The organism is uncultured Tenacibaculum sp. (assembly GCF_947499065.1).
Classification (GTDB): domain Bacteria; phylum Bacteroidota; class Bacteroidia; order Flavobacteriales; family Flavobacteriaceae; genus Polaribacter.
The window spans coordinates 1-57,671 of record NZ_CANMMT010000013.1 but is presented as its reverse complement, the minus strand read 5'-3'; the positions used below and the strand labels follow the sequence as shown (position 1 = coordinate 57,671).

The 57,671-nt window shown below is 29.4% G+C and carries 52 protein-coding genes and 1 tRNA gene (1 of these 53 running past the window's edge); 29 read left to right on the top strand and 24 right to left on the bottom strand.

From position 1 onward, the window contains the following. Positions 1-917, top strand: partial view of a carboxy terminal-processing peptidase gene (locus tag Q0958_RS17555; protein WP_299125526.1) — the 3' end only. It extends 1,204 nt beyond the left edge of the window; only the last 917 of its 2,121 coding nucleotides appear in the window; its start codon lies off the left edge, out of view; its stop codon occupies positions 915-917. 75 nt (positions 918-992) lie between these two features. Then, complete coding sequence (locus Q0958_RS17550; RefSeq protein ID WP_299125524.1) at positions 993-1,616, top strand: hypothetical protein; 624 nt, start codon at positions 993-995, stop codon at positions 1,614-1,616. On the opposite strand, the gene Q0958_RS17545 is transcribed toward Q0958_RS17550, so the two are convergent. Then, positions 1,613-2,407, bottom strand: a complete 795-nt coding sequence (locus Q0958_RS17545; RefSeq protein ID WP_299125521.1) for a DUF2797 domain-containing protein — start codon at positions 2,405-2,407, stop codon at positions 1,613-1,615. The two genes, Q0958_RS17550 and Q0958_RS17545, sit on opposite strands and share 4 nt — an antisense overlap. 66 nt (positions 2,408-2,473) lie before the next feature. Between Q0958_RS17545 and Q0958_RS17540 the strand changes: the two genes are divergently transcribed. The 3 genes from Q0958_RS17540 (at position 2,474) to Q0958_RS17530 (ending at position 5,154) form a co-directional block, all read left to right on the top strand. Further along, a complete protein-coding gene (locus tag Q0958_RS17540; RefSeq protein WP_299125518.1) occupies positions 2,474-3,982 on the top strand; it encodes a GH3 auxin-responsive promoter family protein in 1,509 nt (502 codons plus the stop codon). Between the two features lie 3 nt (positions 3,983-3,985). After that, on the top strand, positions 3,986-4,546 hold the full coding sequence (locus Q0958_RS17535; protein ID WP_299125516.1) for a Crp/Fnr family transcriptional regulator: 561 nt from the start codon (positions 3,986-3,988) through the stop codon (positions 4,544-4,546). A 68-nt stretch (positions 4,547-4,614) separates the two neighbouring features. Beyond that, positions 4,615-5,154 (top strand): hypothetical protein, encoded by a 540-nt coding sequence (locus Q0958_RS17530; RefSeq protein ID WP_299125514.1) that lies wholly within the window; start codon positions 4,615-4,617, stop codon positions 5,152-5,154. Here the strand turns inward: Q0958_RS17530 and Q0958_RS17525 are convergent. Genes Q0958_RS17525 through Q0958_RS17510 form a run of 4 tightly spaced genes read right to left on the bottom strand, consistent with a single transcriptional unit; the run spans position 5,123 to position 8,870 of the window. Then, positions 5,123-5,602 carry a hypothetical protein gene (locus Q0958_RS17525; protein ID WP_299125513.1) on the bottom strand — a complete coding sequence of 160 codons (480 nt, stop codon included), beginning with the start codon at positions 5,600-5,602 and terminating at the stop codon, positions 5,123-5,125. The two genes, Q0958_RS17530 and Q0958_RS17525, sit on opposite strands and share 32 nt — an antisense overlap. A gap of 36 nt (positions 5,603-5,638) precedes the next feature. After that, entirely contained in the window at positions 5,639-6,892 is a 1,254-nt protein-coding gene (locus Q0958_RS17520; RefSeq protein ID WP_299125512.1) for a tetratricopeptide repeat protein, read from the bottom strand. 11 nt (positions 6,893-6,903) lie between these two features. Further along, complete coding sequence (locus Q0958_RS17515) at positions 6,904-8,505, bottom strand: M56 family metallopeptidase (protein WP_299125509.1); 1,602 nt, start codon at positions 8,503-8,505, stop codon at positions 6,904-6,906. Beyond that, positions 8,502-8,870 carry a BlaI/MecI/CopY family transcriptional regulator gene (locus Q0958_RS17510; RefSeq protein ID WP_299125506.1) on the bottom strand — a complete coding sequence of 123 codons (369 nt, stop codon included), beginning with the start codon at positions 8,868-8,870 and terminating at the stop codon, positions 8,502-8,504. The genes Q0958_RS17515 and Q0958_RS17510 overlap by 4 nt, the downstream gene beginning before the upstream one ends. Before the next feature lie 151 nt (positions 8,871-9,021). On the opposite strand from Q0958_RS17510, the gene Q0958_RS17505 reads away from it, so the two are divergent. Together Q0958_RS17505 and lysS are read left to right on the top strand one after the other, a co-directional pair. Beyond that, positions 9,022-9,522 carry a DUF456 domain-containing protein gene (locus Q0958_RS17505; RefSeq protein WP_299125504.1) on the top strand — a complete coding sequence of 167 codons (501 nt, stop codon included), beginning with the start codon at positions 9,022-9,024 and terminating at the stop codon, positions 9,520-9,522. A 260-nt stretch (positions 9,523-9,782) separates the two neighbouring features. After that, positions 9,783-11,480: a lysine--tRNA ligase gene (lysS, locus tag Q0958_RS17500; RefSeq protein ID WP_299125502.1), complete on the top strand. Its 1,698-nt coding sequence runs from the start codon at positions 9,783-9,785 to the stop codon at positions 11,478-11,480. Between the two features lie 417 nt (positions 11,481-11,897). On the opposite strand, the gene Q0958_RS17495 is transcribed toward lysS, so the two are convergent. Then, positions 11,898-12,707: a hypothetical protein gene (locus Q0958_RS17495; protein WP_299125500.1), complete on the bottom strand. Its 810-nt coding sequence runs from the start codon at positions 12,705-12,707 to the stop codon at positions 11,898-11,900. Between the two features lie 155 nt (positions 12,708-12,862). Here Q0958_RS17495 and Q0958_RS17490 point away from each other — a divergent pair, with 155 nt between their 5' ends. Both Q0958_RS17490 and Q0958_RS17485 read left to right on the top strand, forming a co-directional pair. Beyond that, positions 12,863-14,122: a HAMP domain-containing sensor histidine kinase gene (locus Q0958_RS17490; RefSeq protein WP_299125498.1), complete on the top strand. Its 1,260-nt coding sequence runs from the start codon at positions 12,863-12,865 to the stop codon at positions 14,120-14,122. A 2-nt stretch (positions 14,123-14,124) separates the two neighbouring features. Next, positions 14,125-14,838: a response regulator transcription factor gene (locus Q0958_RS17485; RefSeq protein ID WP_299125495.1), complete on the top strand. Its 714-nt coding sequence runs from the start codon at positions 14,125-14,127 to the stop codon at positions 14,836-14,838. On the opposite strand, the gene Q0958_RS17480 is transcribed toward Q0958_RS17485, so the two are convergent. Then, positions 14,825-22,069, bottom strand: coding sequence for a GEVED domain-containing protein (locus Q0958_RS17480; protein WP_299125492.1), 7,245 nt, complete (start codon positions 22,067-22,069; stop codon positions 14,825-14,827). The two genes, Q0958_RS17485 and Q0958_RS17480, sit on opposite strands and share 14 nt — an antisense overlap. Positions 22,070-22,236: 167 nt before the next feature. On the opposite strand from Q0958_RS17480, the gene Q0958_RS17475 reads away from it, so the two are divergent. Beyond that, positions 22,237-24,258 carry a ComEC/Rec2 family competence protein gene (locus Q0958_RS17475; protein WP_299125489.1) on the top strand — a complete coding sequence of 674 codons (2,022 nt, stop codon included), beginning with the start codon at positions 22,237-22,239 and terminating at the stop codon, positions 24,256-24,258. An 8-nt stretch (positions 24,259-24,266) separates the two neighbouring features. On the opposite strand, the gene Q0958_RS17470 is transcribed toward Q0958_RS17475, so the two are convergent. From Q0958_RS17470 to Q0958_RS17455, 4 genes are all read right to left on the bottom strand, one after another. Beyond that, positions 24,267-24,785, bottom strand: coding sequence for a DUF255 domain-containing protein (locus Q0958_RS17470; RefSeq protein ID WP_299125487.1), 519 nt, complete (start codon positions 24,783-24,785; stop codon positions 24,267-24,269). Positions 24,786-24,882: 97 nt separating this feature from the next. Further along, positions 24,883-26,646, bottom strand: coding sequence for a peptide MFS transporter (locus tag Q0958_RS17465; protein ID WP_299125485.1), 1,764 nt, complete (start codon positions 26,644-26,646; stop codon positions 24,883-24,885). A gap of 72 nt (positions 26,647-26,718) precedes the next feature. Beyond that, positions 26,719-28,116, bottom strand: a complete 1,398-nt coding sequence (locus tag Q0958_RS17460) for a peptide MFS transporter (protein WP_299125483.1) — start codon at positions 28,114-28,116, stop codon at positions 26,719-26,721. 3 nt (positions 28,117-28,119) lie between these two features. Beyond that, the gene (locus Q0958_RS17455; RefSeq protein WP_299125571.1) at positions 28,120-30,267 is read right to left on the bottom strand and encodes a S9 family peptidase; all 2,148 of its coding nucleotides are present in this window, start codon (positions 30,265-30,267) and stop codon (positions 28,120-28,122) included. Positions 30,268-30,409: 142 nt separating this feature from the next. On the opposite strand from Q0958_RS17455, the gene Q0958_RS17450 reads away from it, so the two are divergent. From Q0958_RS17450 to Q0958_RS17435, 4 genes are read left to right on the top strand one after another with little or no spacing between them, the layout of a single operon-like run. Further along, positions 30,410-31,681, top strand: a complete 1,272-nt coding sequence (locus tag Q0958_RS17450) for a hydroxymethylglutaryl-CoA reductase, degradative (RefSeq protein ID WP_299125482.1) — start codon at positions 30,410-30,412, stop codon at positions 31,679-31,681. A 1-nt stretch (position 31,682) separates the two neighbouring features. After that, a complete protein-coding gene (locus Q0958_RS17445) occupies positions 31,683-32,612 on the top strand; it encodes a GYDIA family GHMP kinase (protein WP_299125480.1) in 930 nt (309 codons plus the stop codon). After that, positions 32,612-33,823, top strand: a complete 1,212-nt coding sequence (locus Q0958_RS17440) for an NAD(P)/FAD-dependent oxidoreductase (protein WP_299125477.1) — start codon at positions 32,612-32,614, stop codon at positions 33,821-33,823. Before Q0958_RS17445 ends, Q0958_RS17440 begins: the two co-directional genes overlap by 1 nt. A gap of 43 nt (positions 33,824-33,866) precedes the next feature. Further along, positions 33,867-34,637, top strand: coding sequence for a sterol desaturase family protein (locus Q0958_RS17435; RefSeq protein ID WP_299125475.1), 771 nt, complete (start codon positions 33,867-33,869; stop codon positions 34,635-34,637). On the opposite strand, the gene Q0958_RS17430 is transcribed toward Q0958_RS17435, so the two are convergent. The 8 genes from Q0958_RS17430 to Q0958_RS17395 all read right to left on the bottom strand — a co-directional run bounded on the left by Q0958_RS17430 (position 34,634) and on the right by Q0958_RS17395 (position 39,401). After that, complete coding sequence (locus Q0958_RS17430) at positions 34,634-35,254, bottom strand: hypothetical protein (protein WP_299125472.1); 621 nt, start codon at positions 35,252-35,254, stop codon at positions 34,634-34,636. The genes Q0958_RS17435 and Q0958_RS17430 overlap by 4 nt on opposite strands. A gap of 63 nt (positions 35,255-35,317) precedes the next feature. Continuing rightward, positions 35,318-35,602 carry a hypothetical protein gene (locus tag Q0958_RS17425; protein ID WP_299125469.1) on the bottom strand — a complete coding sequence of 95 codons (285 nt, stop codon included), beginning with the start codon at positions 35,600-35,602 and terminating at the stop codon, positions 35,318-35,320. Between the two features lie 17 nt (positions 35,603-35,619). Further along, complete coding sequence (locus Q0958_RS17420; RefSeq protein WP_299125467.1) at positions 35,620-35,853, bottom strand: hypothetical protein; 234 nt, start codon at positions 35,851-35,853, stop codon at positions 35,620-35,622. Between the two features lie 4 nt (positions 35,854-35,857). Further along, a complete protein-coding gene (locus Q0958_RS17415) occupies positions 35,858-36,616 on the bottom strand; it encodes an OmpA family protein (protein WP_299125465.1) in 759 nt (252 codons plus the stop codon). Between the two features lie 78 nt (positions 36,617-36,694). Beyond that, positions 36,695-37,588 (bottom strand): DUF6624 domain-containing protein, encoded by an 894-nt coding sequence (locus tag Q0958_RS17410; protein ID WP_299125462.1) that lies wholly within the window; start codon positions 37,586-37,588, stop codon positions 36,695-36,697. Beyond that, the gene (locus tag Q0958_RS17405) at positions 37,585-37,944 is read right to left on the bottom strand and encodes a hypothetical protein (RefSeq protein WP_299125459.1); all 360 of its coding nucleotides are present in this window, start codon (positions 37,942-37,944) and stop codon (positions 37,585-37,587) included. The genes Q0958_RS17410 and Q0958_RS17405 overlap by 4 nt, the downstream gene beginning before the upstream one ends. A gap of 18 nt (positions 37,945-37,962) precedes the next feature. Then, complete coding sequence (locus tag Q0958_RS17400; RefSeq protein WP_299125456.1) at positions 37,963-39,015, bottom strand: serine hydrolase domain-containing protein; 1,053 nt, start codon at positions 39,013-39,015, stop codon at positions 37,963-37,965. 29 nt (positions 39,016-39,044) lie between these two features. Next, positions 39,045-39,401 (bottom strand): hypothetical protein, encoded by a 357-nt coding sequence (locus Q0958_RS17395; RefSeq protein WP_299125454.1) that lies wholly within the window; start codon positions 39,399-39,401, stop codon positions 39,045-39,047. Positions 39,402-39,613: 212 nt separating this feature from the next. Between Q0958_RS17395 and Q0958_RS17390 the strand changes: the two genes are divergently transcribed. Genes Q0958_RS17390 through Q0958_RS17360 form a run of 7 tightly spaced genes read left to right on the top strand, consistent with a single transcriptional unit; the run spans position 39,614 to position 45,798 of the window. Continuing rightward, positions 39,614-40,675 carry a histidine kinase gene (locus Q0958_RS17390; RefSeq protein WP_299125451.1) on the top strand — a complete coding sequence of 354 codons (1,062 nt, stop codon included), beginning with the start codon at positions 39,614-39,616 and terminating at the stop codon, positions 40,673-40,675. Further along, complete coding sequence (locus tag Q0958_RS17385) at positions 40,668-41,378, top strand: LytTR family DNA-binding domain-containing protein (protein ID WP_299125448.1); 711 nt, start codon at positions 40,668-40,670, stop codon at positions 41,376-41,378. The genes Q0958_RS17390 and Q0958_RS17385 overlap by 8 nt, the downstream gene beginning before the upstream one ends. Positions 41,379-41,413: 35 nt before the next feature. After that, positions 41,414-42,493, top strand: coding sequence for a diphosphomevalonate decarboxylase (locus Q0958_RS17380; RefSeq protein WP_299125446.1), 1,080 nt, complete (start codon positions 41,414-41,416; stop codon positions 42,491-42,493). Between the two features lie 19 nt (positions 42,494-42,512). Beyond that, a complete protein-coding gene (locus Q0958_RS17375) occupies positions 42,513-43,007 on the top strand; it encodes a hypothetical protein (RefSeq protein ID WP_299125444.1) in 495 nt (164 codons plus the stop codon). 50 nt (positions 43,008-43,057) lie between these two features. Then, positions 43,058-43,984, top strand: a complete 927-nt coding sequence (locus tag Q0958_RS17370) for a mevalonate kinase (RefSeq protein WP_299125442.1) — start codon at positions 43,058-43,060, stop codon at positions 43,982-43,984. Between the two features lie 10 nt (positions 43,985-43,994). Beyond that, positions 43,995-44,915 (top strand): geranylgeranylglycerol-phosphate geranylgeranyltransferase, encoded by a 921-nt coding sequence (locus Q0958_RS17365; protein WP_299125440.1) that lies wholly within the window; start codon positions 43,995-43,997, stop codon positions 44,913-44,915. Between the two features lie 46 nt (positions 44,916-44,961). Next, positions 44,962-45,798, top strand: a complete 837-nt coding sequence (locus Q0958_RS17360; RefSeq protein WP_299125438.1) for a pseudouridine synthase — start codon at positions 44,962-44,964, stop codon at positions 45,796-45,798. A gap of 31 nt (positions 45,799-45,829) precedes the next feature. Here the strand turns inward: Q0958_RS17360 and Q0958_RS17355 are convergent, their stop codons facing one another. The 3 genes from Q0958_RS17355 to Q0958_RS17345 are packed head-to-tail and all read right to left on the bottom strand — an operon-like array spanning position 45,830 to position 48,957. Further along, positions 45,830-46,201 (bottom strand): cation transporter, encoded by a 372-nt coding sequence (locus Q0958_RS17355; protein ID WP_299125435.1) that lies wholly within the window; start codon positions 46,199-46,201, stop codon positions 45,830-45,832. Positions 46,202-46,239: 38 nt separating this feature from the next. Further along, complete coding sequence (locus Q0958_RS17350) at positions 46,240-48,489, bottom strand: TonB-dependent receptor (RefSeq protein ID WP_299125432.1); 2,250 nt, start codon at positions 48,487-48,489, stop codon at positions 46,240-46,242. Between the two features lie 57 nt (positions 48,490-48,546). Further along, positions 48,547-48,957, bottom strand: a complete 411-nt coding sequence (locus tag Q0958_RS17345; RefSeq protein ID WP_150900982.1) for a hypothetical protein — start codon at positions 48,955-48,957, stop codon at positions 48,547-48,549. A 109-nt stretch (positions 48,958-49,066) separates the two neighbouring features. Here Q0958_RS17345 and Q0958_RS17340 point away from each other — a divergent pair, with 109 nt between their 5' ends. The 8 genes from Q0958_RS17340 to rodA all read left to right on the top strand — a co-directional run bounded on the left by Q0958_RS17340 (position 49,067) and on the right by rodA (position 57,043). Then, positions 49,067-49,519, top strand: a complete 453-nt coding sequence (locus tag Q0958_RS17340) for a GAF domain-containing protein (protein ID WP_299125427.1) — start codon at positions 49,067-49,069, stop codon at positions 49,517-49,519. 82 nt (positions 49,520-49,601) lie between these two features. Further along, the gene (locus tag Q0958_RS17335; RefSeq protein WP_299125425.1) at positions 49,602-49,727 is read left to right on the top strand and encodes a hypothetical protein; all 126 of its coding nucleotides are present in this window, start codon (positions 49,602-49,604) and stop codon (positions 49,725-49,727) included. A gap of 147 nt (positions 49,728-49,874) precedes the next feature. Then, positions 49,875-51,407, top strand: a complete 1,533-nt coding sequence (gene purH, locus Q0958_RS17330; RefSeq protein WP_299125422.1) for a bifunctional phosphoribosylaminoimidazolecarboxamide formyltransferase/IMP cyclohydrolase — start codon at positions 49,875-49,877, stop codon at positions 51,405-51,407. A gap of 79 nt (positions 51,408-51,486) precedes the next feature. Continuing rightward, positions 51,487-52,515: a rod shape-determining protein gene (locus Q0958_RS17325; protein ID WP_299125420.1), complete on the top strand. Its 1,029-nt coding sequence runs from the start codon at positions 51,487-51,489 to the stop codon at positions 52,513-52,515. 16 nt (positions 52,516-52,531) lie between these two features. Then, on the top strand, positions 52,532-53,353 hold the full coding sequence (gene mreC / locus Q0958_RS17320) for a rod shape-determining protein MreC (protein WP_299125417.1): 822 nt from the start codon (positions 52,532-52,534) through the stop codon (positions 53,351-53,353). Further along, the gene (gene mreD, locus Q0958_RS17315; protein ID WP_299125414.1) at positions 53,346-53,852 is read left to right on the top strand and encodes a rod shape-determining protein MreD; all 507 of its coding nucleotides are present in this window, start codon (positions 53,346-53,348) and stop codon (positions 53,850-53,852) included. Before mreC ends, mreD begins: the two co-directional genes overlap by 8 nt. A gap of 49 nt (positions 53,853-53,901) precedes the next feature. Continuing rightward, positions 53,902-55,785: a penicillin-binding protein 2 gene (gene mrdA / locus Q0958_RS17310; RefSeq protein ID WP_299125411.1), complete on the top strand. Its 1,884-nt coding sequence runs from the start codon at positions 53,902-53,904 to the stop codon at positions 55,783-55,785. Beyond that, on the top strand, positions 55,766-57,043 hold the full coding sequence (gene rodA, locus Q0958_RS17305) for a rod shape-determining protein RodA (RefSeq protein ID WP_299125408.1): 1,278 nt from the start codon (positions 55,766-55,768) through the stop codon (positions 57,041-57,043). Before mrdA ends, rodA begins: the two co-directional genes overlap by 20 nt. Before the next feature lie 272 nt (positions 57,044-57,315). Here rodA and rpsT read toward each other — a convergent pair whose 3' ends face one another. Both rpsT and Q0958_RS17295 read right to left on the bottom strand, forming a co-directional pair. Continuing rightward, positions 57,316-57,567, bottom strand: coding sequence for a 30S ribosomal protein S20 (gene rpsT / locus Q0958_RS17300; RefSeq protein ID WP_150900989.1), 252 nt, complete (start codon positions 57,565-57,567; stop codon positions 57,316-57,318). A gap of 34 nt (positions 57,568-57,601) precedes the next feature. Then, positions 57,602-57,671: transfer RNA gene (locus Q0958_RS17295), tRNA-Glu, on the bottom strand.

Below are 57,671 nucleotides of genomic sequence, written 5' to 3'. Positions count from 1 at the left end.
AAAACGTAAAAGGTTTAGTGATTGATTTACGTGATAATGGTGGTGGTTCTTTAAAAACAGCCATTGAAATTGGCGGATTATTTATTAAACAAGGCCCAATTGTACAAGTTAAATATAGAAACGAACAACCTGTTGTTAAAAATGACACAGACGCTAAAATTCAGTGGGATGGTCCTTTAGTAGTAATGGTAAATGAGTTTTCTGCTTCTGCATCAGAAATTTTTGCTGCAGCTATGCAAGATTATAAACGTGGGGTTATTATTGGAGGAAAACAAACGTATGGTAAGGGAACTGTACAAAATGTATTACCTATAAACCGTTTTTACGAAAAGTACCCTAGTGATTTAGGTGCTTTAAAAATGACTATTCAAAAGTTTTATAGAATTAATGGTGGTTCTACTCAAATAGAAGGGGTTTATTCGGATGTTTCTTTACCTAGTAGGTTTAGCTATATGGAATTTGGAGAACGTGATTTAGATGGTGCTTTACCTTGGGATAAGGTGCAACAAGCTAAGTATAACACAACAAATTCATATACTAATTTTGCTGATGTTGTATATAACAGTAAGCAACGTGTAATGAAAAATGAAAAGTTTAAGAAAATTAATGAATACGCTAAATGGTTAAAGAAAAATCAAGATGAAAGAATATATTCTTTAAACTATAATAAATTTAAAGAAGAAAATGATAGAAAATCTAAGGATGGTGAAAAATTTAAAGAAGTATTTAAATTTGATTCTAAACTTACATTTGACTCTCCTAAATACGAATTAAGTTTATTTAAAAAAGATACTGTTTTAAAGGAAAAACGCATTGCTTGGCATAAAAATTTAAAAAAGGACATTTACATAAATGAAGCACTTAATGTATTAAGTGAATTGAAAATGAATAAGAACTATACTATTGTAAAACATTAAAAAAATTGTATATTTATATTGAAGTATAACTGCTTCGTTCGGGGGATTACAAGTTTCAATAACAATTAAATTGATATGCTTTTAATCCAAAAAATAAATAATATACTAAATAGTAGAAAGTACTATAATAATTATTACAGTCAAATAATTAAGAAATATAAGAATATAGATAATTATACATCTATATTTAACAGTGTTGTACAAGACAATGACACCATTGAAAGTAACGTTCCTATTCGTTTTTCTGATGATATTGATTTTGGCGCTTGCGTTAGTTCTGTAAAAAAAGGGATTAATACTTCTTATCGTTTTATTAAAAACCCTGATTTGTGTGATATCATCTTTTTTACAGCAAAAATAGGTGGTTATCGAATAACCACTGAACTTCATTTTTTTAAGAATAAACTTATCTTTTTTAAATATACTTTTCCTTCATTATCTAATAAGAAAAAGATTGAAAACTTAATAAAAAAGAAATATAAAATAAAAGAGTCTGTAACTGATAAAATAAATAATTTACTAGTTACAGACGCTCTTAATAATTATTTAAAAACAGAAAATGAAGTCACATTTTCTATCAATTATTTCACAAAAAATTATGGTTTCTATGCTTTTCTAAAACAGCAACAAGAAAATTTAAAAATAAATGCTTTAAATCAACTTTATAATTCAGAATCTCAATTGCTTGAAAAAATTTAAGCCATTGTAATTTCTACTACAATTCCTTCATTAGCTCTGACATTAAAAACAGTTTCATCTTCAAAAATCAAATACTGCCCTTTTATACCTACTAACGTTCCTGTATAGCTTTGTTCCTTTACAATATTTAAGCTTTTAGGTTTTGCCGGATATTTTTCTACAGGAAAATTAATTGAGGTTTCTTTATTATTTTCAATATAATATTGCTGAGCTTCTTCTGGAATAAAAGTTTTTAAACGTTCTTGCCACGATACTAAATTTTCATCTTCAATATCATTTTTTAGCATTTTTCTCCAGTTGGTTTTATCTGCTACATGTTCTTTTAAAGCAACCTCTGTAATTCCAGCCAAATAACGATTAGGTACCTCAACAATTTCAATAGCTTCATGAGCTCCTTGGTCTATCCAACGTGTTGGCACTTGTTGTTTTCTAGTAACACCCACCTTTACATTACTAGAGTTAGCTAAATACACAATATGTGGTTGTAATTGTACTTTTTTCTCATATTCTAAATCACGATCTTCAATATCTAAATGAGCTTTACTTAACTCAGGTCTCATAATCCAATCTCCAGCATTTGGAGTTTCAAAAAAACATTTTTTACAAAATCCTTGGCGGTAAATTTGTTTTTCTAAATGACAATTTAAACATTCGTAAGTAACAAAACTTAGTGTTATTTTTTTGTTTAAAAGCTGATTCATGTTTAAAAAATCAGATTTCATATCTAAGTAATACTGTACAGTATCTAAATTTTCAGTCGTCATTTTTTTTAAAACTCCTTGGTATTGCATGTCTTAAATTTTATTACTTTTAGCTTCACAAACTTACAGTAAAAAAATTGAATTAAGAGTTAAACTATGTCGTTTCCATTTATAAATTCTATTATATCATGGTTTTTGAAAAAACGTAAACATCAGGTAGAATTATTTTTAAAATATCCTATCGATGTTCAAAACGAATTACTTCAAAAATTATTAAATATTGCTAAGAATACTGAGTTTGGAAAACAACATAACTTCTCTTCAATTAAAAACTACGTCGATTTTACCAATAATGTTCCTATCCAGAAATACGAAAGCATTGAACCACTTATAGAAAGATGTAGAAAAGGTGAACAAAATTTGTTTTGGCCCACAACAATTAAATGGTTTGCAAAATCAAGTGGAACTACTAATGCTAAGAGTAAATTTATTCCAGTAAGTAATGAAGCCTTAGAAGGATGTCATTTAAAAGCTGGTAAAGACATGCTGTGTTTATACATTAACAACAATGAAGAAACACAAATGTTTACTGGTAAAGGATTAAAATTAGGAGGCAGTACTGCTATTTATGAAGATAATAATTCTCATTTTGGGGATTTATCTGCAATTATAACTGAAAATTTACCTTTTTGGGCAGACTATAGCTCTGCTCCTAGCCAAGAAGTTTCTTTAATGGCCGAATGGGAAACAAAAATGGAAGCTATTATTAATGAAACTATAAACGAAAACATTACTAGTTTAGTTGGAGTTCCTAGTTGGATGTTAGTACTTCTAAATAGAGTTTTAGAAAAAACCGGTAAGAATAATATTTTAGAGGTTTGGCCTAATTTAGAAGTTTACTTCCATGGAGGGGTTAACTTTAACCCATATAGAGAACAGTACAAAAAATTAATTCCAAAAGACAGTTTCAAATATTACGAAACTTATAATGCTTCTGAAGGTTTCTTTGCTATTCAAGACCAAAATAATTCAGAAGAATTATTACTAATGCTCGATTATGGTATCTTCTACGAATTCATTCCTATGGATTCTTATGATGGTGAAAATTCAACAGCTATTCCATTATCTGAAGTTAAAAAAGATGTTAATTACGCAGTGGTTATTACTACCAATGGTGGTTTATGGCGTTATTTAATTGGTGATACTGTTAAGTTTACTTCTTTAAATCCTTATCGAATAAAAATTACTGGTAGGACAAAACACCATATCAATGTTTTTGGTGAAGAATTAATTATTGAGAATGCAGAGGAAGCTTTAAAAATTGCAAGTACAAAAACCAACGCTTCTATTAGAGATTACACTGTTGGACCAATTTTTATGAATGATAATAAAAGTGGTGGGCATGAATGGATTATTGAATTTAGCACTCCTCCTAAAAGCATAGATACTTTTACAGAATTATTAGATAATGCTTTAAAATGTATCAATTCAGATTATGAAGCCAAGCGTTATAATAACATGACATTGTCTTTACCTAAAGTACATCAAGCACGACAAGGATTATTTTATGACTGGTTAAGTAAAAAAGGGAAACTTGGTGGGCAACATAAAGTACCTCGCCTTTCTAATAAACGTGATTTTGTAGATGAATTACTTAATTTATAGGTTATGAACTCTTTTTTTGAACAAAATGCCGATTTATTATTAGAAAACCCTGAACTCGCAGAGGCTTTTCAAAATATTATAAAACCTGAAAAATACACTAAACATCATATACTACATGAAGCTGGACATATCTGTAACCATATGTATATTATCACATCAGGAATAGCTCGTGTTTTTTATTACAAAGATGGAAAAGACATAACTGTACATTTTTCAGTTGAACAAGAAAGCATAACTACAATTGACAGCTTTATTCAACGTAAAAAAAGCAAATACAACATTGAAGCTTTAGAAGATTTGGAAGTTCTAAAAATTGCGCATGCAGATTTAGAAAACCTTTTTAATTCCAATCCTAAATATGAACGATTTGGTCGTTTATTTTTACAAAAAATCTATATAGATCTTGTTGAAAGAATCGACGATTTACAACTTCATACTGCTCAAGAACGCTATAATATTTTATTACAAAAGAAACCTTTTCTATTTAATAGAGTAGCCTCTAAACACCTTGCTTCTTTCTTAGGCATGACTCCCGAAACCTTCAGTAGAATTAGAGGAAAATAATTTCTTGATAATTGTCAAGAAAAACATAAAACTTGTAAAATATCTTTGTTGTACAAAACAACTACAACATGACAATAGCAGAAGCTTTACAAGGATTTTACACCAAAAACAATCTCTTAAAAAATGGAGGCGAAGATGAAAATACCTTTGAATTAAAATTTAAATTATTTACGTTAAAACTTCCCAATTCTCAATTTAGAAAAGATATCATTCACATTCACGACATACAACATGTATTATACAACTGTGATACAACATGGAAAGGAGAAGCTTTTATCGCTGGGTGGGAAATTGCCACAGGTATGTGGAAAAAATTACCTATCGGTATAATGAGTACTTGGGCAATGGGTTTTTCTCTTTTAAACTATCCAAAAGACGTTTATAGAGGCTATAAAGCTGGATTAAAAGTAACTGGTATTATCGATTTAAATCTTAGTAAAGAAGAACTCTTAAAGCTTTCTATTGAAGAACTAAAAAATAGAATAAAAAAAGAAAATCAAAATAGAATGAATTTTACACAAATAATCTATTTTATTTTTTGGATACTTTTTAGTCTCTTTATTTTTTCATTTCCTTTTAGTTTACTTCCTCTTCTATTTGTATTCTAATTGGTAATTGATATTGTGTTGATACAGGTATACCCCTTTTAAAACCAGGTGTTATTTTGGGTAACTTTTTTATCGATTGTCTAATTACACTATCTAACTTTGGTAAGTATTCTTTTATATTGTTGGATGATGAAATATCTTTTAACTCAAACTTCCCTTTACTACTAATTTGCAAGTCTATTAAAACTACCTCATCTATTAATTCATTACTAACAAAATTATACAATTGCAATTCCTTGGTTATTCTTTGCTGAATTTCTTTTCTAAAACAATTTGTCTTTGCTTCATCCATAAGTTTTTTACAAACACTAAAAGAAGGAGAAACATCTACTTTAGAAAAATCAATAACAGTATCAATCACCTGATCTTTATTCTTTTTTGATGAAGAAAAAAAATCGCACGACACAAATAATAAAATTGTAATTAAAGAAACACAGCAACACCTCATCTCATTGATTTTGAGATGAAAATACAAAAATTTAGCCTATTCTATAACATCACCTTTCATGAAATAATATTTTTTTATTTCTTTAATTCTAGTTTTCACTTGACTTGTAAGCAAAGAATCTTTTTCTTCAAACCTATCCATATAATTTTTATAATATTTTAAGGCTAACTTTTTATTTTCATAATAGTTTTCTGTAGTATTAGCTAATTGGTATAAAGCTCTGTAATTTCTACTATTTTCATTATACGAATCTTTGTAAGCCTCCATTTCTGCTTTAGGTTTTCCTAATTCTTTATACACTCTTGCTAATTGGTAATACTCAATATCTCTAGATTCTTTTCCTACATAAGTTGCTAACCTATAGTTATACATAGCGCTCTTATATTCTTTTTGATTAAAATCTATATCTCCTAAATAAGTATATGATTTAAAATCTGACCGATCTATTTTTAATGCTTTATTAAAATACTTTTCAGCTTCATCATAATCTTTTAACTTGTACAAAGCTCTTCCTAACATTTTTTGAGTATAATGCTCATTTGGCTTTAACGTATCTATTTTTTCTAACAAACTAATTGCTTCTAAATACTGTTTCTTTCTATACAAGCTATTTATTTTTAACTTGTTTAATTCTATATGATTTGGATTTACTTGCAATCCTTTATTTGTAAAAATAGCAGAAGAATCTCTATCTCTTAATAAAACATAAGCAAGCGCTAATTGGTGAATTGCCTTAATGTGCTCATCATCATTTTTATAAGCCTCTAAAAAACTATTTATTTTTAAGTTTCTCTTCTTCAACATAGCATATGCAACACCTAACTGATAATGGTAATTCGCATTTTCTTTATCCTTTTCAATTAAATTTTCAAATAGTTTTTTAGCCTTAGAAGGCTGTTTAGTCTTTAAATACAATTTACCTAATTGATATTTTATCAATAAATTATCATCATCTTTTTCTACAATGTCTTCAAAAATTGATATTGCTTTTTTTAACTTTTTCTCTTTATTATAGCTTTTTCCCAACTTAACTTTTATGGCGTAATCATTTTTAATCTCTAATGCTTTTTCATAATATTTTGAAGCTAATTTATAATTATCTATTGCTTCATAAATGTGAGCCTTCTTTGTATTAGATACGAAAGTTGAAGGTAGCTTATTCAATTCTTTCAAGGCTTTTTTATAACGCCCCGCACTCAATAAATTATCAATGGATTTAAAAGTCGAAGTTTGCGCTTCGACTTTAATAAACCCTATTAAAAATAATACAATTAAAATTTTCTTTTTCATAAAATTTTTAACTAGTTAATATTAAATGTAATTGGTAATGTATATCTAGTAGACACTGCTTTATTATTCTTTTCCCCAGGTTTCATTCTTGGTAATTTCTCAGCAACTTCAATTGCATACTGTTTTAAATCAGGATGTGGGGCTCTAACATTAATTTTATCAATGTTCCCTTTTTTATTTATTGTAAACTGTAAATACATTCTTGTTTCTCCTTTCTTTACCCCCATTCCTTTCACTTTAATCATATCAAAATTTTCCACCATAAACTTCGCCATACTTCTACTTAAGCAATCTTTATCCCCTTCTCTACATCCTGGAAATGTTGGGTATTTATCTAATAATGTAAATGGAACATAGTTAGTCTCTTGAGGAAAGTTATTTTTAGATTGTTTACCTAGATTATTAACTTCTTGAGAAAGATTATTGTTTGTTTTCTTAACTTGTTCTTTATTATCCATTCTCTTAGCTGCTTCTTCCAAATCAAAAAAAATAGTTTTTCTTTTCTTTTTCTCTACTCCTTCAAAAAGCCTAAGTGGTATCTCTTCTTTTCCCGATTTTGACAGCTTTTCTTTTTTATTATTAAACTCCGTTAATTCTTCACTAGTCAAATCATTTAACTGCAATTCTTTTGTTTTTGGTGGTTCTAATCCTAAATATACATCCATGTATGATTGTTTTGTTTTAGAAACTCTCTTTTTCATATCCTTTATATCAGTATAAAGTACAGTATTTTCTTTCTTTTGTTCTGGTGTATTAGCATTTGCATTTTGTGAACAAGATGTATAAGCTAGCATACTAGCTAACACAGGTATTAACAATAAGTATTTTAATTGTTTAATCTGTTTCGATTCTTTTTTCGTCATCATAATAATTCGTTTTTTAATTAATGAATGTTTATAAAATTGATTTAAGAATGAAATGTTTTCAACTTGAAAAACATCAGAGAGTAAATTGTTTATGTAATTTTCTTTTAAAGTAGCCTTGCTCACTTTCTCATCAGAAATATATTCATGTACTAAAGAAATTCGATTTTGATACACATATACCATTGGATTAAACCACATTAGTATTCTCAGAAATTCAAAAAACAACAAATCGATTGAGTGTTTTTGTTTACTATGCACTAATTCATGTTGAATTATTTTTTCTTGTTTATCTAATGGAATTTCTTTTCCTAAGAAAATATAATTGAAAAAAGAAAATGCTTTTGCGTTCTTTGGCAACAACACCAATTTATATGTTTTTTTACGTTCAATTTCATATTTAAATATTAATCGAACAATGCGTAATAATTTTACAACAAACACTATTAAAAACACTAAACATCCACTCCAAAATAACACATCTAAATAGTCAATAGATTGATACCAAGCAGCTTTTTCAATTACTCTCTGTGGAGATAAAACTACTTCTGGTAACATAATAGTATACTCTACAGGAACTGCTTTTTGTATAGTAGGTATTTTAACAAATGGTAATAAAAATGATACTATAGATGTTGATAATAAATACCATCTATTCTTAGAAAAAAAAGTTTCTTTACTTAAGAAAAAATCATAAACTGCTACAAACAGTACTTGAAATAAGACTACTTGAATTATATAATTTATCATGACTCTTTATTTTTATTTATTTCTTTCAAAACACTCTCTAATTCATTAATATCCATTTTATTTTCTTTCATAAAAAAAGATACCATACTCTTAAATGAACCTCCAAAGTAACCGTTCATTAACTTATGTAGACTTTCATTACTATACTCCGATTTTTTCACCAATGGGTAATATACATACCCTCTTCCTTTAGGTTGGTGCCCAACAAATTCTTTAGTTTCTAAAATTCTAATAATAGTAGAGACTGTATTATAAGCTGGTTTCGGTTCTGGTAACTCTGCTATAACTTCTTTTACAGATGCTTCTTTTAAACTCCATAAAACTTGCATTATCTGCTCTTCTGCTTTTGTTAATTGTTTACTCATTCTAACTTTTATTGAAATATTTCACCACAAATATAACTAAAAAATTAGTTTAAACTAATTTTTTAGTTATAAAAATGTAACAAATAGTCATTATACTCGTCTTATAAATAGAAAAATAAAGCTATTTTAAACTAAAAAAAGAATATAAAATATGGATATATTGCTAACCTTACTTGGTTTTATATGTGTTTGTTTAGGTATCGTTGGTTCATTTTTACCAATCTTACCAGGTCCCTTAACAGGTTGGTTAGGTTTACTGCTATTACATTTAACAAAAGTAATACCTCAAGATTGGACATTTTTAGGCATCACTTTAGCCATTGCTATTTTTATTTTTATAATTGATTATTTTATTCCTGCCATTGGAACAAAACGTTTTGGAGGTAGTAAATACGGAGTTTATGGAACTACTATAGGTTTAATTATAGGTTTATTCTCTCCTATTCCTTTTGGGATATTAATAGGTGCTTTTTTTGGAGCTCTTATTGGTGAATTAATTTATGACAGTAAAGATACTACGAGAGCTATTAAAGCTTCTTTTGGGGCATTTTTAGGTTTCTTAGTTTCTGCTACCATTAAATTTTCTGTAGCTACAGTATATTTTGTTCTATTCTTAACTACTTTTTGGGAATACAAAAACGCTTTCTTTTAAGCCAAATTTAATGCAAAAAAAAAGCAACCCATCTCAGGGAAGCTTTCCATTGGTTAACAAAACCATGGTACTATTTAAAGTACCTAACAACACAACTAAATGCTGCTTTACAAAAAAGCAGCCTGCAAATATACAACCTTTTTTAATACCTGCAAATTTTTTTAGTTTTTTTACAAAAAATGTCAATCTGTTATTCATTGTTTAATTCTTCAATTGATTGTATCTTTGCCCCTTCATTAAAAAATTATAAAAATTAACCCATGCAATTATCAGAACAAGAAGTTGTACGTAGAGAAAAGTTAGGGAAATTACGAGAATTAGGTATTAACCCTTACCCTGCTGATTTATTTCCATTAAATTCAAATTCAAAAACCATAAAGGATAAGTTTGAAGAAGGAAAAAAGGTGGTAATTGCTGGTAGATTAATGAGTCGTCGTATACAAGGAAAAGCTTCTTTTGCTGAATTACAAGATAGCGAAGGAAGAGTTCAAGTATATTTCAATAGAGACGAGATTTGTCCTGGAGAAGACAAAGATTTGTACAATGAAGTTTATAAAAAACTTTTAGATATAGGTGACTTTGTAGGTATAGAAGGAGAATTATTTAAAACTAAAGTTGGAGAAATTACTGTAATGGTAAAAGACTTTAAATTATTAAGTAAATCTTTAAAACCATTACCTTTACCTAAAGTTGATGCTGATGGAAACACCTTTGATGGTTTTACAGATCCTGAAATGCGTTATAGACAACGTTATGCTGACTTAGTTGTAAACCCACATGTAAAAGATGTATTTGTAAAAAGAACTAAGTTATTTAATGCTATGCGTCTGTTTTTTAACGATGCTGGTTATTTTGAAGTAGAAACTCCTATTTTACAACCAATTCCAGGTGGTGCGGCTGCAAGACCATTTATTACTCACCATAATGCCTTAGACATTCCATTATATATGCGAATTGCTAACGAATTATACTTAAAGCGTTTGATTGTTGGTGGTTTTGATGGTGTATATGAGTTTTCTAAAAATTTCCGTAACGAAGGAATGGACAGAACTCACAATCCAGAGTTTACAGCAATGGAAATCTATGTAGCTTATAAAGACTACAACTGGATGATGGACTTTACAGAAAAATTATTAGAACACTGTGCTATAGCTGTAAACGGAACTACTGAAGCTACTTTTGGAGAACATAAAGTTGATTTTAAAGCTCCTTATGCTAGAGTTACTATGGCTGATTCTATAAAGCATTTTACTGGTTTTGATATCAATGGTAAATCAGAAGACGAAATTCGTGCCGCTGCTAAAAGTATGGGTATTGAGGTTGATGACACCATGGGGAAAGGAAAATTAATTGATGAAATTTTTGGTGAAAAATGTGAAGGAAACTACATTCAACCAACTTTCATTACAGATTATCCTAAAGAAATGTCTCCTTTATGTAAAGAACATAGAGATAATCCTGAGTTAACAGAGCGTTTTGAATTAATGGTTTGTGGTAAAGAGATTGCAAATGCTTATTCAGAATTAAATGACCCAATTGATCAACGTGAACGTTTTGAAGCTCAATTAAAATTAGCTGCTCGTGGTGATGATGAAGCTGGTGAATTTATTGATCAAGATTTCTTACGTGCATTAGAGTATGGAATGCCTCCTACTTCTGGTTTAGGTATTGGTATGGATCGTTTAATAATGTATTTAACAAACAATCCTTCAATTCAAGAAGTATTATTCTTCCCTCAAATGAAACCTGAAAAGAAAGCTCCTTCTATTGAATTAAATGATGATGAGAAAGCTTTATTAGCTTTAATTGACAAAGCTGAAAAAATAGATTTAAATGTATTAAAGTCTGAATCTGGTTTATCTAACAAAAAATGGGATAAGACAATTAAGAGTTTAACCAAAAATAAATTAGCTAAAGTTGAAAAAACCGAAGAAGGTTTATTTGTATTAGCTGTATAAATCATATTTATATGAATAAAAAAACCACCTAAAAAAGGTGGTTTTTTTATTTTACAATCATAAGCTCTTTTTACTTCACTTAATAAACAAGGTTGTTCAACTTTACTTTCCTTCCTCTCATCTAATTTTAAAAAATTAATCCCTTTATACAATTACCTTTACAGTGTAATAACCTATTAAATGAGTTATCACTAAAAAAGAAGTTTATCCGGGGGGACGCTTCTTTTTTTTTTGCTTAAAAACACTATTCATCTATATTTTTTTGCTTTTCAACAAGCAGATTATTCCATTTATCGAAAAATTGACAAAAATCACTTATATAAAAGGTAAATTAGAAATAGATAATTTGAATTTAATGTTTAACCACCCCTTATACAAAAGGCTCCCCCGGGAGCTCTTTTGTTGTTTTATACTTATTTAACAACCTACTTCTCCTATAATTAATTCAAATTGTTGCGACACAAGCTTACCCTTACTATTTATTGCAGGATTCCATTTAGGCATTTTATACACCATTTTTATAATGGCTCTATCTACTGAAATAATTCCTGTTGTTTTTGTAACTTTTACATTTCCTACCTCTCCCATTTCATTTACTGTAAACAACGCAGTTGCATTTTGCATAGGATTAAAATTCCAGTTTAAAATTTCAACTGTACTATTCTTTTTCAAATATTCAACAAGTTGTTCATTACCTTCTCTAAAACTAGCTGATACTTCTGGAACTACTGTCATTGTAATATTCGTTTCTTTTTTGGTATTGTTAGTCCCTAATGATTCTTTGTCTTTATAAACTACTCTTATTAAAATATCATCTCCAATATGTATGTTATTAAATAATTCTTGCTGTTTGCTATTTAAATTAATATCATCTCCAACTTCTTTTATAGCTTCATCTTTAGTTACTCTATATATTTCAACAGTAACATACTCTTCTATCCAATTAGATGGATAATGTTCAACAATATCTTTTAATGTTTTTGCTTTACTTAATTTATCTTTAGTAATTGTCCTATTACTAGCCCCTCTAACCAAATAGCTTGGCGCAACCTTAGAGAAGTTATTAAAACGAACGTTACTAAAGCAACTTAGTTTATTATTTGTTTTTTTTAACATTTTAACTTCTAAAGGGTTATTTTCATTGGAACTTTTTTTGTTGGCAAATCCAACAATTATTAAACTTCCTAAAATTGATAAAACTCCTACTATTAATATTTTTATTTTCATTTTTTAAATACTTTAATGGTTCTTACCACAAAGTTATCTGGGCAATTATTAGTTATTGAAAATGAGATGTAAATAGTTGTTAATGAAGTGTAAATAATTGTTATTGAGATGTAAATATTTAAAAGCTAAACAATAATTAGCTTAACTTTGCTCATATGGCAAATAAAACTATACGTACTATACTACTATTAATGCTAATAACCATTTTAGGATTATTTGTTACGCAAGTATATTGGTTTAAAAAGTCTTTCTCTCTTGAAGAGAAGCAATTTGATGATAAAATAAATATTGCCTTAAGAAATGTAGCTCATCAATTATTAATCTTAGAAAAAGATTCTATTTCCACAATTCCACCTATAATTAAAATTGCTTCTAATGAATTTCTTGTTAAAACAAATACACATTTTAATATAAATATTCTAGATAAAACTCTTCGAAAAGAATTTTACTCTAGAGAGTTAAATGTTGATTTTGATTATAACATCATTAAATCTAAAAACAATGAAATAATATTAGGGAATACTATTTTTGACGTTGCTGACAACACTGAAATATCTTGTGAAAAAAGAACCTCAACTGTTGATCTTTTGAATTTCAAAATTATAATTAATAATAAAACTGTTTACCTTTTAAACTCTATGGGAATATGGATGTATTCCTCTGTTAGCTTACTTGTTATATTAGCTGTTTTTATTTTTATAATAATTTCTATTCTTAAAGAAAAAAAATTAGCACATTTAAGAAACGATTTTGTTAATAATATGACACATGAGCTAAAAACTCCAATTACTAATATTTCTGTGGCATCTGATGCTATAAGAAACAGAAGTAATAAAATGGACACTAATAAATTAGGAAAGTATGCTGATATTATTTACAATGAAAATAATCGATTATTAAACCTTGTTGATAGTGTACTACAAATTTCTACCATTGAAAAACAAGAAGAATCTTTTTCTTTTCAAGAAATCGATGTTCACACTATTATAAATAAAGTATTATTAAGTTTTGAACCAATCATTGAAAAAAAAGAAGGTAGTATAAAGGCCTTTTTGGATGCCAAAAAATATACTATTAGAGCAGATGAAACTCATTTTACTAATGTTGTGTATAATTTAATTGAAAACGCTATTAAATATGCGAAAGTTCATCCTGAAATTACAATTAAAACGGTGAACTTAAACAATGGAATTAATGTCGAAATCATTGATAAAGGTATTGGAATGAGTAAGGAAACTCAAGAACGTATTTTTGAAAAATTCTTTAGAGCCGAAAGCGGAAATATACACAATACTAAAGGATTTGGCTTAGGCTTAAGCTATGTTAAAACAATAATAGAAAAACATTTAGGAAAAATTACTTTTACAAGTAAAGAGAATTTAGGAACTACGTTTACTATTTTTTTACCTATTTAATTATGAGTAATCAAAAACATATCTTATTAGTTGAAGATGATGAAAGCATGGCTTTTTTATTAAAAGATAGTTTAGAAAACTATCATTTTAATGTAACTCTTTTTCCTAATGGCAAATTAGCTTTAAACGAATTCCATAAAAATTCTTTTGATATCTGTTTACTGGACGTTATGATGCCTATAATGGACGGATTTAGTCTAGCTAAAGAAATAAGAAAAATTAACACTAACATCCCTGTTATTTTTTTAACTGCCAAATCCATGAAAGAAGATAAAATTAATGGCTTTAAAATTGGTGCTGATGATTATGTAACTAAACCTTTTAATATTGAAGAGTTAGTACTTCGAATCAAAGCTATTTTAAAAAGAAGTTCTGCTGTTCAAACATTTAAAAACATTATTCCTTTTTCTAATTATAGTTTAGATCTTGATAACCTAATATTAAATACTAATAATAGTAAAGCTATACAACTAACTCAAAAAGAAGCTGATATTTTAGCCTTATTCGCTAGAAACAAAAACACTTTACTTAAAAGAGATTATATTTTAAACTCCGTATGGAAAGATGACAACTATTTTATCGGAAGAAGCTTAGATGTTTTCATTTCCAAACTACGAAAACACTTTAAAAATACTACTTCAATTCAAATAAAAAATATACATGGTACTGGTTATAAATTTATAGTCACTGATGAAACCTCAACTACATTTTCATAAACTTAGTTTCCTTCTTTAACTTTGTTCCATAAATATTTATAATATATACTCCTACAGATAATTTACTTGTATCAACTTTAAAATCTTCTCCATTATAATATTCTCGTTTTCTATAAATGGATTGCCCGTTAACATCAAAAACATGAATATCAAAAGGATCTCCTATAACTCCGTATGCTGAAATAAACAAAACATCTGAAACTGGAACGGGATATATCATTACCGAATTTTCTGTAACTGCATCATTTTCAACCATTATTTTACTTATGATTGTACTACAATTTGATGGATTCAATTTCTCGCAAATGGTATATTCATAATCGTAAGTACCTCCAGTAGTTCCTGAACTCACTACAATTGTCCCGTCAGAGTTCATTACAATACTTCCATTTAATGGATTAGGAGAAGCTCCTACTGTTAAGTCAATATCTGACACATTTAATAGCAGTCCGTTTAACAAATCATTAGATAAAACACTAGCAGTTACTTCTCCTTTTCTTCCATTTATGTTTGTGAAAATTTCTTCTTTTGCTTCTATTATAGAACTATCTACAACTACCTTACTTGTAATTGTACTACAGTTTGATGGATTTAATTTCTCACAGATGGTGTATTCAAAACTATAAGTACCAGCTGTCGTTCCTGAACTTACCGTTATTGCTCCATCGGAATTTATTATAATGCTTCCACTTAATGGATTCGGAGAAGTTCCAGCAGTAAAATTGATGTATGAAATATTAGTTAATAATGCCCCATTTAACTGGTCATTAGAAAAAACACTGACTGTCACTCCTCCTACTTTTCCATTGATTCCTGTAAAAGTGTCCGTTTTAGCTTCTATTACTGAACTATCTACAACTACCTTACTTGTAATTGTACTACAGTTTGATGGATTTAATTTTTCACATATAGTATATTTATAATCATAAGTGCCAGCAGTGGTTCCTGAACTTACTGTTATTGTCCCATCGGAGTTCATTACAATACTTCCACTTTGAGATGTTGGTGAAGTACCTGCTGTTAAAGTAACTTCTGAAGCGTTCAATAAAGTTCCATTCAATATATCGTTTGTTAAAACACTTGCTGTAACCCCTCCTATTTTTCCGTTGATTCCTATAAAAGTTTCTGTTTTGGCTTCGATTACTGAACTATCTACAACTACCTTACTTGTAATTGTGCTACAGTTTGATGGATTTAGTTTCTCACAGATCGTATATTCATAATCATAAGTGCCAGCAGTGGTTTCTGAACTTACGGTTATCGTTCCATCGGAGTTCATTACAATACTTCCACTTTGAGGTGTTGGTGAAGTACCTGCTGTTAAAGTAACTTCTGAAGCGTTCAATAAAGTTCCATTCAACATATCGTTTGTTAAAACACTTGTTGTGACTCCTCCTATTTTTCCCTTGATTCCTGTAAAGGTTTCTGTTTTAGCTTCGATTACTGAACTATCTACAACTACTTTACTAGTAACTGTACTACAGTTTGATGGATTTAATTTTTCGCAGATAGTATATTCATAATCATAAGTACCTGCTGTCGTTCCTGAACTTATTGTTATTGTCCCATCGGAATTCATTATAATATTTCCACTTTGAGGTGTTGGTGAAGTACCCGTTGTTAAAGTAACTTCTGAAGCGTTTAATAAAGTTCCATTTAACATATCGTTTGTTAAAACACTTGCTGTGGCTCCCCCTACTTTTCCGTTGATTCCTGTAAAAGTTTCTGTTTTAGTCTCGATTACTGAACTATCCACAACTACCTTACTTGTAATTGTACTACAGTTTGATGGATTTAATTTTTCACATATAGTATATTTATAATCATAAGTACCTGCGGTAGTTTCTGAACTTATTGTTATTGTTCCATCAGAATTCATTACAATACTTCCACTTGAGGGAGTTGGTGAAGTACCCGCAGTTAAAGTAACTTCTGAAGCGTTCAATAAAGTTCCATTCAACATATCGTTTGTTAAAACACTTGTTGTGACTCCTCCTACCTTTCCATTGATTCCTGTAAAAGTGTCTGTTTTGGCTTCAATTACTGAACTATCTACAACTACCTTACTTGTAATTGTACTACAGTTTGATGGGTTTAGTTTCTCACAGGTAGTATATTCATAATCATAAGTGCCAGCGGTGGTTTCTGGACTTATTGTTATTGTTCCATCAGAATTCATTGCAATACTTCCACTTTGAGGTGTTGGTGAAGTGCCTGCTGTTAAAGTAACTTCTGAAGCATTTAATAAAACACCATTCAACATATCGTTTGTTAAAACACTAGCTGTAACTCCTCCTACTTTTCCATTAATTCCTGTAAAAGTTTCTGCTTTGGCTTCGATTACTGAACTATCCACAACTACCTTACTTGTAATTGTACTACAGTTTGATGGATTTAATTTTTCACATATAGTATATTTATAATCATAAGTACCTGTGGTCGTTTCTGGACTTATTGTTATTGTTCCATCAGAATTCATTGCAATACTTCCACTTTGAGGTGTTGGTGAAGTGCCTGCTGTTAAAGCAATTTCTGAAGCGTTCAATAAAGTTCCATTCAATATATCGTTTGTTAAAACACTAGCTGTAACTCCTCCAACTTTTCCGTTGATTCCTGTAAAAGTTTCTGTTTTGGCTTCGATTACTGAACTACCTACAACTACCTTACTTGCAATTGTACTACAGTTTGATGGATTTAATTTTTCACAGATGGTATATTCATAATCATAAGTTCCAGCAGTGGTTCCTGAACTTACGGTTATCGTTCCATCTGAATTCATTACAATACTACCACTTGTTGGAGTTGGTGAAGTTCCTGCTGTTAAAGTAATTTCTGAAGCGTTCAATAAAGCTCCATTTAACGTATCGTTTGTTAAAACACTTGCTGTACCCCCTCCTACTTTTCCGTTAATTCCTGTAAAGGTTTCTGTTACCGCCGTAACTGTATTCTGTACAGATTCAATTTTAATTAAATAATCTTCAACTTGCCCTGTAATAACATGACAACTATTTACATTTCCTTCATACCCAATTACACGCATTCTTAAATTCGTATCATATACAACATCTTCTTTAGGGATAGTTATAGTTCCTGTAAAAGTTTCACCAATTGCTACACTCTGCCTAGCCACTGTTTCATTATACCCCGTAAAATCTCCGTCATTATTATAATCTATATAAACTACATAACTTAAATTAAATCCAGGAGCATAAGAATCAGTTATTGAAATTGAATAACTTTCTCCTTCTTTTACATCATATATTATACTGGTAAAATCCTGATAACCTTCACTTCCTGAGCTATTATTAGAATTCCCGTCAAAAGTTACATTTCCAATTACTTTAAACCAAAGACTATTATCTACAACAGGCGTACACATTGTTTTACCAGTATCAAACTCAATTATATTACTGTAATATGTTTTTCCATTTGCGATATACTTAATTCTAAACTGATATGAATTTCCTAAAACAGTATTAATCTCTGTTTCAATATTAAACTTTGCATCTTTACTATATACGGAGGGGTTAAATGAAACACTATTATCAAAAGCAGTAGTTCCATATTCTATAAATAATCCTTCTAAATCATTATTCTCAGGAAAAACAACTCCTTTTAACCTCCATTGATTATTCCCTAAATTTAAAGCTACTAAACTTTCTGCTAATGGAATTTTATGTGTGATAAGTTCAAAACTTTTTTTATCTCCATAATGAATTCCATATGCATCTCTCACGAAAGGGCGATAATAATACTTCCCATTATAGTCTAAATCATCTATTGTATTTTGAAATATCGTATTATTTGATACTACTGAAGAATGAATACTAACAGATGAATTATTTATATTTAAATCTCCATCAAATTTAGAATATACAAACCCTGAATTGACAACATTAGTTGTCCCATCAAATGTAGCTTCTAACATTACACTATTACTCTTAACCAATGAATGTTGTATATTATTGAAAATTACTTTAGATTTTACTTCAACTAATAAATCAACAGTTTGTGTAGTACCAGTTGTTTGACATGAAGTTGGTGCTATTGATGATTCAACACCTGCTACTCTCATTAATAAATATTTATTCTTAATTGCTGAATTAGGTACAGTAAAATTAGATGAATATTCATCTACCAATCCTCCTGAACTAATTATTTCTTCATTAGCATCATCAAAATCACCATCATTATTATAATCTATCCATGCTTTTAAATAAAGTTTAAATGAACCCGCATAACTATCTTTAATAAAAATTGATGATTCTTCTCCTGTAAAAAAATTAAATACTTTGTTTGTAGCTACATAAATACTTTTGTCTGTTACATTATATTCTTCCTCATTTAATTTAATAGTACTAATTCCTTTGAACCATGGAAGACTCCAAGTACCAGTTAATACACAATTAGGTGTTACTGGATTAGCTTTAACATGAATATATTGCTCTTTAACAATAGTATCTGAACCATTATTATTAGTTGCTTTCAATGTTACTTTATAATACCCTACAGTTGACAATACTACTTTTGGAGTTGTTTGATTAGATATATTAATTACATCGTTACCATTTTCTATTGTCCATTCTAATTCAGTTGCATTAGAAGATTGATCAACTAAAGTAATTGATTCTCCTTCTATAATTTCATTTGAATTATTCCCATAAATGTTGAAATCTGCTACTGGTTTGTTTCCATTTTTATCTAGTACAGATTGTAAACTTGAACTCCAGACACCTCTTCCATACTTAGACACATATAATCTACTATCATTATTAGGGTAATAAGCAATACGCATATCTGTAAGATTTTGTAATGGCAATCCTTTATTAAACTCAACCCAATTGGTTAGATTTTCATCCGAATAATATACAGTCAGATTGGTGTATATATAAATTCCTTCTGTCGTATTTTTATCCATTAATACTGAAGCTGGATTAGCTGATGGAAAATTGCCTTTTAACTTCCAAGTTTCTCCTTTATCTTTTGATATATACACCCCTGTGTTAGTAGCAATGACAATTATATTTTCGCTATAAGGATGTGTTGCTATTCTATAACGTGATACTTTTGGTGCATTTGGGAGCTCTACCCAAGTAGGTTCTGCTGCCGACAAGTTTTCTGTATAAAATAGCCTGTTCCCTACTTCATCTCCCAAAAACGCTAATTCTTTATTTGCTCTTGATTGTTCAAAAGTTCCTGGATGTAAACTTGTAATTCCTGCTGAAGTAACCTTAACTGTCTCCCAATTATTATGAACTGGCACCCACGAATGTCCTGTAGAATTCGCTTGATTCTCTCCTTGAAAACCATTTACTAACCACCCATCTTTATTTAACGGAGAACGTACTAAACGTACATCACCTGTAGTAAATCCATATAATCTATTTGCATTGAAATAATCGGCATTAATATTATTATACACAGAAAACTCATCAGTTCCACCATCTAATTTTACCTTAAGACTTCCTGTTATAAATTTAGTATCATCATTCGGTTGTATTCTTCCTCTATAAACATCTGCAGAAGCTACATGACTATCTCTTCCATTTCTAGTAAATATTTGCCCTATATCCTGTCCTCCTGTCATAAACACTCCTTTATCCATTTGGCTAACATCCATTTGACTTCCTTCAGAAACACAAATATCTCCGTTTTTAGAAACTACCTTACTATTTAAATAAGCTTTCTTAGACAAACCTGAAGCTGTTACTTCAGCATCTGTAGGAAATAAATCATCTTCTTTAATTGCCCACATACCACCATCATTACACCAAAACACTGAATCTTTTGCTACATTCGTTGTAACATATCTATTATCAGCCCAATTACTTTCTCCATAACTTGGTTTATACTCCCAAAGAATACCTCCATCTTCACTACCCCAAAACTTTTCTCTTAACGTTAACATTCTATCTGGATTGTTAGGACTTACATAAAAATCACTTATCCAAGTAGCTACTGAATACGGGTTAATACTTCCATAATAATCTGACGTTTCTTCTGTAAATCCCTGAGCATTTGCTGCTTTTACTAAAGGTACTGGTCCATTAGGATAATTATAAGTTGGGTGTTTCACTTCTGTGAAATTAAAATAAGAAGTATTATCTGCTGGATTAGGATTAAAATCTGATTTCCATAAACCTATAAATCTTGTGGGAGTGTTTCCATCATCTAAACCATAAGCAAAAACCTGAGTAGAACCGGTTGTTGGCTTATAAAGCCCTAAATAAAATCGATCTACCTTATTCAGGTGTGTTATAATATTTTTCTCTATAAAGGTATCTCCTTTATCTTTTGAGAAATTTAAAACTGGAGCAATATCTGCATTATCATTTGACACTATTATTAAATCCCAATTATCTGTTAAGTCAATATCTGTATAACTCCCCGTTAATTTCAACTCCCAGTTTAATCCCGAATTTACACTTAAATAAATACCACTAGATGTGGCTGCTAGTACTCTAGTTGCATCTATTGGATCTGAGTGGATATCATAGATAGTTCCTGAAACCCCTGAACTTCTGTCCTCCCAAGAAACACCTTCATTATTAGAATACCAAACCTTTTGATCTTCCGCTGCTCCTAGGTATAATATAGATGGATTAGATTTATTTACATCAATACATGAAGTATTATCTGTTGCAAAATAATCGGTTTGTGGTATCCAATTCTTACCATAATTAACTGTTTTCCAAAGCCCTCCATTTCTGGCACATGCATACATAATCGCTGGGTTTGTTGGATGCATTTCTAGATATTGTATTGCTCCATTACCAGTTGCTGACCAGTGAACTTCAGGATCGCCAAAAGGCCCTAAATTTTTCCAACTTCCGTACCCATTATTATTAGGAATACTCGACGTAAAAAATGTTGCTGCTTTTTCATAATTTGTTTTTTGCTTTTTAGTATTTGGCAAAGCCTTTCTATAAACCAACAATTCTTTATAATATCCTAAATCTGAAGTTAAATAACCCTCACTATCTAATTTTGGTTTTACTCTTTTTTCTAGTTTTTCAAAATGTTCTATAGTTTCACTATCTAAATCATGAGTAGATCCATAAGCTTTAAACGCTGAAACAACATCAGAAAATTTCACTTTTTCCTGTAAGAGCATATCTTGCCAAACTGGATGTTCGTATGCATTTTTATCTAAAAAAATTAGTTTTTTCTTAGTTTCGTTATTACAAGAAAACAATAGAGAAAAGGCTATTATGAGTACTATTCTTTTCATATTTAATAATTTAGGATATCAATTATTTCAATATGCAAAGGGACGTTTTATATCGCTAATTTCCTCATCAAAAACAACTACCGTACACATATATGTAATAAACGGTAGGAAATATGTAATAAACGGTAAATATCTATATATCTAAAAACCATAGTTTTATCAGTGCTATGAAAAAACTATTGGAATTTTTACCTTTTCATTTCCTTATATGTGTCATTTTAGGCATTATTATCCAATTTTATTTAAATGTTTGGCAGCTTAACTTTATTTACATAGGGTTTATTACTCTTTTAATCTTATCAATTTTATATGTTTTAAAAAGAAAGAACCTCCGTAAATTATTTTCTTTAATAACTTTACTTTTTTTTCTCTTTATTGGAATTGTTATTACATTCATAAATAACCCTAAAAATCATCCTAACTTTTATTATAAGTATATTTCTAAGAATTCATCTACAATACTTGTAATCAAGAAAAATTTAAGATCTAACAAATACTATTATAAATTCGTTGCTCAAATAGTTCAAATTGATTCAAATAAAACAATAGGTAATATTCTTTTAAACATAAAAAAAGACAGTTCTTCTTTTTCTTTAAAAATTGATGATAGAGTTTTTATAAAAGCTCAATTTAAAGACATTCCTTTTCCTCTTAATCCTTATCAATTTAATTATAAGCACTATTTAACTAAACAATATATTTATCATCAAATTTTCATTAATAAACATGAATTCAAACTTTTAAAAAAGAGAACATTTTCACTAACTGGTCTTGCTGAAAATTTTAGAGACAAGATTCAATCTTCTTTAAACAGACTCTATTTCAAACCTAATGAACAAGCAGTTATTAATGCTCTATTATTAGGCGAAAGGAAAAATATGTCGAGAAAATTACTTGAGAGTTATACTAAAGCAGGAGCCATTCATATTTTAGCTATATCTGGTTTACATGTAGGTATTATTTTTTTAATTCTAAATTATCTGTTTAAACCTCTTGAAAAGTTTAAATACGGTCGTATAGCTACAACTCTCTTTGTTATTTTATTGCTATGGTCGTTTGCTTTTATAACTGGATTATCTGCTTCTGTTGTTAGAGCTGTTACTATGTTTAGCTTTCTTAATATTGGAAAGGCTTTTAAAAAAAAGAAAGTTATAGAGTTCTCTATCATTAGCTCTATGTTCTTTTTATTATTAATAAAACCTTTATTTTTATTTGACATTGGATTTCAATTAAGTTACTTAGCCGTTTTTGGCATTATTTGGATACAACCAAGATTATCAACCTTATGGAAGCCTAAGTTTTTTTTCTTTAAAAAATTCTGGGATTTATTTACCATATCTATTGCTGCTCAAATTAGTGTATTACCTATTAGCTTATTCTATTTCCATCAATTTCCTAGTTTATTTATTATTTCAAACCTCATTATAATTCCATGTTTAACATTTATCTTAATTGGTGGGATTTTAATTATAATATTAGCTTCATGTAATTCTACACCTTCATTTTTAATTGACTCTTATGCTTTTATTATTTCTAAAATGAATAAAGTTATTGACTGGATTTCCAATCAAGAGAAGTTTTTATTTCAGGAAATTTCAATGTCTTTTTATGAAATGATGTTTTGGTATTTAATACTCATATTTTCTTTTCAATTTATTATTTCTAAAAAGGTGAATTATTTCATCTATACATTAACAATAATATTATTTCTTCAGGGGCATCTAATTTTCAAAAAGTATATTCAAGAAAACAAGCAAGAATTAATTGTTTTTCACAATCAACGAAAAAATTTAATAGGAATACGAAATGGTAAAAAACTACAAGTCTTTCAATCTTTAGATACTCTGAATAATTCTACTAAAAATATACTTAAGAGCTATTACACAAATGAATCTATAGATAAAACTGTAGTTTACACTCAAACTAATGTATTTAAGTTTAAATCGGAGACTATTTTAATTATTGATAGTTTAAATATTTATAAACTTCCAATTAAAAATCCAGTTGTTATTTTACAAAACTCTCCCAAAATTAATTTAGTTCGTTTAATAAACACATTAAACCCTAAGCTAATAATTGCTGATGGAAGTAATTATAAAAGTTACATAACTAGATGGAATTTTACTTGTAAAAACAAAAAAACTCCATTTTACTATACTGGTAAAAACGGAGCTTATTTTATTAACTAAAACGTATTTTAGATTGAACCTTTAAAGTTCTTTTCAAATTCTTTCCAACTTGTTTTTTTATAATTATCATTATTAAAAAACGCTAATACTTTTTCAAAACGTTCTTTTGTCATATAACCTGGAACTGTTTGAATCAATTGCTCTTTTTCGTTAAAGAAGGCTGTTGAAGGATAACTCATTTTTCCTTTCATTATAGCAGCTGCTAATTCATGATATTTACTTCTTCCTTGTTGAACAAACTTATATGTTTTTCCTTGAAAACTGATATCTTCTCTTCCTTCTCCGTCCATCTTCACTGCATAATAGTTATCATTTATATATTTAACTATTACTTCATTTTTATAAGTTGTTTTATCCATCTTCTTACACCAGCCACACCAGTCTGTATATAAATCGATTAAAATTGGTTTAGGATTTACTTTATTTTTCGCCATTGCTTCTTCAAAAGTTAACCAATTAACTTTATCCTGAGCTTTCACTCCGGCTGAAACAATTACTAAAACTGCTACTAATATTAATTTCTTCATATCTCTTAAGTCTCAATAAGTATTCCAAATTTACAAAAAAACCTGCCAAATATTAATATTTAGCAGGTTGTAATATTGTTTTAACTTTTATTTAGGGTTATTTTACCCCGTGCATTAACTTCTTAATCACTGGATAAAGCACTGCTGACAACACTGCTAAACCTAGGGAAACAAATGTTAACAACCAGAAAAAGCTACTTAAACCTTCTTCTTGTGCTATTGCCTCTGAAGACTCTGCAAATACACCTGCTAATTTCATACCAATAGCTACTGCTAAATACCAAATACCAAACATAAAGGCAATCATTCTACCTGGCACTAATTTAGAAACGTATGATAATGCTACTGGCGACACACATAACTCTCCCATAGTATGGAAAAGGTAAACTAAAATTAAATAGATAATACTAACTGATGCAGTTTTAGCTCCAGGCTCTATTCCATCAGCTCCAATAGCAATAACAGCCATTCCTAAACCTAATAATGCCATTCCAATAGCCCACTTCATATTAGCATTTGGATTGTATTTACTTTCCCACCATTTAGAAAATAATGGAGCCAAAGTAATAATGTATAATGAATTTAATACTGAGAACCATGATGCTGGAATTTTAGTTGTATCTTTCTGAAACTCTTCGTTTAACATCCATAAAGCAATAAACCAAATAATAACAAAACTGATTGCTAAGAATATATTTGACCAAGCATATTTTGCAAATGTTTTTCTAAATAATAAATATAACACCCAAGTTATAATACCTAAAGGAACTATAGTCATTAAAGAGTTTACTATTTTAAAAGTCATACCTGCACTTCCTTCCAAAGTTCTTTGAGTATAATCTTTTGCAAATACTGTTAATGAACTCGGTGATTGTTCAAAAATCGCCCAAAAGAAAATAGTTACAAATGCAAAGAACATTACTGCTAACATTCTATCTCTTAAAACAGGTGTATATTTTGGTATACGAATTACTAATAAAGCAATGAATATGACAAAAGCTGCTAAAATTGCTATAGTAGAGCCTGATAATCCAGCTACTTCAAATGGAAACACATTATATTTCCCTTCTGAAATCTTAGAAATAGGGTCATTGAATATCCATAATAAACCTAAAAGAGAAGCAATAGCTATTAATACTTTTTGAACTCCTGTAAATGGATTTCTTCCTTCTTCTGCTTCATTTTCATCAGCTGTAATATCATCAATTACATCTACATTTTTATTTTTAGGACCATTACCAATGTTGCCAAATATTCCTTGTGCAAACCAGAACTGTAACAATCCAAATAACATAAAAATACCAGCTACTCCAAACCCCAAAGACCATCCTATTTTTTCTCCTAAATAACCACATAAAAGAATACCTAAGAAAGCTCCTGCATTTACTCCCATATAAAAGATAGTATAGGCTCCATCTTTTTTCTCTTCTTTTCCTTTATACATTTCAGAAATAATAGAAGTCATATTTGGCTTAAAGAAACCACTACCTATAACTAACAATCCTAATCCTGCATAAATAAAGAATGGTGTTTCTACTGCCATACAAGCATGCCCTAAAGTCATTAATAAGGCTCCCCAAACAACTGCTTTTCTAATACCAATTATATTATCAGCAAAATATCCTCCAATCATTGTAGAAAGATAAACTAATGAAGTATAAGTTCCGAAAATAGCGAATGCCCATTCACGAGGCCAACCCCAACCATCATCTAGTAATGATGCTGTAAAAAATAAAACTAATAATGCACGCATTCCGTAGTACGAAAAACGTTCCCACATTTCTGTAAAGAACAACACGAACAGCCCTGCTGGATGTCCTAACACCTTGTCTTTAAATAGATTTTCAATATCTGTATTCATATTTCTGTTGTATAGTTTATATAATGAAAGAAACCTTGCAATACTTTATATATTACAAGGTTTCTTTTTTTATTAGTTATTATCAGCTAGTTCAAATCCTTCTGCTTCTTCATGTTTTGAACCATTAATATCTTCAGCTCCGTGTGTCAATCTCTTTAACGGTTTCAATAAAGCTATAATTAATAATCCAAAAATTACACAGAAAATCGTGATTCCTGTAAATAATTGTAGCTCTGAAAAGTTTTTAATTTGTTCCCCAATAGTTCCGGCAACAAAATTACCTAAACCAGTAGCGGCAAAATAAGCTCCCATCATTAACGACGCATATTTTACTGGAGCTAATTTTGTAATGAATGATAAAGATACTGGCGATGTACATAACTCTCCTATTGTGTGAAATAAATATGCTAACACCAACCAATACATTCCCGAAGTACCTGTTGTTTCATATTGACTAGAAGCAAATGACATAAATACAAAACCAAGTCCCATAATAATTACACCTGTAGCCATCTTAAATAATGATGAAGATTCTTTTCCTTTTCTTCCCCATTTAATCCAGAAGTTTGCCACTAGAATACCTAAAGTAAAAATAAAGAAGGCATTAACAGATTGGAAATAAGAAGCTGGTACTTCCCACCCAAACAACATTCTATCAGTTTTAGATTTTGCATATAAATTCATTAAACCTCCTGCTTGTTCAAATGCTCCCCAGAATACAATTACAATTAAAAAAGACAATAACATTACTTTAATTCTATCTTTTTCAATATTTGTTAAAGGTCTATTCATTGCCTCCTTTTCTTCCGGAGTAGCTTCTTTAGCTCCAATAAAATTACCTGTACCTTTTAAGTATTTTTGACCCCATATGTAAATTATTTGTCCAATGAACATTCCAATTCCTGCTAAACCAAATCCATAGTGCCAATTAACATTCTCTCCTAACTGTCCTATAATAATTCCAGCTAAAAATGCTCCAATATTAATTCCTATATAAAAAATAGTGAATCCTTTATCTCTTCTATCATCTCCTTTTCCATATAATCCTCCTACCATAGTAGAAATATTAGGCTTTAATCCTCCTACTCCTGCAATAATAAATCCTAAACCAGTATAAAAAGCCCAGGGTGCATCAATAGCTAAAACACCATGACCAATACATAGCAATAATCCTCCAAGCATTACTGTTTTCTTTTGCCCTAAAAGTTTATCAGCTATAATTCCTCCAGGAATTGCAGCCAAATACACTAATGTTGTATACCACTTATAGAGCGAAATAGCTTCAGACTCTGACCAACCCCAACCTGGGTTATCACTTGTTACTGCTGCTGTTAAAAAAAGCACTAACAATGCACGCATTCCATAATAAGAAAAACGCTCCCAAAGTTCTGTAAAGAATAAAACATAAAGTCCTATTGGATGTCCGAAAACCTCTTTTTCATGAGGTTGCTTGTTTGATAATTGCGCCATATTTTATAAGTTGTTTTTAATAAAGTTTGTCATTTTTGTGTACAAATGTAAACGAGTATTTCCACCATAAATTCCGTGGTTTTTGTCTGGATACATTCCCCATTCAAATTGTTTATTTGCTTGGATTAATGCTTCTGCCATTCTGTAAGCATTTTGCACATGTACATTATCATCACCAGTACCATGAATTAACAAGTACTTTCCTTTTAATAACTCTGGGTAATTTAATGGTGAATTTTCATCGTAACCTGTAGGATTTTCCTCAGGTGTACGCATATAACGTTCTGTATAAATTGTATCATAAAAACGCCATGTAGTAACTGGTGCTACTGCAATTGCCGCAGCAAAAACATCGTTTCCTTTTAATAATGAGTTTGTACTCATGTGACCTCCAAAAGACCATCCCCAAATTCCAATTCTCTTAGCATCTACATATGGCAACTCAGCTAATTTTTTAGCTACTGCAATTTGGTCTTCTGTTTCATGCTTTACTAAATTCATGTACGTTACTTTTTTAAAGTCACGTCCTTTAAATCCAGTTCCTCTTCCATCTACACACACAATAATGTATCCATCCTGTGCCAACATTTGGTGCCAATAATCATTTGCGCCATTCCAACGGTTAGCTACTTGTTGAGATCCTGGCCCTGAATACTGATACATCAATACTGGATATTTTTTATTATGATCAAAATTAGCTGGCTTAATTGTATACATATTTAAGTCTTCACCGTTTACATTAATAGTTGAAAACTCTTTTTTACTTAAATTGTATTGTGCTATTAATTCTTTTAAAGCTACATTATCTTTTATTGTTTTTAATACTTTTCCTTCATCGTTTCTTAATGTATACACATTTGGCGTATTAGCATCTGAAAAAGTATTGATAAAATAATGCATGTTTTTACTAAATGAAGCTCTATTAGTTCCATCAGGATTACTTAATAACTTTTTATTCTCTCCTTTTAAAGAAATACTATAAACTCCTCTATTGATAGAACCATTTTCTACCGATTGGTAATAAATTGTTTTTTTGTCTTCATTATAACCATAGTATGAAGTTACTTCCCAATTACCTTTAGTAACTTGATTAATTAACTTCCCTGATTTATCGTAGTGATAAATGTGGTTAAATCCATCTTTTTCACTTGTCCAAATAAAACTGTTATCTTTTAAGAAAGTTAAGTCATCATTAACTTCTACATAAGCTTTATCCGTTTCATTCAACACTAAAGAACTGTTGTATGTTTTAGCATCAACAAAATACATTTTTAAATCATTTTGATGACGATTTAAAGTACGGATTGATAATATATTTCCTTCATTAGTCCAGTTAATTCTAGGAATATACTCATACTCTCCTACAGTAATCTCAGCTGTTTTATTTGTTTCAAAAGAAAAAATATGCAAAGATACTTTTGCATTGTCTTCTCCAGCTTTTGGATATTTAAATACATGTTGCTTTGGATATTTCCCTTGTCCGTAAACATCCATTGAAAAAGTTTTTACTTTACTTTCGTTAAATCTTAAATACGCTAAATATTTACTATCCTTACTCCATTCGAAAGCTTTTACAAAACCAAATTCTTCTTCGTATACCCAATCTGTAATACCATTAATAATTTCGTTTTTCTTTCCATTACTTGTAATTTGGTAAACTACATTGTTTTCAGAATAATCTTTAATAAATAAATTATTTCCTTTTGCGTAAGCTACCTTTTTACTATCTGGTGAAAAAGTTGGTTCTTGAATGTCCTCTCCAATTAAGTCTAACGATTTCGTTGCGATATCATAAACATAAAAGGTACCTAAAAAAGAACGACGAAAAATCGGTTTAAAGGCAGTACCTAAAATCAACTTTGTTTCGTCGTTATTAAAACTATATGATTGAAATGTTTTTAATCCACTTAAATCTTTACTATCTACAATTGTGGCTACTTTTTCTAAAGTTTCATAGCTATATTTATCTACAGAAGTACTTCCATCGGCATAATTCAATAATGAGTAAAAATCGCCATTCATTGAATTTAAAGAGTTCATGTAATCAGCTCTAAACGTGCCGTTTCTCCATATATCTTCTAAAGAAATATCTTTTTTTTGTGCTTGCACAAACGTAGATATCCCTATAAAAAACATTAATATTTTCTTCATATTGATTTGTTGTTTGTATAAAAAGTTTGCCAAGTTTACGGAAAAATCATCAAAAATCCCTCCAAAATTGGCAGAAATCCTAAATAACAACCCTATTTTAACAGGATTCATTTATCTTTGGCCCTTATAAAACTAACAAAGAATGTCGAAAATTATTTCAGGTTTTTCTAAGCTTTCAAAAGAAGAAAAAATAGATTGGCTGTCTACTAATTATTTTAACAACCAACCAGAAATTATTAAAACTATAAAACAGTATTGGAATGTAGATGAGAAATTACAACAACTACATGACGATTTTATTGAGAATACCATTTCTAACTTTTACATGCCTTACGGTATAGCTCCAAATTTTGTTATCAACAACAGAAATTACGTAATTCCTATGGTAGTTGAAGAAAGCTCTGTGGTTGCTGCTGCTTCTTTAGTTGCTAAATTTTGGAGTACTCGAGGAGGATTTAAAACCGAAGTTATTTCTACTACTAAAATTGGACAAGTTCATTTTATGTATTCTGGAAATAAAAGTGAGTTAGAAACTTATTTTAACGAACAAAAACCAGAATTATTCAAAGCCACAGCATCTATAACTAAAAACATGGAAAAACGTGGTGGTGGTATTTTGGATATTCAATTAGTTGATAAAACTAACGAACTTGAAAATTACTTTCAACTTCATGTTACTTTTGAAACTAAAGATTCTATGGGAGCTAATTTCATTAACTCTTGTTTAGAAGCCATGGCTAATCAGTTTAGAAAAGATGATATTGAAATTATAATGAGCATCCTTTCTAATTATGTTCCTGAATGTATTGTTAGATCTGAAGTAAGTTGTAAAATTGAAGATTTAGGAGGTGATGATCCGCATAAATTTGCTAGAAAATTTGAACAAGCTGTAAAAATTGCTGAAATAGAACCTTACAGAGCTGTTACTCATAATAAAGGAATTATGAATGGTATTGACTCTGTGGTATTAGCTACTGGAAATGATTTTAGAGCTATTGAAGCTGGAGCACATGCTTATGCTTCTAAAGATGGTCAATACAGAAGTTTAACTCATTGTAGTATTGAAGATGACGTTTTTAAATTTTGGATTGAACTTCCTTTAGCTTTAGGTACTGTAGGTGGTCTAACAGCTTTACACCCTATGGCTAAACTATCATTAGACATGATGCAAAGACCTTCTGCTAGAGAATTAATGGAGATTATGGCAACGGCAGGTTTAGCTCAAAACTTTGCTGCCTTACGTGCTTTAACAACCAAAGGTATACAGCACGGTCATATGAAAATGCATTTGCAAAATATTTTAAATCAACTAGAAGCTACTTCTAAAGAAAAAGAAAAAATAGTAGCTTTTTTTGAAAACAAAACAGTTTCTCATAGTGCTGTTGTTGATAAATTTAACGAATTAAGAAAATAGTTTGAATACATTTTATAGCAACGGAAAATTACTATTAACTGGTGAATATGTAGTCTTAGACGAGGCTGTTTCATTAGCTGTACCCACTAAGTTTGGACAAGATTTAATCATTGAACCAATAAAAGAACCTCAACTTATTTGGGGAAGCTTTACCAATACAGGTGAATGTTGGTTTGAAGCTAGCTTCGATTTACCTAAGCTACGCCTAACCTCAGCTACTTTTAACTCTAACAAAGAAGGTAGTGCTGAATTTATTGCCGAAACTTTACGTGATATTTTACAAGAAGCCAAACGTTTAAACCCAAAGTTTTTGGATAACCAACAAGGTTTTATTGTAAAAACAAATCTAACTTTCCCACAAAACTGGGGACTTGGTAGCTCTTCTACTTTAATAAACAATGTAGCTTCATGGGCTGAAGTAAATCCGTTTACCTTGTTATGGAATGCTTTTTCTGGTAGTGGTTACGACATTGCTTGTGCTAGTCATAACTCACCTATTTTATATCAATTAAAAGAAAACCAACCTATTGTTAATGAAGTTACATTCAATCCGAGCTTTTCGGATGAACTCTTTTTTGTTTATTTAAACCAAAAACAAAACAGTAGAGAAGGTATTTCTCAATACAAACAACATAGAAACGAAGCCAAACTTTTAATTCACGAAATAGACGCTTTAACTCAAGAGTTTTTAACTACCAATTCCTCTAAAAATTTAAATAAAATAATTGTTGAACACGAACAGATAATTAGTTCTATTATTAAACAACAACCTGTTAAAAAACGTCTTTTTTCTGATTACTTTGGCGAAATTAAAAGTCTAGGTGCTTGGGGCGGTGATTTTATTTTAGCTACTGGTAATGATGACTCTATTGATTATTTCAATCAAAAAGGATTCAGCACTATCTTACCATATAAAGAAATGATTTTATAATGAAGAAAGTAATAATTATTGGTGGTGGTGCAGCTGGTTTTTTTACAGCCATTAACGCGAAAGAAAAGAATCCGGACTTAGACATTACTATTCTTGAAAAAGGAAAAGAAGTTTTACAAAAAGTAAAAATTTCTGGTGGAGGTAGATGCAATGTTACGCATGCTTGCTTTGAACCTAAGGAACTAACAAAATTCTATCCCAGAGGCGAAAAAGAATTATTAGGTCCTTTTCATCAATTTATGACTGGTGACACTTTTGAATGGTTTGACAATAAAGGCGTTCCTTTAAAAATTGAAAGTGACAACAGAGTTTTCCCTGAAGCTAACACTTCGCAAGCTATTATTGACTGCTTTACTAGTGCTGTTGATAAACTTGGTATTAAAGTATTAAAAAACCATGGCGTAAATAGTGTTTCTCATCATGAAAACAAATGGATTGTTAACACTAAAGAAAAGCAATTTGAAGCCGATTTTTTAGTCGTTGCTGCTGGTAGCTCTAAAAAAGTTTGGGATTTATGTAAAACTTTAGATCACTCTATTATTCCTCCCGTTCCTTCGTTATTTACTTTCAATATTAAAGATAAACGAATTATCGATTTAGGCGGTATTTCTGTTCCTAATGCCGAAGTAAAACTTGTTGGTACTAATCTAGAAAACAATGGCCCTTTATTAATCACACACTGGGGATTAAGTGGCCCTGCCATTTTAAAACTATCAGCTTTTGGAGCTCGTATTTTAGCTGAAAAGAACTATCAATACAATGTTCTTGTTAATTGGCTTGGACAAGATTTTGATGCTGTTTTAGACGAATTATCTCAATTAAAAAAGCAACAAGCAAAAAAACAAGTAGGTTTAAAATCTCCTTTTGCTGACATTCCTCGTCGTTTATGGGAACGCTTGGTTGTTGCTTCTGATATTAAAACAAATCAGAACTGGGGTGACTTAAGTAACAAACTGCTTAACAATTTAGCTAGTCAATTAACTAAAGGGTTATTTAATGCAAATGGACGAACGACTTTTAAAGAGGAGTTTGTAACTGCTGGTGGTGTTAATTTAAAAGAAATAAACTTTAAACGTTTTGAAAGCAAACTACATGAAAATTTATTTTTTGTTGGTGAAGTCTTAAATATTGATGCTGTTACTGGCGGATTCAACTTTCAGAACGCTTGGACTGGTGGGTTCATTTGCGCAACTACTATTGCTAATCAATAATTTATTTTGTTTCTCTTCAATAATCATTTATTTTTAACAAATAATGAATGAAGAAACTTTTATTGAATTTTGGCTTCGCGACGCAACTCAAATTCTAGTTCGCTACCTTGTTATTGCAGGCTCTGCCTTTATACTTTTCTATATTCTTTTTAAGAACACTTTATGGTTTAGAAAAATCCAAAAAAAGCTTCCTAAATTAAAAGATTATAAAAGAGATATTATCTACTCTTTTATATCTGTTTCAATTTTTGCCACTGTAGCTCTTTTTGTGTTTTACTATTTACTTCCCTATACCAATATCTATTTTAGTTTTGATGAATACGGTACCACATACTATATATTGAGTTGGGTTTGGATGTTTTTCTTACATGACACTTATTTTTATTGGATGCACCGTTTAATGCATCATCCTAAACTTTATAGAAAAGTTCATTTAATTCACCATAAATCGACCAACCCATCACCTTGGACTGCTTATGCTTTTCATCCTTTTGAAGCTTTTTTAGAAGCTCTTATTGCTCCTTTAATTGCTTTTACATTACCGGTTCATATTTCTTCTTTTGGACTATTCTTTTTATTCCAAATTATTTATAATGTCTATGGACATTTAGGCTTTGAGTTGTATCCTAAAAAATTTCACAAAACCTTTATTGGTAAGTGGATTAACACCTCCGTTGCACATAATTTACATCATAAAAGATTTAATGGTAATTATGGATTGTACTTCCTTTTTTGGGATAGAATAATGGGAACTATAAGAGACGATTATGACACTACTTTTGAAAACACTACTTCAAATAAAAACAATAACTAGTAACTCATAATTGTTCCATAGTACAATAACTGGAATGTTTTTACATCTAACAACAAACAATTCATAGACATCATAATCCCATAATTTGTTTTATCGTAAAAACGATAATTAAAATAATCTATTTCATTTCCATCATGATCATAGAAAACATCATTTGTTTTGAAATGACCTTTATAAAAATTTTCTAGTTGTGATAATTTGTGTACGTTTATTTTAACGGAATGATTATACAAACTATCAATCTTCACTTTAAGTATAACTCCTTTAAAACTTAAAGCTCCTCCTCGTCGAAAAAGTATGTTTTTATAGTGATCATCCTCTAACAAATCATATAAAACTTGTTCTGTATTCGCCTCACTTTGAAGTCTCTCAATATACTTAGACAAATTATTAGACAATCTATTAAACTCTTCTATTCTAGTTTTTGTCTTTTGAAACATCAAAGGCTTCTCTTCTGCCTGTTTTTCAAAAAAAGAAGTTCTTCCAGCAATTAATTCACTGTTAATACGAATAGCTTCTGTTATAGATTTATGCGCTGAATAAGTTGAAAATTTATGCTGTGAAAAACCATAAAAAGTTCCTAAAAATAGAGACATTAATATAAGCTTGTTCTTCATACAACATAAATTTTTTAATAAGATACTGTATTTAAATTTATTTTTCAAAAAACAAACTCAATACTATTCTTCTTCGTAACAATTAAAAACAATTGAATAACCATATTCTATAGCTTCTTCATACAATTCTTTTTGATCTTCATCTACATCATTTACAGAATCTAATGTAAAGTACTCTTCTTCAATCTCTGTTACTTTCCAACCTTCATCTTTAATATAGAATTTTGCTAATCGAATAGCTCCTTCTATATCTTTATAATCTATATACAAACTTACGTAAGCTCCTAAAACTTCATCGTAATGTTCTGATGATTTTCTTGGTTTTGCTAAGGCATTTATTAAAAACATATCTAATTTCTATTTTTTTAAGCTAATACTCCTCTATGAGGTTTTAATGCATCTCTAAAAGTTTTCATATGCGTTTCATCTACAATAATAAAAGCATATGTATGCATTGGATTTACTTCTTTATAATTTACCTCATCATATGGTAAGTTATCAATTTGTGCAAACTCTTTCAAATGTATACAATGATGTTTTGCTGTTTCTAAACCATCTGGCCCTTTAAAATCCCAAATTAGTTTTATTTTTCTACTCATCTCTTTATTCTATTATACTAATTTCCACTCTTCTATTAAATTGCTCTTCTCCTCCTAAAGGTTTTGTATATGCCATACCTTTATAACTAAGTCTTTGTTTATTTATTCCTTTTGCTACCAAGTACTTTAATACTCTTTTTGCCCTTGCTTCTGATAAGTTCTTTTTTCCTGTTCTAGAATTATAAGCATCTTCTTTAGGATCATCTGTTTTTGGGCAACAAATATGACCTAATATTTTAATTTTAACTTCTGAATTTGTTTTTAAAAACTCATATAATTCGTTCAAAGCTTTATTACTATCCCCTGTAAAATAATCTTGCCCTGGTAAGAAATACACGTCCTGTAGTGTTATGTTATTCTCTTTTTTTAAATCTGAAAAATCGTTAATCTTATCTTTACTTTTTAATAGAAATACTTTTATTTCTACTTTTCTATTTTTAAAACTTACACCATTTAATTCACCTAAACCAGTACTTTTAACTACATCAAACTCTTTAAAATACTTAGCTACTTCTTTAGCTCTTTTATTAGATAAAATATTATTATATGTTTCTTTACCTAATTCATCAGTATAGCCTATAATTTCAATTTTATCATTCTTAGGATTCAACTGTTTTTTAAAATTCTCTATTTTATTTATTTCAGACTGCTTTAATTCAAATTTATCAAAATCAAACAAAACAGTTTGAAATTTATTTTCTTGAGAAAAAACTGAACCTACCAGCAGTAAACAAATTATAATCAAGCAATTTATTTTTTTCATACTTTCTTTATTTTTAACAAAAATACCCAATTCTTTATTGAATTGGGTATTTTCTCAACTAACTAATCACAAATAGTTTTAATTTACTTTCCAGTCGTAATTAATTTTTCTCTTTAAATATTTCTTTAAAGGTTCTAATCCTATTTTTTTCCTTCTTTCATCTACATTATTAGGATCTTCTACTGGAAATGGTTCCAATTTCCTCTCTTTATTATATCTAAATTGCATTCCATATAACTGTAATTCCCCAGTATTTACCAAAATACGGTCTTGTATTTTAGCATATTCCACACAACTTCCCTCTCCATCTAAACATGCTTGCTTTATTCTAGGCAAATATTTAATACGCACAGATTCTTTTTCATGATGATTTATTATTAGCAAAGGTCCATCAGCTGCCAACTTACCTACCATAGAGTATGAAGGCCATCCTTTTTCTTTAATCAACTTTTCCATGGCAGCAAAATTCCCTCTGGTAAGTTCTTTTTTCATTTCAGCTATTGGATAATACCAATGAGGAGCTTTACCATTTTTCATATAATAGCGTTTAGCCATGTCCAATTGATAATCTAAAGATTGATCTTTCATTATTAATTTTAACAACTGTTTTGCATATTCTGGATTTTTCAGTTTTAGTTTTTCTTTCTGATATTTAGCCAACTGCATTTTTTCTATCTCATCCCACCTTTCGTCCTTTGTTAACGATAACAAATCATTATCTGCCAAACACCATAAAGAATTACTCTTTTTTAGCGCCTTATTTAAATAGTAAAAAGCACTATCTTTTTTATACAACAATGCATAAGCACATGCAAGATTATAAGTATCATTATAATTATTAGAGTCTTTTTTTAAACTTAACTTATAAGCATCAATTGCTTCCTCTAAACTCCCTTTATCTCTAAGAATATCTCCTTTACTTTGAGCTAAAGTAGAAATACTAAACAGTAAAATAATTAAGCTTTTTTTCATAGCTTTTTTTGTTCTTTTAATGGTGTACTTAATAATTGAATAACTATAGCTATTGCCATTCCTAAAGTTGGAGTAATTAACATATTAGATAAACCACCAAAAAGTAAATTATTATTAATACCTCCTGCTTTTGATATAAAATAAAAACTATGCAGCAATCCTAGCATCAAAGAAAAAACACTAATAACTATACTCCAATTCATCAACTTTTTAATTTTTTTGTTATAAATCTCTTGATTTTCCTTCTCTTTTAACTTCTTAAAAAAGTTGATAAATGCTATTATTAAAAAAGCATATAAAACAAGAACAAACTTTAAATCTCCGTTTGTTAAAAAATCTAGTAAAGGCATTCTCATATGTACAAATGTTTTGAATTAATATTTATTTTTTTCTTGTTCTGTTATTAAATAAGACTTAAAAATCTGAACTAATTTTCGAGTACTTGAACCTGAAGAAGCATTAAAAGTAAGACAGATAGTTAATTTCAACTTTGGAAAATATGCCACTGCTGACCTAAACCCATCAATAGCACCATTATGACCATAGACCGTCATTCCATTAAAGTCTACTACAGAAATCCCCATTCCTATTTCATCTTGAGGTGTTGTCATTTTTTTTATCATATTTTCTGACAAAAACTCACCTGTAAACAATGCATTATAAAATATACTAACATCTTTGGCATTAGAAATTATTCCTCCAGCACCCATTGTTCCAGTTAAATTGGTATGAAAAGTAATCGGATGCCATTTACCTCCTTCTGGGTAATAACACATTGCTTCATTCTTAGAAAAATTAATATCTTCTCCAAAGTCTGTCTCTTTTAAACTAAGTTTATCTATGATTCTTTCTTTAAGAATCTTTTTAAACATTTTACCTTCTACATCTTCTGCTATATAAGCTAATAGAACATAATTAGAATTTGAATACTCTGTTTTAGAATTAGGAACAAATAAACTTTGATAACTCATTATTTTATCAAGCATTTCTTTCCTCTTTCTAGGTTCACTAATCCAAACCTCAAAGTTTTTATCGTTAGTTATATTATAAATACCACTTCTATGATAGAGCATATCTGAAATAGTAATTTTCTCTGAATTTGTTATTCCTGAAAAGTACTTACTTAATTGAGTATCTAACGACAGCTTGTTTTCTTTTATAAGCTGTAAAATAATTGTAGCTGTAAAAGTTTTACTAATTGAACCAATTCTAAACTTTGTTGTTAAATTATTCTTTTTATTTAAATCTATATTAGCAAAACCTATAGATTTATTATACACTTGTTTTCCATCTTTTAGAATAAAAACATTACCCATTGCCTTGTTTTCTTCCTCTAAACTTTTTAAATAATTATCTAAATTCTGACTCTGTGTACAACTCAAAAAAGAGCATAAGAGTACAATAAGAGCTAAAAGTTCTTTTCTCATTACATTAAAATTAATTGTGAATATTTAGTTTATTTTTTCTTTAGAGTAAGCCCTATAATTCCTAATCTAGCAATTATAAATGCTAACATCCCGAAACAAGGTGATAATAAAGCAATTTTTAACCCTCCTGCTAAAACACCTGAACTAAAATCAATTGCCACTGCAATAGCATCCATAGCTTCAATCATTCCTATCATAAAACCTAAAAAACCCCAAACCAAAGCCAATAAGCTCACATGACTAATTAGTTTTTGTAATTTTCCATCATCATCTCCTTTTATAAATGCAGTTACTAAAAAAAAGATACAAATAAGTAATAAAACCAATATTGTATACATGTATAATGGCCCTCCGTCTGTTAATAAATTGGCAAATAAAAATGTCATTTTTTAATTTTTTTAAATTAATACACTCCAAATCTATCTAACAGTTTAATCTTATTTTTATAAATGCGATAGATGAATTAATTAGGCAGGTGAATTACAATTTTAGTTTTCTTCTATATCTCATCTTATATTTTTTACACTTTTACTTGACAATCTTGTATTTCGTCGCAAAAAATGTGTTTTTTAAATAAAAAAAGTAATATTGTAAACTTATGAAAAAATCAGATTTGATTATTAAAATGTTACTTAAATATAGCATACACTTATTGTTTTGGATAGGTGTTTATTTTTTCTACACATACTTTTTAGGTTATGGAAGTATCAACACTAAATATGTCAATCAATTTTCTTGGTTTTTAATGCCAATTACAATTGCATCTAGTTATTTTTTCTTTATCTTTTTAATACCTAAATTTTTAATTAAAAAGAAACACTTAGAATTTCTTATCTATTCTATTTATACATTTATAATATCTTTCTTCTTCATTATAATTTCTATACTCTATGGATTAATTTTTTCTGCAGATTCAATGATTACTGGAAATACAATCCCTCTAACTAAAGGTTTCTTATTCATAATCTTAGGAGTTTATTTTGTCATTTTCATTGCTATTACATTAGGCTTAGTAATACATAACTATAAATCTTCTCAACGAAATGAAGAGTTAAGAAACAAATTCTTACAAACTCAACTCCAATTAAAAGAACAAGAGTTAAAGTTTTTAAAAATGCAAATTCATCCTCATTTTTTATTCAATACTTTAAATACTTTATACGGGTTCGCTTTAAAAAAATCTGACGATGCCCCAGACATGATTTTAAAACTCTCTGGACTTTTAGATTATATTTTATACCAGATTGATAAACCGTCTGTACTCTTAAAAAATGAAATTGAACATATTGAGAATTATATTACTTTAGAAAAAATGCGCTTTCAAGATAGTTTAGACATCCATTTTTATAAGGATATTGAGTGTAATGATGTAAAAATACCTCCAATGCTATTATTACCTTTTGTAGAAAATGCATTCAAACACGGAGTTCAAATTAATGGGATTTTAAAAATTAATGCTTCAATAAAAACAAATCAAAACTCATTAGAATTTAACATCCAAAACCCTATAAAACACATCAGTTCTTCTAAAAAAGGTATTGGTTTAGAAAACATAAAAAAGCGTTTAGAAATGCTGTTTCAAAATAATTATTCCTTAAACATAACTCAGGAGAATAACATCTTTAAAGTTGAACTTAAAACTACGCTAAATCATGTCTAAAAAAATAACCTGTATAATTGTTGACGACGAGCCTATAGCTAGAGAAATTATAACTTCATTTGTTGCTAAAATCCCTAACCTAGAACTCTTATCTACATGTAGCAATGCTACTGAAGCTATTCAATTTATGGAAAAAAACACTGTTGATTTATTTTTTTTAGATATTAACATGCCAGAAATAACAGGTTTAAGCTTAGCCAAAATAATTGGTCAAAAATCAAAAGTTATTTTTACTACCGCTTATAGAGATTATGCCGTAGACGGGTTTAATTTAAACGTCGTTGATTATTTACTAAAACCAATTGCTTTTGAACGTTTTTTTGAAGCTGTTCAAAAAGTAACAAAAAGCAATAACACAATTACTACTACCGCTAAAGAGGAGTCTTTTAAAAAAGAATTCATGTTTATTCGTTCAGATAGAAAAATGATAAAAATCAATTTTAATGAAATTGAATACATAGAAAGTTTGGGAGATTATGTTAAAATTTTTCTTAATCAAACCGTTATTGTAACAAGAGAAACCATGAACAATATAGAAAATAAATTACCTCAAAATAGTTTTATTCGAATTCATAGATCGTATATTGTTTCTCTTAATAAAATCTCTTCTTACACTAATGAGTTCATCGAAATAAACAAAAAAGCATTACCTATTAGTAGAAGCTATAAAGAAAGCACATTACAAAAATTAGCAGAAGTGTAAGTGAAACTCTATCTTTACGGCAAAATTTTTACACTTTGAACACAGCAGAATTTAAATTTCAAGCTTCTGATAAATCAGTAGAAAACTTATCCGTTACATGGCAAACTCCAAGTAATATTGCTTTAGTTAAATATTGGGGAAAAAGTGAACCTCAAATTCCTAAAAACGCATCTATTAGCTTTACTTTGAACAATTGTCATACTACAACCACAATTGAGTTTACTAAATCGGAAAAAAATGAGAATGCTCAATTCGAATTGTTTTTTGAAGGAAAAAAGAAAGACGATTTCAAACCTAAAATTGCTAAATTCTTTGAAAGAATTCAAGAATATTGCCCATATATATTAGAGTATAAAATGGTTATTTCTTCTGAAAACTCTTTTCCTCACAGTAGTGGTATTGCATCATCTGCAAGTGGGATGTCTGCTATAGCTATGTGCTTAATGAATTTAGAACATAAGTTAAATCCAAATTTAACAGAATCGTTTATAAATAAAAAAGCTTCTTTTTTAGCCAGACTTGGGTCTGGAAGTGCTAGTAGAAGTATTGAAGGACCAATTGTTGTTTGGGGAAAACACCCAGTAATTGAAGGGAGCTCAGATTTATACGGAGTAAAACTACCTCACAAAGTACATCCAATTTTTGAAAACTACTGCGATACTATTTTATTGGTGGATAAAGGTGAAAAACAAGTAAGTTCTACAGTTGGTCATAATTTAATGCATGAGCACCCTTTTGCAGAACAACGCTTTATACAAGCCAATGAAAATTTAGAAAAAATATCAGAAATCCTTCAAAATGGCGACATTAAAAGCTTTATCAATTTAGTAGAAAGTGAAGCATTAACGCTACATGCAATGATGCTAACTAGTAATCCTTATTTTATTTTAATGAAACCTAACACTTTAGAAATCATTAATAAGATTTGGGAATATCGCAATGAAAATGACAGTAACATTTGCTTTACTTTAGATGCTGGTGCAAATGTTCACGTGCTTTACCCTAATTCAGAAAAGACTGAAATAGAGTTATTTATTAAGAATCATTTATCAAATTACTGCCAAAAAAATCAGTATATTTGTGATAGTGTGGGGTTGGGAGCAAAACCACTATAACCTTAAATTCCTTGAAATTATGAAAACTTCAACATTAATAATCGTTATGTTTTTTGGTTTCTTAACTTCATCTATAACTGGTCAAGAAACAATTTGGTTTGATAAAAACTGGAAAGAAACAACAAAAGATAATCATGAATTCTATAGACCTTCACCAAAAAAAATTAAAGATGGTTTTTGGATTGTAGATTATTATAAAAACGGCCAAATTCAAATGGAAGGATACAGTACTGTTAATAAACCTGACGGAGAAGTATTTGATGGTTTAGTTATTTATTATCATCCTAATGGTAAACCTTTTCACAAGGCTAATTATAAAGATGGTAAGTTAGACGGAGTTCGTAAAGTATATTATGAATCCGGTGAATTAAAACAGCAAGGAAAGTATAATGATGGTAAAAGAGAAGGAGTATGGAAAACCTTTTACAAAAATGGAAAAATAGAAACCAAAGGAAAATATAGAGATAACGAAAAAGTTGGAGTTTGGAAGACATTTTATAAAAACGTATACTAGTTTGTACACTAATACAATTACTTGTACTTTTGCATCGTAACTAAAAAATTATGAAAGGACCTTTATTTTACGCAAAAATATTACTCTTTGGTGAGTATGGAATTATAAAAGACTCTAAAGGGTTAGCTATTCCATTTAACTCATACAAAGGAGCTTTAAAATCTGCTAGTAATTTAACAGGAGAAGCAAGCAAATCTAATAATAGCTTAGCTAACTTCTATCAATACCTTGCTGATTTAGACTCAGATATCGTTTCTTTCGATTTAGTCTCTTTAAAGAATGATATTGATAATGGAATGTATTTCGATTCATCAATCCCACAAGGATATGGTGTAGGAAGTTCAGGAGCTTTAGTTGCATCTATTTACGATAAATACGCTAACAATAAAATTACTGTTTTAGAAAACTTAACTCGTGATAAATTATTGGTTTTAAAACAAATTTTTTCATTGATGGAATCTTTCTTCCATGGAAAAAGTTCAGGTTTAGACCCTTTAAATTCATACTTAAGTTTACCTATTTTAATAAACTCAAAAGAGAATATTGAACCAGCTGGTATTCCTTCTCAAAAAGAAGGTAAAGGAGCCGTGTTTTTATTAGACTCTGAACAAATTGGAGAAACAGAACCTATGGTAAATATCTTCATGAATAAAATGAAGAACGAAGGGTTTCGTAAAATGTTAAGCGAAGAATTTTCTCTTCACACCGATGCTTGTATCGATGATTTCTTACAAGGAAATATTAAATCGTTATTTAGCAATGTAAAAAAGTTATCAAAAGTAGTTTTGATGAACTTTAAACCTATGATTCCGACTCCTTTCCATAAAGTTTGGGAAAAAGGTATTCAAACCAACGATTATTATTTAAAACTTTGCGGTTCTGGTGGTGGTGGTTACATCTTAGGTTTTACTGAAGATTACCAGAAAGCAAAAAACAGTTTAAAAGATTATAAATTAGAATTAGTATATCGTTTTTAATAATATTACCATGAGTAGTACTTTAAGAACAAATACTTTTTTGTTAAAAATATTTAGCCTTCTTTCTGTAGTTAGAGGATATAATATATTAGTATTAATAGCAGCCCAATATTTGGCTGCTATTTTTATTTTTTCAGATAAAAAATCGATAAAACCAGTTCTTTTAGACTGGCACTTACTTTATTTAGTTATTGCAACAGTTTCAGTAGTTGCCTCTGGATACATTATAAATAACTTTTACGATAAAAATGCCGATAGAATTAATCGTCCTATAAAATCTGGTATTGATTCTTATGTAAAACAAGAAACCAAACTTTCTTTATACTTCTTCTTGAATTTTGTTGGTTTTGGTTTTGGATGGCTAGTATCTTGGAGAGCTGCTTTATTTTTTGCTTTATATATTTTTGGTATTTGGTTTTATTCTCACAAACTTAAAAAACATCCTTTTATAGGGTTAATAAGCGTAACTACCTTAACTATACTTCCTTTTTTTGTTGTTTTTATACATTATAAAAATTTTTCAAAAGTAATTTTTGTACATGCTATATTTCTTTTTTTAGTTATCATGATTAGAGAATTAATAAAAGATTTAGAAAATATAAAAGGAGCAATTGCCAACAATTACAACACATTCCCTGTAAAATACGGAGAAAAAAACACCAAGAAACTCATTATATTATTAATGACTTTAACTTTAATACCTATTGGTGTCTTATACAACTACCCTGCTATTGAGTATATGAAATACTATTTCTATTTAGCAGCTTTTACTTTATTTTCCATCGGAATTTACACATGGAAAGCAACTAGAACAAATCAGTATCGCCTCTTACACAATATTTTAAAAATATTATTATTAATAGGTGTATTTAGTTTATTATTCATAGACAAGTCTTTAATTTTAGACAAAGTCGTTGAAGTTTTAGATTAAAAACCAAATAATTGGCGTACATTTGCCCACTTTTTAAAATTTAAGCATGAATTCAAAAAACTCGTCGAGAGGACGACAAGCTGATCGTAACAGCAATCCTCAAGGAAATAAAAGATTTAATAAAGGTTTCAAAAAAAACAAACCTAATAAACCTACTCAGAAAAAAACTGAAGATACTGGTATTCGTTTAAATAAATTTATTGCTAATTCTGGAATATGCTCTCGTAGAGAAGCTGATACTTATATTGAACACGGTAGTGTTTCAGTAAACAATAAATTGGTTACCGAAATGGGATATAAAGTTCAACCTGGAGACGAAGTACGTTTCGATGGAACTTTAATTTCAATAGAAAAAAAGCGTTATATTTTATTAAATAAACCAAAAAACTATATTACTACCATGGAAGACGACCGTGGTCGTAAAACAGTTATGGAAATCGTAGCTAACGCAACAAAAGAACGTATTTACCCTGTTGGAAGACTAGATAGAAACACCACTGGTTTATTATTATTTACAAACGATGGGGAATTAGCAAAAAAACTAACACACCCAAAACATAACGTTCGTAAATTATATCATGCTTCTTTAGACAAGAAACTTTCATTATCTGATTTAGATAAATTAAGAGGTGATGTAATTATTGAAGGAAGAAAAGTTTTCATTGATGCTGTTTCTTATGTAGAAGGTGAAAGAAAAACAGAAGTTGGTATTGAAATTCATTCTGGTAGAAACAGAATCGTTCGTAAAATATTTGAACACTTTGGATATACTGTAAAAAAATTAGATAGAGTTGTTTTTGCTGGTATGACTAAAAAGAATTTGCCACGTGGTAGATGGAGAGAGTTAACTCAACAAGAAGTAAACAACCTGCAAATGTTATAAAAAAAATCCCGAGTATAAACTCGGGATTTTTTTATTTATTTTTCTTCTTATGATCTTCTTGCACTTCTTCGCTTCTATATTTACAACAAGGATGCAAATTATCATATGCTTCTTTAGTTGCTTTTATAGCTTTAGTATCGTGCCCTACATTTGCTAAGTTTTGTTGAATTGTTTTGACATCTGTTTTACGCTCATCAATAATTAATTTTAACTCATGAGTTTTTACATTCCATTGCGCATATTTTACTCCTTTACTATTTAAAGCAGCTTTTTCAATACGCCCTTTACACATCATACAAACTCCATCTACTTCTAAAGATATCTTTGCGTTTTTCTTTTTTTTCTGAGCTTGTGTTGAAAAACCAATCAGCAACAAACCTATTATAAATATTATTTTTCTCATGTTTTTATATATTATTTAATTGTTCTATTATTTTTTTATTAATCTATTTTAAATCGTAATCCTGTATAAAAATTACTTCCAAATATGGGCGCATACACAATTGTTGTATCAAAATTTGCTCCAAATGGATTATTACTTTCTATGATAGGATTTTTCTGTTTATAATTAGTAATATTTTCTGCTCCCGCATAAATCTCAAACTTTTTTGAAAACACTTTTGTTATCTGAGCATTCAATAAATTATAACTCTCAGAATATGTAGGTAATTGATGTTGTATTGGATTTGATTGGGTATTTGGTAATCGCTGTTCACCAATCCAATTATAGGTTATATCAAACTTCCAACGAGCATCATTTTCTTTTTTTGAAGTTTCATACGAGACGTTGGCAAAAAAACGATGCTTGGCTTGCAAAGCCTTATCTAAATTCCCTGACTTATAATCGGTAGTAACATCATAAAATTTATACGAAAATCTTGTATTAAAATACGGTATAATGTTTTGATTAATCTCAACCTGAAAACTATTCGCTATACTTTTCCCATTCAAATTATAAAATGAAATCTCTTGAGGATTCTCCCAATCTACTACAACTTGATTTGTAAAGTTTGTTTGGTAGAAATCAAAAGTAACATCTCCTTTTCTTCCTAAAAGTTTATATCCTTGTAAGAAAGAGATTCCATAATTCCATGCTTCTTCTGGATTTAATCCATAAATCTTGCCCCCTACATCATCTATATTGATTTGCCTTGAAGAAGCAAAAAACTGTTGATTTTCGGCAAAAATATTTGCACTTCTTCTTCCTTTACCTATCGAACCTCGTAAAACTCCTCTTTCCCAAGGCACATATCTAGCATGTAAACGAGGGGTTATAAAAGTTCCCAATAAATTATGAGTATCTATTCTTAATCCTGCAGTAACACTAAAATTTTCAGAATTATCGTAAGCGTATTCAAAAAAAGCACCAAACGAATTTTCTTTACGATTATAATTTTGAGCTGTAGCTACTTTTACAAATTCATCATATTTATCATATGTAAAACTAACACCTGTTTTAAATTTATTTCTAGTATCACCAATAATTGAATTAAAAATAAAATTGGTGTAAAAACTTTGATGTTCAATATTATAGTCTCTTAAACCAAAATACGAGTCTTGTTTATGATTACTATAAGCAGCTTGAAATCCCATACTTTGAAAAGGTAAATCTGGAAATACATACCCTATTTTGGTGGAAGCATCAAATCGTTTTGTTTTAATTTCACTTCCCCATATAGTATTTAATCCTTTATGAATATCTGGATTAAAATTAGTTTGCCCTACTTGTTTCTCATCATTTAAGTATCTAAAATTAATAAAACTCACCCAACCTTTTTCAGCATTAGTATACTGCCATCGGTTCATTATATTAATTTGCTCTGCTAAAGGATTGTCTAAAAACCCATCTTTATTATTATCAAACTTCTGCCCTCTATAATTCCCATGAACATACACCCCTGTCTGCCACTTATCATCCAATTCCTGATTAAAGTGTGTATTCAATTCTAACCTTCCTCCTATAGAACCATAAGCATTTGCAGAAAACTTATAATCGGTAAATGGTTTTACCAGCTCGGCGTTAACTTGACCAGAAATACTTTCATAACCATTAGTTACACTTCCCGCTCCTTTAGTTACTTGAATACTTTCAACCCAAGTTCCAGGAGTAAAAGAAAGTCCAAATGCTTGAGAAGCTCCTCTAATAGAAGGAATATTTTCTTGTGTTATTAACAAATATGGGCTCTCCAAACCTAGCATTTGAATTTGCTTAGTACCCGTTAAAGCATCTGAAAAGTTCACATCAATAGATGGATTCGTTTCAAAACTTTCTGATAAATTACAACAAGCAGCTTTTAATAACTCTTCACTATTGATAGTTACTAAATTTTGTGTTTGTAAGTACGATCTTTGGGTAGCACTTTTCTTTGCTTTTATTGAAACCTCTTCTAATGTATTACTCTCATTTAAAAAGTGACGTATAGGCTTTAAACTATTAACAATTAGTGTATCTGTTTTATAACCTACAAAACTAATTATTAACTTTTTATACTCTTTTTTATAAGGTATTATAAATTTACCTCGCTCATTAGTAGTTACCCCTACACTTGTATTTAGCCAGTATACACTAGCTCCATAAACTCCTAAATTATCTTTAGGGTTATTTTTATCTATAACTGTTCCTTCAATTGTTTCTTGAGAAAAAGTTATAGAAGTAATCAGTAATAAAATACTGAATATATTATTTTTCATTATTTAATATCATACTAAATTCTACAATTCTTATTTCAACTAAAAAGAATTATAAAATCATATGATAAAAACTTCGTGAAGTACCTGTATGTCGAAAACTAAATCAGGTGGTGAATAATATTGGTGAGGTATAAATTGTTTTTCTTCTTCTTGAAAAATCAATTTATAAGACATTAAAAAAGCTACAAATAACTTAGCTTTCTTAAAAACTATCTTTTCTGAAGAAACTTTTTGAATTTCATCTTGTCCATCAATTTGATGAACTTCATTTTTACAACATTTATCTTTCTTCTCTGTACTTTCACAATCGTCCTGTTCTAATCCATTACAAGAACCTGCTTCACCGAGATAAGATATATCAACTAAAAAATCGCCACAGTAATGTTTATCTACCGTAAAAGAAAACGTAGAAAACAACACTAACAGAGCCAGTACTGTAGAAAATATTTTAGACATTAACTGTTTCATGAAATGCAAATGTACAAAAAATCAAAATTGTGTTTTTTATAACACTTGTTAAAACTACTTTTGTAAGTTCTAACGTTTAATTACGAACTAGGTATTAAATTTACGAATAATGAACTTACAAGATTTAAAAAATAATATTGATAAAATTACAGATAGTAATGCTGATAAAGAATTAAAGCTACAACAAATATGTGATTACTTAGCTTCTGAGATTTCTTATTATGATTGGGTTGGATTTTATTTCAGAAACGGAGATAAAGAGGAATTAAAATTAGCTCAATTTAATGGAGAACCTACAGACCATACTATTATTCCATTTGGAAAAGGAATTTGTGGTCAAGTAGCTGTTAGTAATGAGAATTTTGTTGTTCAAGATGTAAGCGAACAAGATAACTATATTTCATGTGGATGGAAAGTAAAATCTGAAATTGTAATTCCAATTTTTGTAAACGAAGAAAACATTGGTCAAATAGATATTGATTCTCATACAGTTAACGCTTTTTCTACAGATGATGAAGACTTATTAGAGTACACATGTAAAAAAGTTGCCACTTTTATTTAATTTTTTTCGTAAACATTTGATTATTAGGATTTTTTTTCTTTTATTTGAACAGTTTTATTAATCCCACATAATCCCCTTAATTATGAGCACTAAAGAATACCCTTCTTATGCTGCATTAGGCAATGCTAATGCTCAATCAAAATCTCAACAATCTTTTTTAGAAAAATTTACAATGTGGTTTCGTGATTTCTTAGAAAACGCGGAATAAAACAATATTTTTTTCACATTTTGTTGTATAAAACACCACCAAAATTCTAATATTTTTGGTGGTGTTTTTCTTTTGTTTTCTTCTAAAATAATTATTGCGTAACCCTTACTGTTTTAGTAGCTTTGTTCGCTTAACAACACAACAACAATGAACAATACAAAAACTATTAAATCTGCCCTAATTTCGGTATTTCACAAAGACGGATTAGAGCCTATTGTAAAAAAACTTAACGATTTAGGTGTAACTATTTATTCTACCGGAGGAACTGAGAAATTCATTAAAGATTTAGGTATTCAGGTAGTACCTGTTGAAGATGTAACTTCATATCCTTCTATTTTAGGTGGTCGAGTAAAAACATTACACCCAAAAGTGTTTGGTGGAATTTTAAATAGACAAGACCATGAGGGTGATGTAGCAGAGATGCAAGAATACAACATTCCTCAAATAGATTTAGTTATCGTAGATTTATATCCCTTTGAAAAAACAGTAGCTTCAGGTGCTCCTGAACAAGATATTATTGAAAAAATTGATATAGGAGGTATTTCTTTAATCAGAGCTGCTGCAAAGAACTTTAAAGACACAGTAATTGTTTCTTCTATGGAACAGTATGATGAGTTTTTAAATTTAATTTCTGAAAATAATGGAGAAACTTCTGTAGCAGACAGAAAAAAGTTTGCCGCTAAAGCTTTTAATATCTCTTCTCATTACGACACAGCTATCTTTAACTACTTTAATGCAGACCATGAAGAAGCTTCTTTAAAAATTAGCGAAACAAATGGTAAAGTACTACGTTATGGAGAAAACCCACATCAAAAAGGTTTCTTTTTCGGCGATTTAGATACTATGTTTGATAAACTACATGGAAAAGAATTAAGTTACAATAACTTATTAGATGTAGATGCTGCTGTAAATTTAATGAACGAGTTTAAAGGAGAAGATCCAACATTTGCTATTTTAAAACACAATAATGCTTGTGGTTTTGCTCAAAGAGAAACAATTTATCAAGCTTATACTGATGCTTTAGCTGGAGATCCTGTATCAGCTTTTGGAGGTATTTTAATTTCAAACACAAATATTGACAAAGCTACTGCTGAAGAAATTCATAAATTATTTTGTGAAGTAGTTATAGCTCCATCTTTTAATAATGATGCTTTAGAAATTTTAAAAGGAAAAAAGAATAGAGTTTTACTAGTTCAAAAAGAAGTTGAACTTCCTAAAACTACTGTAAGAACTTGCTTAAATGGAACTTTAGTTCAAGATAAAGACTTTATTACAGACAAATTAGAAGATCTATCATACCCAACAAACAATAAACCAAACAATAATGAGTTAGATGATTTATTGTTTGCTTCTAAATTATGTAAAAACACAAAGTCAAATACTATTATTTTAGTAAAAAACAAACAACTATTAGCTGGTGGAACTGGACAAACTAGTAGGGTTGACGCTCTTAAACAAGCAATTGAAAAAGCTAATAGTTTTAATTTTGATTTAAATGGAGCTGTAATGGCAAGTGATGCATTTTTCCCATTTCCAGATTGTGTAGAAATTGCACATAACGCTGGAATAAAAAGTGTAATTCAACCAGGTGGTTCTATTAAAGATCAACTAAGTATTGATTTCTGTAATAACAACGAAGTTTCAATGGTTTTTACAGGAACAAGACATTTTAAACATTAATAATTTTAGATGCAGAAACATTACAGATTTTTATTAGATTTGTAAGATTCCACTTAAATATAAAAAACAAGGATACCATATGGGTTTTTTCGACTTTATGACTGAAGACATTGCAGTAGATTTAGGAACTGCAAACACGTTAATTATACACAACGGAAAGGTTGTTATCGATAATCCATCCATTGTTGCTCGTAATAGATTGACTGGTAAAATTATTGCTACAGGTCATGAGGCGAACAGAATGCAAGGAAAAACACATGAGAACATTAAAACAATACGTCCATTAAAAGATGGAGTTATTGCAGACTTTGATGCTTCTGAACAAATGATTAAAGAATTTGTAAAACAAATTCCTGCCATAAAAAAGAAGCTTTTTCCACCATCATTACGAATGGTTATTTGTATTCCTTCTGGAATTACTGAAGTGGAAAAACGTGCCGTTATCGATTCTGGTCGCCATATGAATGCTAAAGAAATCTATTTGATTTATGAGCCAATGGCTGCTGCTATTGGTGTAGGTGTTGATATTATGGAGCCTAAAGGTAATATGATTATTGATATAGGTGGTGGTACAACTGAGATTGCTGTTATTGCACTTGCAGGTATTGTTTGTGATCAATCTGTAAAAGTTGCTGGTGATTTATTTACTAGTGATATTATGTATTACATGCGTACGCAACACAACTTATATGTTGGTGAAACTACTGCAGAAAAAATCAAAATTCAGATAGGTTCTGCAACTGAAGATTTAGACACACCTCCAGAAGACATGATGGTTCAAGGGCGTGATTTATTAAGTGGAAAACCAAAACAAGTACAAGTTTCATATAGAGAAATAGCTAAGGCATTAGATAAATCTATTTTACGTATTGAAGATGCCGTTATGGAAACTTTATCTAAAACACCACCAGAATTAGCTGCTGACATCTACAATACTGGTATTTATTTAGCAGGTGGTGGTTCTATGCTTAGAGGTTTAGACAAACGTTTATCTAGAAAAACTGATTTACCTGTTTATGTTGCTGAAGACCCTTTACGTGCTGTAGTTCGTGGTACTGGTATCGCATTGAAAAATCTTGAAAAATTCAAATCTGTATTAATCAAATAAATTTTAATGATTATTTATGCAACAGCTTATTTATTTCTTACAGAAGTATAAACACTTTTTGTTTTTTCTATTTTTAGAAATTATCGCTGTTGCATTAATCATTAATAACCACTCTTTTCACCGAAGTAAATTTATTAGCTCAACCAATTTTATTACTGGAGGATTATACAATAAGTCTTCAGAAATTTCTGAATACTTAAATTTGAAAGACCAAAACAACGTTCTTGCAAAAGAAAATACTTTATTGCGAAATAAATTAGAAAAAGTTTACAAACTAATTGATACTACAAAAATCACTTCGGTGTCAGATTCGCTATATTCAAATCAACAATACAAATACATTAACGGAAAAATCGTCAATAACTCGTATAACAAATCCAATAACTTTATAACCATTAACAGAGGTTCAAAAAACGGAGTTTTTACAGAAATGGCAGTTATTAACAGTAAAGGAGTTATAGGAATTACTGATAATGTTTCTGGTAAATTTGCTAGAGTTCAATCTATTTTAAATTCAAAAAGTAGGATTAACGCTAGCTTTAAAAACAACAATCATTTCGGAACTTTAACATGGAATGGAAAAGATTATAATACAGTTCAACTAACAGACATTCCTCGTCAAGCGATTTTCAAGGTTGGAGATACAGTTATAACTGGAGGTAAATCTACTATTTTCCCAAAAGGAATCCCTATTGGAACTATACTTGAAGTTCCTAAAAAGTTATCTGCTTCTAACACTATTGATGTTAAATTATTTAATGATATGTCTAACTTAGGACATATTTACGTGATAATAAATTTAGATAAAAAAGAAATTAAAACTGTAGAAAATGAATAAGACCATTTATATCATATTTTTATTTGTTTTTCTCTTGTTATTACAAGTTCTTGTCTTAAATAATATATTATTTTTAGGATATGTAAACCCTTACTTATATATAGTTTTTGTTTTTCTTTACCCATTAAACACTAATCGTTTTCCTTTCTTAAGCTTGGCCTTTTTACTTGGTTTATGTGTTGACAGTTTTTCTAACTCTGGAGGAATGCATGCTTTTTCTATTTTATTTATAGCATACATAAGGCTATTTTTGGTTAAAACTATCTTTAAAAAAACGGAATCTGATTATTTATTATTTAACCTAAGACTAGAAACATTTGATAAAGTATTTAATTACACAGTAATTTTAACACTTATTCATCATTTCATTTTATTTAGTTTAATTAATTTTAGTTTTTATAATTTTTCAAATGTACTTGTGAATACACTATTTTCTAGTGTTTTTACGTTGGTATTGTATTTCTTAGGAAGTTTTATCTTTAGAAAGAAACTTGCATAACTATATTTTAAACAACATCTGTCACCAACAATAAAGATAAAAACAACGGATGAAACGAAGTTTTTTACTATTTTTTTTAGTCACTTTAATTGGAATCATCTACATCGTTAGACTTTTCCAATTACAAATACTTCGTGGCGGTAATCAAAATCCAATACAAAGTTCTACTGTAAAAATTGAGTATGACTACCCTGAACGTGGTCATATATATGATCGAAACGGAAAATTATTAGTAGCAAATCAATTATCATATGATGTAATGATAGTGCCTAAAGACGTAGAACCTTTAGACACTTTAGAATTTTGTTCTCTCTTAAAAATTGATAAAGAAAGTTTTAAAAAACGTTACAAAAAAGCAGTGAAATTTGCACGTTGGTTACCTTCAGTTTTCCTAAAACAGTTAGCAAAAGAAGACTTTGCTTACTTACAAGAAAAACTACCTAAATACAAAGGTTTTTATATTCAAAAACGTATTATTAGAAACTACCCAGTTAAATCTGCTGCTAACATTGTAGGATTCATTGCCGAGGTTAATGAAAGAAAAGCAAAAGCTAGTAACTATTACGAACAAGGAGAGCTAATAGGAAAACTAGGTGTTGAAAAGCAATATGAAAACGTCCTTAGAGGAGTTAAAGGAAAAAAACATTTTAAAAGAAATAACCTAAATAAAATTACCGGAACTTATAAAAATGGTAAATACGACACACTAGCAGTTCCAGGTAGAGATTTAACCCTTACCATAGACACTAAGTTACAGCAATATGGTGAGTTATTAATGAAAGGTAAAAGAGGCGGCATTGTTGCTATTGAACCTAAAACTGGAGAAATTTTAGCTTTGGTTACTGCTCCATCCTATGACCCTAATTTATTAGTTGGACGAAAAAGATCACCTAATTCTGTAAAATTATTTAACGACACCATAAACATTCCTACTTTCGATAGAGGTTTACAAGCCATGTACCCTCCAGGGTCGCCTTTTAAAATTATTAACGGTCTAATAGGACTACAAGAAGGAGTTATTGATAAAAACACTGGAGTTTATTGCCAACATGGATACAGATATGGTAGTCGGAAAAATGAATTTATGGGGTGTCACTGTGGTATTGTAGGAAGACCTATCCGATTAAAAACAGCAATAGCAGAATCTTGTAATAGTTATTTTGCTACTACTTATAAGAAAATTGTAGACAAATCTGGTGACCCAAAAATAGGAATGCAAAAATGGAACAAGCATGTTGAAAGTTTTGGACTGGGTAATTATTTAGGTTATGATTTACCTTCTGGAAGAAAAGGAATGATTCCAGACTCTTTATTTTATAACAAATGGTATAAGAATAAATGGAAGTCAACATACACTATTTCTAATGCAATTGGACAAGGAGAAATACTTACCACTCCAATGCAACTGGCTAATATGACTGCTGCCATTGCTAACAAAGGGTATTTTTACACGCCACATATTGTAAAAAAAATAGACAATAAATCAATTACAGATTCTACTTATACAACCAAGAGAATCACAACAATCGACCCTAAGCATTTCCCTATTGCAATAGATGCAATGCATGAAGTTTTTACCTATGGAACAGCTAGATGGTATCAAATAAAAGGCATAGAAATTTGTGGTAAGACTGGTACTGCTGAGAACAAAATTAAAATTATAGACGGAGAAAAAGTAACAGCTCCCGATCATTCTATATTAATTGCCTTTGCTCCTAAGGACAATCCTAAAATAGCTATGGCTGTTTATATTGAAAACGGAGGGTATGGTTCTACAATAGCTGCTCCAATAACAAGCTTAATGATTGAAAGCTATATAAAAGGAAATGTTTCACGAAAAAACCTAGAAGATAGAATGATTAACTATAGTCTTCAAGAGCAATACGATAAATTAATTCAAAAGAAAGATACACTTGCGCAAGGAACGAAATAACATATTTGAAGATATCGATTGGATACTTGTTTTATTATACATTGTATTAGTTGGTTTTGGTTGGATGAATATTTATGCAGCTTCATCTACTGATGACACAAGAGAGTTTTTTGATTTTTCGAGTAAATATGGAAAACAATTAATTTTCATCTGCCTTAGTGTACCTGTAATTATTTTAATTCTATTCTTTAATTCAAAATTCTACGAACAATTCGCTAGTGTTCTATATATAGTTTCACTGGTTTTACTAGCTGGAGTTTTAGTATTAGGACGGAAAATTAATGGAGCAACTTCTTGGTATAATTTTGGTGTTATTGGTCTACAACCATCAGAATTTGCAAAAGCATTTACAGCACTTGCTTTAGCAAAATTAATGAGTGACAGACAGTATAACCTGAAACTTGTTAAAAATCAAATAAAAGCATTCTTTATTATATTTTTACCTGCTTTTTTCATCGCTCTTCAGCCCGATATGGGATCGGTTTTAATTTATTTTGCCTTCTTTTTTGTTTTAAATAGAGAAGGATTAACACTTGCTTACATAATTTTTGGTGCACTATCAATAATACTTTTTATACTTACAATATCTTTTGGAGCTAAATGGATTCTTTTTATCTGTTTAACAATTATCACTTTATCCGTAATATATGGCCTATATAAAGACAAACGTTATTTTCGTTTTAACGCTATAAAAATCATTAGTATATATCTTTTTACCAGTATCTCTATTTTAGGTATTAGCTATACCTATAATAATATATTAGAACCTCATCAAAAAGACAGGTTTGATATTCTTTTAGGAAAAACTACAGACCTTAAAGGAAAAGGATATAACACATATCAATCAGAATTAACCATTAGCTCAGGAGGCTTCCTAGGCAAAGGTTTTTTACAAGGCGATAGAACACAAGGAAAATTTGTTCCTGAACAAGAAACTGACTATATCTACAGTACTGTAGGTGAAGAATGGGGATTTTTGGGAAGCTCTTTAGTTATTATTCTGTTTATGTTTTTACTATACCGAATTATATACTTATCGGAAAAACAAACAAATAAATTTGGTAGAATTTATGGCTATGGAGTAGCTTCTATAATATTTTTTCACCTAATTGTAAACATAGGAATGGTTATAGGTTTATTACCAACTATTGGAATACCTCTACCCTTTTTTAGTTATGGTGGATCTTCATTATGGGGCTTTACACTTCTATTGTTTATTTTCATTCGTTTAGATGCCCATAAAAAATACGATTGGTAAGATTTTTTTTAACAACTCTCTTTTCTCTCTCTATCGATAAAAGCATTTGTGTGCCATAAAAACAGCTATACAAACTACTTAAGAAGCTTATTAAAGAAAACTTTATTAAACAGACATGTGGCTTCTATACTCTTTATAAATTCTCTTCTTTAATCACACTCAAAAAAAATCAAAAACAACTCCTTGAATAAAAAGCTATTTTAAATTTAAAGCATAAAAAAACGTTTCAATTTTCATTGAAACGTTTCTACTATTAACTAATCTTATTTTTTTTATAAAGCTGCTACGTGCTTTGCTAACTTAGATTTTAAGTTTGCAGCCTTATTTTTATGAATTACGTTGTTCTTAGCTAATTTATCTAACATAGACACAACTGACGAAAACATACCTTCTGCTTCTTTTCTATCTTCAGTAGCTCTTAATTTTCTAACAGCATTACGAGTTGTTTTGTGCTGATATTTGTTTCTTAAGCGCTTTGCTTCGTTACTTCTAATTCTTTTAATTGCTGACTTATGATTTGCCATTTTATTAATTCTTATTTGTTTATAAAAAACTTTGTAGTCCGTACGGGAATCGAACCCGTGTTACCAGGATGAAAACCTGGCGTCCTAACCCCTAGACGAACGGA

Excerpts from the sequence above, each read along its gene's own strand:
- Q0958_RS17550 (WP_299125524.1), top strand. The coding sequence starts at position 993 with ATGCTTTTAATCCAAAAAATAAATAATATACTAAATAGTAGAAAGTAC.
- Q0958_RS17545 (WP_299125521.1), bottom strand. The coding sequence starts at position 2,407 with ATGCAATACCAAGGAGTTTTAAAAAAAATGACGACTGAAAATTTAGAT.
- Q0958_RS17540 (WP_299125518.1), top strand. The coding sequence starts at position 2,474 with ATGTCGTTTCCATTTATAAATTCTATTATATCATGGTTTTTGAAAAAA.
- Q0958_RS17535 (WP_299125516.1), top strand. The coding sequence starts at position 3,986 with ATGAACTCTTTTTTTGAACAAAATGCCGATTTATTATTAGAAAACCCT.
- Q0958_RS17530 (WP_299125514.1), top strand. The coding sequence starts at position 4,615 with ATGACAATAGCAGAAGCTTTACAAGGATTTTACACCAAAAACAATCTC.
- Q0958_RS17525 (WP_299125513.1), bottom strand. The coding sequence starts at position 5,602 with ATGAGGTGTTGCTGTGTTTCTTTAATTACAATTTTATTATTTGTGTCG.
- Q0958_RS17520 (WP_299125512.1), bottom strand. The coding sequence starts at position 6,892 with ATGAAAAAGAAAATTTTAATTGTATTATTTTTAATAGGGTTTATTAAA.
- Q0958_RS17515 (WP_299125509.1), bottom strand. The coding sequence starts at position 8,505 with ATGATAAATTATATAATTCAAGTAGTCTTATTTCAAGTACTGTTTGTA.
- Q0958_RS17510 (WP_299125506.1), bottom strand. The coding sequence starts at position 8,870 with ATGAGTAAACAATTAACAAAAGCAGAAGAGCAGATAATGCAAGTTTTA.
- Q0958_RS17505 (WP_299125504.1), top strand. The coding sequence starts at position 9,022 with ATGGATATATTGCTAACCTTACTTGGTTTTATATGTGTTTGTTTAGGT.
- lysS (WP_299125502.1), top strand. The coding sequence starts at position 9,783 with ATGCAATTATCAGAACAAGAAGTTGTACGTAGAGAAAAGTTAGGGAAA.
- Q0958_RS17495 (WP_299125500.1), bottom strand. The coding sequence starts at position 12,707 with ATGAAAATAAAAATATTAATAGTAGGAGTTTTATCAATTTTAGGAAGT.
- Q0958_RS17490 (WP_299125498.1), top strand. The coding sequence starts at position 12,863 with ATGGCAAATAAAACTATACGTACTATACTACTATTAATGCTAATAACC.
- Q0958_RS17485 (WP_299125495.1), top strand. The coding sequence starts at position 14,125 with ATGAGTAATCAAAAACATATCTTATTAGTTGAAGATGATGAAAGCATG.
- Q0958_RS17480 (WP_299125492.1), bottom strand. The coding sequence starts at position 22,069 with ATGAAAAGAATAGTACTCATAATAGCCTTTTCTCTATTGTTTTCTTGT.
- Q0958_RS17475 (WP_299125489.1), top strand. The coding sequence starts at position 22,237 with ATGAAAAAACTATTGGAATTTTTACCTTTTCATTTCCTTATATGTGTC.
- Q0958_RS17470 (WP_299125487.1), bottom strand. The coding sequence starts at position 24,785 with ATGAAGAAATTAATATTAGTAGCAGTTTTAGTAATTGTTTCAGCCGGA.
- Q0958_RS17465 (WP_299125485.1), bottom strand. The coding sequence starts at position 26,646 with ATGAATACAGATATTGAAAATCTATTTAAAGACAAGGTGTTAGGACAT.
- Q0958_RS17460 (WP_299125483.1), bottom strand. The coding sequence starts at position 28,116 with ATGGCGCAATTATCAAACAAGCAACCTCATGAAAAAGAGGTTTTCGGA.
- Q0958_RS17455 (WP_299125571.1), bottom strand. The coding sequence starts at position 30,267 with ATGAAGAAAATATTAATGTTTTTTATAGGGATATCTACGTTTGTGCAA.
- Q0958_RS17450 (WP_299125482.1), top strand. The coding sequence starts at position 30,410 with ATGTCGAAAATTATTTCAGGTTTTTCTAAGCTTTCAAAAGAAGAAAAA.
- Q0958_RS17440 (WP_299125477.1), top strand. The coding sequence starts at position 32,612 with ATGAAGAAAGTAATAATTATTGGTGGTGGTGCAGCTGGTTTTTTTACA.
- Q0958_RS17435 (WP_299125475.1), top strand. The coding sequence starts at position 33,867 with ATGAATGAAGAAACTTTTATTGAATTTTGGCTTCGCGACGCAACTCAA.
- Q0958_RS17430 (WP_299125472.1), bottom strand. The coding sequence starts at position 35,254 with ATGAAGAACAAGCTTATATTAATGTCTCTATTTTTAGGAACTTTTTAT.
- Q0958_RS17425 (WP_299125469.1), bottom strand. The coding sequence starts at position 35,602 with ATGTTTTTAATAAATGCCTTAGCAAAACCAAGAAAATCATCAGAACAT.
- Q0958_RS17420 (WP_299125467.1), bottom strand. The coding sequence starts at position 35,853 with ATGAGTAGAAAAATAAAACTAATTTGGGATTTTAAAGGGCCAGATGGT.
- Q0958_RS17415 (WP_299125465.1), bottom strand. The coding sequence starts at position 36,616 with ATGAAAAAAATAAATTGCTTGATTATAATTTGTTTACTGCTGGTAGGT.
- Q0958_RS17410 (WP_299125462.1), bottom strand. The coding sequence starts at position 37,588 with ATGAAAAAAAGCTTAATTATTTTACTGTTTAGTATTTCTACTTTAGCT.
- Q0958_RS17405 (WP_299125459.1), bottom strand. The coding sequence starts at position 37,944 with ATGAGAATGCCTTTACTAGATTTTTTAACAAACGGAGATTTAAAGTTT.
- Q0958_RS17400 (WP_299125456.1), bottom strand. The coding sequence starts at position 39,015 with ATGAGAAAAGAACTTTTAGCTCTTATTGTACTCTTATGCTCTTTTTTG.
- Q0958_RS17395 (WP_299125454.1), bottom strand. The coding sequence starts at position 39,401 with ATGACATTTTTATTTGCCAATTTATTAACAGACGGAGGGCCATTATAC.
- Q0958_RS17390 (WP_299125451.1), top strand. The coding sequence starts at position 39,614 with ATGAAAAAATCAGATTTGATTATTAAAATGTTACTTAAATATAGCATA.
- Q0958_RS17385 (WP_299125448.1), top strand. The coding sequence starts at position 40,668 with ATGTCTAAAAAAATAACCTGTATAATTGTTGACGACGAGCCTATAGCT.
- Q0958_RS17375 (WP_299125444.1), top strand. The coding sequence starts at position 42,513 with ATGAAAACTTCAACATTAATAATCGTTATGTTTTTTGGTTTCTTAACT.
- Q0958_RS17370 (WP_299125442.1), top strand. The coding sequence starts at position 43,058 with ATGAAAGGACCTTTATTTTACGCAAAAATATTACTCTTTGGTGAGTAT.
- Q0958_RS17365 (WP_299125440.1), top strand. The coding sequence starts at position 43,995 with ATGAGTAGTACTTTAAGAACAAATACTTTTTTGTTAAAAATATTTAGC.
- Q0958_RS17360 (WP_299125438.1), top strand. The coding sequence starts at position 44,962 with ATGAATTCAAAAAACTCGTCGAGAGGACGACAAGCTGATCGTAACAGC.
- Q0958_RS17355 (WP_299125435.1), bottom strand. The coding sequence starts at position 46,201 with ATGAGAAAAATAATATTTATAATAGGTTTGTTGCTGATTGGTTTTTCA.
- Q0958_RS17350 (WP_299125432.1), bottom strand. The coding sequence starts at position 48,489 with ATGAAAAATAATATATTCAGTATTTTATTACTGATTACTTCTATAACT.
- Q0958_RS17345 (WP_150900982.1), bottom strand. The coding sequence starts at position 48,957 with ATGAAACAGTTAATGTCTAAAATATTTTCTACAGTACTGGCTCTGTTA.
- Q0958_RS17340 (WP_299125427.1), top strand. The coding sequence starts at position 49,067 with ATGAACTTACAAGATTTAAAAAATAATATTGATAAAATTACAGATAGT.
- Q0958_RS17335 (WP_299125425.1), top strand. The coding sequence starts at position 49,602 with ATGAGCACTAAAGAATACCCTTCTTATGCTGCATTAGGCAATGCTAAT.
- purH (WP_299125422.1), top strand. The coding sequence starts at position 49,875 with ATGAACAATACAAAAACTATTAAATCTGCCCTAATTTCGGTATTTCAC.
- Q0958_RS17325 (WP_299125420.1), top strand. The coding sequence starts at position 51,487 with ATGGGTTTTTTCGACTTTATGACTGAAGACATTGCAGTAGATTTAGGA.
- mreC (WP_299125417.1), top strand. The coding sequence starts at position 52,532 with ATGCAACAGCTTATTTATTTCTTACAGAAGTATAAACACTTTTTGTTT.
- mreD (WP_299125414.1), top strand. The coding sequence starts at position 53,346 with ATGAATAAGACCATTTATATCATATTTTTATTTGTTTTTCTCTTGTTA.
- mrdA (WP_299125411.1), top strand. The coding sequence starts at position 53,902 with ATGAAACGAAGTTTTTTACTATTTTTTTTAGTCACTTTAATTGGAATC.
- rpsT (WP_150900989.1), bottom strand. The coding sequence starts at position 57,567 with ATGGCAAATCATAAGTCAGCAATTAAAAGAATTAGAAGTAACGAAGCA.